The following is a 56,544-nucleotide window of genomic DNA, read 5'->3' as shown; positions in this document are numbered from 1 at the left end:
GCGGCCTGGGCGCGCAGCCGCACCCGCTCGGCCAGGCGGTGCGCGCCGCTCGGCCGCGCCCGGGCGGCCGCGCGCACCTTGCGCACCAGCTCCGGCCCCAGCGTCTCCATCGCCAGCGAGACGGCGCCGCCCGGCTTCGGCACCACATCCACCGCGCCCTGCCGCAGCGCCTCCAGCGTCGCCTCGGCGCCGGAGGCGGTGAGGGCGGAGAGCATCACCACCGGGCAGGGCCGCTCCAGCATGATCCGCTCCAGGCAGGCCAGCCCGTCCAGCTGCGGCATCTGCACGTCCAGCGTCACCACGTCGGGGCTGAAATCGTGCAGCAGGGCCAGCGCCTCCACCCCGTCGCGCGCCTGCGCCATCAGGAAATCGCCCTCCGCCTCGAACAGGCTGGCGAGCAGGCGGCGCATCAGCGGCGAATCATCGACCACCAGCAGGCGGATCACGGCGCGCTCTCCACCGCCGCCCGCGCGCGGGCCAGCTGCGCCGCCCGGGCCGCGCCCGCCGCGGCCAGGGTGGCGCGCAGGGCCGAACCCGCCTCCCCCAGCAGCCCCACCGGCGAGAGCAGCAGCGCCATGCCCGCGCCGCCCGGCAGGCCGGCGGCGCCTTCCACCAGCGGCGCGGCGCCGGCGGCGGCGTGCGGCACCGGCACCGGCACCGGCGTCCGGGCCGCGCCGGGCAGGCGGCGCAGGCCCGTCACCGCATCCACCATCAGCGCGACGCGCAGCCCCTCGAGCCATGCCACCACCACCACCCGCCCCACCCGCGCCGCCGCCGGCAGGCCGAGCAGCCGCCGCAGGTCCAGCACCGGCAGCGGCTCGCCACGGAGCGTCATCACCCCGGCGAGGCCCTCCGGCGCCTGGGGCAGGCGCGGCAGCGCGGCAGGCGCGGGAGCCAGCTCCGCCACCGCCGCCAGGGGCAGGGCGTAATCCTGCTCCTCCAGGCGCAGCAGCAGCACGCGCCCGCCCTCCTCCAGGGCCGCGGGGGCCGCCTCCTGGCCCGTCTCCGGGGCAGGCGCGGGGGCGGCGCCTTCGAGCAGCGAGGCGGGCGCGAGAATGGGCAGCAGGCGCCGCCCTTCCTCCAGCCGGGCGATGGCGGCGATCCGCCCCCGCCCTTCCCCCTGCTCTCCTTCCCCGCCCTGCCCTTCCCCGTTCCGCCGGAGGCCGCGCAGCAGGAGCGGCGGCACCGGCTCCACCGCCGGCTCCGGCACCGCGAGGATGCCGCGCACCGCCTCCACCACCAGCCCGGCGCGGGCCATGCCCTGGCGCAGCACCAGGATTCGGGCACCCGGGCCCGGCGCCGCCACGCCGCGGCCCAGCAGGGCGTCCAGCGCCAGCAGCGGCAGCGCCTGGCCGCGATAAGGCACCACGCCGAGCGCCGCCGCGCCCAGGCCCAGCAGCGGGGCGAAACCCGGCGGCAGGCGCAGCACCGTCTCCACCGCCTCCAGCGGCACGGCGAAATCCTGGCCCCCCGCGCGGCAGCCCAGCAGGGCGAGGGTGGCGTCCTCCGCCACCGCCCGCACGGGCATCGCCGGAGTGGCGAGGACCGGCTCCTGCTGCGCCCGCGGCATGACGGCGCGGGCCAGCAGCGCCGCCAGGTCCAGCGGCGCCTCGCCATCCGCCAGCCCCAGCACCGCCTCCACCGAAAGCGCCAGCGGCGTGCCGCCGCGCAGCAGCACCAGCCGTGCGGCCCGCCCCGGCGGGGCCTCCTCCCGCCCCAGCAGCCGCGCCAGGGAGACCACCGGCACCGGCGCCCCACGCAGGCTGGCCATTCCCAGCAGCCACTCCGGCGCGCGCGGCACGCGCGTCAGCGGGACACAGGGCTGGATGCCCTCCAGCGCCACCGCCGGCAGGGTCAGGCGCTCCCCCCCGGCGCGGCAGGCCAGCACGCGCGCATCCTGCGCGGACATGCGCTAGCCTTCCGTGCCCTGGAGTTCCTCGGCCAGCCCGGCGATCTCCTCGATGGCGGCGGCCAGCGCCTCGGTGCCCTGGGCCTGCTCGCGCGCCGCGGCCGCCGCCTGGGCGGTGGAGCCGCCGATCTGCACCGCCGCGGCGGCGATCTGCCGGCAGCCGTCCAGCACCTCCCGCGCCGCCTGCATCGCCGCCTCGGCGCCGGAGGCCGTCTCCTCCGCGCCGCCGCGCAGCGCCTCGATCGCGTCGCGCGCCTCGCCCAGCCGGGCGAGCAGGAGGTGGTTGCGCCGCGCCTCGCCCTGGCCGGCGAGCACGATCTGCTCCAGGTCGCGCCGCGCCACGGCGGTCTGCATCTGCACCTCGCGCACCATGTCCTGCATCCGCCCGGCATGCGCGGCGGCCTCGCGCGAGAGGCCGCGGATGTCGCCCGCCACCACGGCGAAGCCGCGCCCGGCCTCGCCGGCCCGCGCCGCCTCCACCGCGCCGCACACCGCCAGCATGCCGGTCTGCGCCGCCACCAGCGCCATGCCGTTGACGATCTTCTCCGCCTGCCGGGCCTGGCCGCCCACCGTGTCGGACAGCAGCATCACCGCCTGCGCCTCGGCCGCGCCGGCGGCGATGCCCTGGCTGAGGCCCTCCAGCCGCTCCAGCGCCCCGGCCAGGCGCGGCGCGGCCTCCAGCAGGCGCGCGGCGGCGGCGGCGGCGGCGGCTCTGCTGGCGGGGGCGGCCTGCGCGATCCGGTTCATGGTGTCGCTGGTCTGGCCGGTGGCCTCGGCCTGCATCTCGGCGCCGCGCCGGATCTGCTCCAGCGCCACGCTGATCTGCCCGGCCGAGCCGGCCAGCTCCTGCACGGTGGCGGACAGCTCCTCGGCGGCGGCGGCCAGCGCGGCGCCGCCGCCGGCCGCCCCCTCCTGCAGGGTGGTGGCCATGGCGGCGAGGGCCTGGGCGGTCCGCTGGCTCTCGTCCAGCGCCGTGCCCTGCTGCTGCACGGCCTCCTGCGCCTGCGCCGCGGCGGCGGCCGGCTCCTCGGCGGCAGCGGCCACCTGCTCGGCGCCGCGCCCGGCCGCGCCGGCGCCGAGATCCGCGTCGGCGGCGCTGGCCAGGATGGTCTCGGCCCCTTCCGCCAACGCCGCCAGGGTGCCGCGCAGGCCGACCAGCGTGGCCACCACCTGCTCGCCATGCCCGGCCTCCTCGGCGGCGCGGCCGGCGGCGGCGCGGATGCGCGCGCCCATCGCCCGCACGCCCTCGCCGATCGCCACGGCCAGCTCCACCACCTCGGCGGCGCTGCCCTCGGTCTCCTCCGCCTGGGCGCGCACCTCCTCGGCCAGCACGGCGAAGCCGCGGCCCTGCTCCTCGGCCCGCGCCGCCTCGATGGCGGCGTTCAGGGCCAGCAGGCTGGTCTGCTCGGCAATCTCGCCCACCGCCCGGGTCAGCTCGCCGATGCCGCCCGCCTGCCGCTCCAGCCCGGCGGCGGCCTCGACGGTGCGCATCTGCTGGGCGGTGCTGTCCTGCACCCGGGCGATGGCGGCCTCCACCTGCGCCGCCACCTCGGCCAGAAGGGCCTGCAGGCCCTCCGTGCCGCGCTTGGTCTGGTCGGCACGGGCGCGGGCCTGCCGGAAGGTGGCGGAAAGGCCGAGGATGGCACCCTGCGATTCCTGCGCGGCACCGGAGGCCTGCTCGGCCGCCGCCGCGATCTGCGCCAGGGCGCCATGCAGCTCCTCGGCGGCGCTGGCGGACTGGGTGAAGCCGGCGGCCAGCTCCTCGGTGGCGGTGCCGACGCGCTCGGCCGCCTTCTGGCGGCGCAGCCGGGCGCGCTCCTGCAGGCGGGCGGGGCCGGGCGCCGGCATGGCCGGAGGTTGTGCCACCGGGCCGCGCGTCTGGACGGGGCCTCGCATCTCGGATGTCTTGACCAGGGCCATGCGGTTTCTCCGGACAGGGGCGCAGGGTTCTCTCTACGCCAAGTCGCGGGCCGGGGAAGCCCCCCCCTGATCGGATGCCTTGTCGGATCATGCGGCGGCCGCCGGGACCGGATCATGGCGGCGGCCCCCGCCGGGGGAGGATCTCCCCGGCGGCGGCCGGAGGTCAGGCGTGCTCGGTCAGCGGCGCATGCGGGCCATAGACCGCCGGCATCAGGCCGATATCGTGCCGCTCCAGGCCCGCCGGCTCCACCAGCCGGCACTCATGCCCGCCATCGGCGTGCAGCACATGCTCGACATAGCCCAGCGGCTTGCCGCCCCAGCGTTCCTGCCAGGTGTCGCCGACGACGAAGGCCACGGCCGGCGCCCAGATCTGGCGCAGCCCGTCGCACAGGCCGCGGTCCCACCACTGGTGCAGGTGGCCGGAGGCGACGAAGGCCACGTCGTGCCCCGCCAGCAGGTCCAGCAGGCGGCGCCGAGCCGCCGGCAGCACCGGCCAGTAGGTCATCTCCGTGTCCGACAGGCGGTCGCGGCAGAGCGGCTTGTGCTGGAACAGCGCGATGCGGCGCCCATCCGCCGTCGCCAGCGCCTCGGCCAGGAAGTCGAACTGCGCCTCGCTCTCCGGCAGGCCGGCGGTGGTGATCAGCGTGTCCAGCCCGATCACCCGCCAGCCGGGAATGTCGCGCAGGTGCCAGTCCATGCCGAAAGTCTCGCGCCAGCGGGCGAGGCGTGCGGCATCGGCGGGCGTCGCGCCGCCAAGGATGGTGTCGTTGCCGACATCGTGGTTGCCGGGCACGGCGAGCCAGTCCAGCCCCAGCCCGTCCATCTGCGCGCGGGCGAAGCGGAGGTCGTCGATGGCCAGCTCGCCATGCGCCGAGACATCGCCGGTGTGCAGCACGAGGTCGGGCCGCGCGGCACGCAGGTGCTCCGCCAGATGCGCGAAGTTCGCGGTGAACTCCGGATGCGCGGCGGAGAGGTGCGTGTCGCTGATCTGGGCGACGCGGAAGGCCATGGCTCAGGACTTCCGCGGCAGCAGGCGGCGCACCTCGGCCACCATGTCGGCCTGCACCTCCTTGGGCGTCGCGCGCTGCTCGACGATGCGGGCGAGGTTGTCCACCATCGTCTGCGTCACGCGCACGCTGTTGCTGCCGGGGAAGGCGTACCAGGGGATGGAGATGGGCAGCTGGCGCACCGCCGGCATGAAGAGCGGGTTCTCGCGGTAGAAGGCGCCGAGATACTGCGGGTCGTCGATGGCGATCTGGTTGCAGGGCAGGTAGCCGGTGTTCTGCACCATCAGCGCCTGGCCCACCGGGCCGGTGGAGAAGCGCAGGAACTTCCAGGCGGCCTCGCGCTTCGCAGGGTCCTTCGCCGTCAGCATGCCGGCGGCGCCGCCGGTGGGCAGGCGGCCCTTCTCGGCGTCGATCACCGGCATGCCGGTGGTGCGGAGCGTGAAGTTCTCGCCGATGCTGGCCAGGGTGCCGCGGACCAGCGCGGTGGTCTGGAAGATCATGCCCAGCTTGCCGGCGGCGAAGGCCTGGCGGGCGGCGGCGGCGGTCATGTTCGGCATGCCGCCCTGCTTCACCATGCGGTCCAGCAGCGTCAGCGCGGCGAGGCCCTCGGGGCCGCCGAAGCCGACATCGGTCTCGTCCGCGTTCAGCATGCGGCCGCCATGGCCGAAGAGCAGCGACGAGAACATCCAGTCGTCGCCGCTCCAGGTAAACCACATGCCGTTGACGCCATCGCCCAGCCGGTTGATGCGGGCGGCGAGGTCGAGCACCCCGTTCCAGTCGCGCGGGAAGTTCTCCGGGTCGCCCCCGGCGCGCTTCACCAGCTCGGCATTGTAGTAGGAGACGGGGTTGGAGGCCGCGTAGGCGAGGCCGGACTGGATGCCGCCGAAGCGCGCCAGCGCCAGCAGCGAGGGCGTGTAGCCGGCCTTGGCCGGGTCGCCGTCGCGCGCCAGCAGCGGCGCCAGATCCTGCGCGATGCCGCGCTCGGCGAAGACGCGCAGCCGGTTGAAGCCCTGGTAGGAGAGGTCCGGCAGCTGGTTGGTGGCGGCCTGGCGCAGGATGAGCTGCGCGCCCTCCTCGTAGTTCGGCGTGGTGACGAAGTTCACCGCGATGCCCGGCTCGGCCTTGGCGAAGGCTTCCAGGATGGCGTCGTAGCTGCCCTTGTAGATGAAGGGCTGGGCGTAGTGCACCGTGATGGCGGTGGACTGCGCGCGGGCGATGCGCGGCGCGGCCAGGGGGGCGGCGAGCATCGCTGCGGGCAGGGCCAGCGCGGCGCGGCGGCGGAGGGTGACGGTCATGGGCTTGGCTCCGGTGTCCGGTGCGGAAGAGGGGGTCAGCCTTTGAGGCCGGTGGTGGCGATGCCTTCGACGAAGCGGCGCTGCGCCAGCAGGAAGGCGATGACGAGGGGCGCGGTCATGACGACGGCGGCGGCCATCAGCGCGCCGAAATCGTCGTCGCCCTCGGTGGTGCGGAAGAACAGCACGCCGAGCGCCGGTGTCGCGTGCTCCGGCGTGTTGACGACGATCAGCGGCCAGAACAGGTCGTTCCAGTGCGCGACGACGGAGAAGATGGCGAAGGCGGTGGCCGCCGGCCAGGCATTGGGCAGCACCACGCGCCAGACGATGGCCATCTCGCTCATGCCGTCGAGCCGCGCGGCGTGGATCAGGTCGTCAGGCAGCGACTTGAAGAACTGCCGGAACAGGAAGATGGCGAAGACCGAGATGGTGGAGGGCGCGATCAGCGCCGTGTAGGTGTCCAGCAGGCCGAGCTGGCTGAAGCCGGCATAGAGCGGCAGCGCCGGCACGTGCGGCGGCACCAGCAGGCCCAGCATGACGGCGCCGAGCGCCAGCTCCCGCCCGCGGAAGTTCAGCTTGGCCAGCGCGTAGCCCGCGGGGATGGCGAAGAGCAGCTGGAAGAACAGGATGCCGCCGCAGACGATGACGCCGTTCAGCAGGTAGCGCGCCACCGGCACCAGCTCGAACACGCGGCCGTAGTTCTGCGCGACGGCGAAGCGCTCGGGAATCAGCGAGAGAGACGCACGGAAAATCTCGTCCGCCGGCTTCAGGCTGGCCGCCACCATCCAGATGTAGGGCATCAGCAGCAGCAGGCCGAGCAGGGAAAGGACGAGCAGGCGCGGCGCATCGCGCAGCAGGGAGGTCTCGCGCTCAACCATAGTGCACCCGCTTGTCCAACACGCGCGTCTGCAGCCACATCAGCGCCAGCACGATGGCGAGGAACACCAGCGTGATGGCCGCCGAGTAGCCGAGGCGGAAATAGGTGAAGCCCTCAAGGTACATGGCGTGCAGCAGCACCTCGGAGGCCCTGTTCGGGCCGCCCTGGGTCAGCACCTTCACCGTGTCGAACACCCGCACCGAGCGGATCATGGTGATGGTGAGGACGAAGAGCGTGGTCGGCCCCAGCATCGGCCAGGTGACGAGGCGGAAGCGCTCCCAGGCGGAGGGCGCGCCATCCACCTCGGCGGCGGCATACATCTCGCGCGGGATGGCGGTCAGCCCCGCCAGGAACAGCACCAGGTTGAAGCCCAGATTCTCCCAGATGCCGATGGCGGCGAGCGACCACATCACCGTGTCGGAGGAGGAGAGCCAGGCCGGGCCGTCGATGCCCACTTGGCGCAGCACCGCGTTCAGCGGCCCGATGCTCGGGTGCAGCAGGTACTGCCAGGCGGAGGCCATGGCGACGGTGAGCGAGACCACCGGCAGGAAGAACACGGCGCGGAACAGCGTGCGCCCGCGCGTGCCGGCCTCGATCAGCAGCGCCAGCGCCAGCGCGCCAAGGATGGAGCCCGGCGTGACCACCGCCACGTAGAAGACCGTGTTGCGCAGCGCCTGGGCGAAGCCGCGGTCGCGCAGCAGCTCGGCGAAATTGTCGAGGCCGATCCAGGCGAAGGCCGGCGCGCCCAGCTCGTAGTCGGTAAAGGCGAGCAGGATGGCGGCCAGCGTCGGCAGCAGCAGCAGGACGAGGTAGGCCAGCACCGCCGGCAGGCCGAGTGCCCAGGCGGTCAGCGCCTCGCCCGTGGCACCCTCGCGGCGCGCGGGGGCGGCGGAGAGGACGGCCTCAGACAAGGCTCGGCTCCGGCACCACGGCGGTGTCGCGCAGGCGGCGGCCGCGGGCATCGAACAGCAGGGCGCGGGCGGGGTCGAAGCCCAGCGTCACGCGGCTGCCGGGCGGCAGGTCCGGCACCAGCTCGGGCGGCAGGCGCACCACCAGGGCGGTGCCGGTGCCGACATGCCGCGCATGCAGCAGCAGGCTCTCGCCGAGGAACTCCAGCCCCTCCGCCGTGGCCGGGATGCCGCCATCGGCCAGGTAGAGATCCTCCGGCCGCAACGCCAGGGTGGCGGCGCCGGTGATGCGCTCGGCGCCGCAGAGCCGCACGCCTGTCGGGAAGCCGGCGACGCGGGTAAGGCCGTGGCCGTCGATCTCGGCCGGCAGGGTGTTGATGCGCGGCGAGCCGATGAAGGTGGCGACGCGCAGATCGTCCGGGTCGGCATAGATGGCGCGCGGGCTGGCCACCTGCAGGATCTCGCCCGCCTGCATCACCGCCACCCGGTCCGCCATGGTCAGCGCCTCGGACTGGTCATGCGTCACGTAGAGGGTGGCGGCGCCGGCGCGGCGGTGGATCTCGACGATCTCGCGGCGCGTGTGCACGCGCAGCGCGGCGTCGAGGTTGGAGAGCGGCTCGTCCATCAGGAAGGCGGCGGGCTGGCGGACGATGGCGCGGGCCAACGCCACGCGCTGCCGCTGCCCGCCCGAGAGCTGCGAAGGGCGCCGCTCCAGCAGGTTGGTCAGGCCCAGCGCCAGCGCGGCGCTGCGCACATCCTCGGCGATGCCGCGCCGGGCGGCGCGGCTGCCCGGCCAGATGCGGCCGATCAGCGGCAGGCGCTGCGCCACGCCCATGCGCCGCATGGAAAGCGGCACGGCGATGTTCTCCGCCACCGTCAGATGCGGGTAGAGCGCGTAGGACTGGAACACCATGGCGACATTGCGCGCCGCCGGGCGCAGCGCCGTCACATCCCGCCCGTTGATCAGGATGCGGCCACCATCGGGCCGGTCGATACCGGCGATCAGCCGCATCAGCGTGGATTTGCCGCAGCCGGAGGGGCCGACCAGCGCGACGAACTCCCCCGCCGCCACAGCGAGCGACACACCCTTCAGAACCGGCTGCCCCGCGAAGTGGCGCGTGACCTTCTCGACGACGATACCCGTCACAATGACCCCCATTCCGTCGAGGCGGGCTCTTAGGGGCAGTGTGTGACACTCGTGTTCCAGTCCCGCGAAACTTCCATGCCAATGCATCCACAGTACCGCAACGGGATTGTCATGCGTCCGTCAGCGGCGCGTCACAGGCAGCCGCTAAGCCGCCCCGCATCGCACACCCATCGGGGATCGAGAGACATGCTCCGCAAGACCGCGCTCGCCGCCGGCCTGATCCTGGCCCTGGGCGGCGCCCAGGCGCAGGCGCAGGGCCAGCAGCGCCAGGGCTTCACCTTCTGGTACGGCCTGACCGGCCAGCTCAGCGAGGCGGTGCAGTCCGTCTGCAAGCGCTTCAACGACTCGCAGGCGCAGTACAGCGTCACCTGCACCAGCCAGGGCGACTACGCCAAGGCGCTGCAGAACACCATCGCCGCCTTCCGCGCCAACGAGCAGCCGACCGTCGTGCAGGTCTATGACATCGGCACGGCGGACCTGATGCTGGCCGGCGTGTACCGCCCGGCGCGCGAGCTGATGGCCTCGCAGGGCCACCAGGTGAACTGGAACAACTACCTCCCCCCGATCGCGGCCTACTACGCGACCTCGAAGGGCGAGATGCTCTCCTTCCCCTTCAACTCCTCCACGGCGGTGATGTACTGGAACCGCGCGGCGGGGCAGAAGGCCGGCATCGCCGAGGCCCCCGCCACCTGGGAGCAGGTGGCCGAGGCCGCGCGCAAGATGAAGGCGGCCGGCCATGCCTGCCCGATCGCGATGGATTTCGACAGCTGGGCGCTGTTCGAGCAGTTCGCCGCCATCCACAATGTCCCCGTCGCCACCCGCGCCAACGGCTATGGCGGGCTGGACGCCGAGTATGTGTTCAACCAGGGCGTCATCAAGAAGCACTTCAACAACCTGCTCGACTGGTACAAGGAAGGGCTGGTCCAGATCCGCACGCCGCAATCGGGCAAGGACGGCATCGCCTCCTTCGCCGCCGGCGAGTGCGCCATGGCCTTCGGCTCCATCGCCAGCCACTCCACCATCCGCCGCACCGCGGCCGAGGGGCTGGACTGGACGCCGGTGATGGTGCCTGTCTATGAGGGCACGCAGCGCATCAACAGCCGCGTCGGCGGCGCCTCGCTGTGGACGCTGAAGGGCCGGCCGGAGGGCGAGTACAAGGCGGCCGCCGCCTTCTTCGCCTTCCTCGCCACGCCGGAATCCGAGGAATACTGGTCCACCATCACCGGCTACATCCCGGTGACGGCGGCGGGCCAGGCGCGGCTGGAGCAGAACGGCTTCTACAAGAAGCCCGAGAATGCGGGCCGCGAGGTGGCGATGCAGAGCCTGATGCTCACCGAGCCCACCGAGAACTCGCGCGGCCTGCGCCTCGGCAACCTGACGCAGTTCCGCGCCGCCTACGCGAACGAGATGCAGGCCGCCTTCGCCGGCCAGAAGACGATGGACCAGGCGCTCGCCGCGCTGCAGGAGCAGGGCAACCAGCTGCTGCGCCGCTTCGAGCAGACCTACCGCGGCAAGCAGCTTCCGTAAGCGGAGCAGGCCCGGCCGCGCGCGGCCGGGCCATCCAGAACCATGAGCAACACACGCCGCGCCCTGTTCCGCAGCACCTGGCTCCCCTGGGCCCTGGTGCTGCCGCAGCTCCTCATCATCTTCGTCTTCTTCTACTGGCCCACGGGCGAGGCGCTGTACTGGGCCTTCACGCTGGAACAGCCCTGGGGCGGCGGCAATGCCTGGGTCGGCTGGCAGAACTTCGTGTCGGTCTTCTCCAGCGCCGGCTACTGGCATTCCGTCCGCATCAGCATCCTCTACGCGGTGGCCACCACCGTGCTCGCCATCGGCGTGGCGCTGCTGCTGGCGCTGTTCGTGGACCGCGAGGTGAAGGGCAGCCGCGGCTACCGCCTCGCCGCCATCTGGCCCTATGCCATCGCGGCCCCCGCCATCGGCATCGTCTTCCGCTTCGTCTTCGACCCGCGCTCCGGCGTCTTCGCCTTCCTCAACCAGGCCATGCCGGGCGCGTGGGACCCGACGCTGAACGGCAACCACGCCATGACCATGCTGGTGCTGGCCGGCGCGTGGCAGCTCGTCTCCTACAATTTCGTCTTCCTGCTCGCCGGGTTGCAGAGCGTTCCGCGCGCGCTGGTGGAGGCCTCGGCCATGGACGGCGCCGGCCCGCTGCGCCGCATGTGGGACCTGCAGGTGCCGCTGCTGGCGCCGACGCTGTTCTTCCTCGCCATCATCAACATGACCGACAGCTTCACCCACAGCTTCGCGCTGGTGGACGTGATGACGAGCGGCGGCCCCGCCCGCTCCACCGACCTGATGGTCTACAAGATCTACTCCGACGGCTTCAAAGGCCTCGACTACTCCGGCGCCGCCGCGCAGAGCATCGTGCTGATGCTGCTCGTGGTCGGCATGACCTTCCTGCAGTTCCGCTTCGTCGAGCGGAAGCTGCACTACAAGTGAGCGCGCCGCGATGGTCGAACGCCGCCCCCTGCTGAACCTCGCCACGCACCTGCTGCTGGCGCTGGGCCTGGCCTGCCTGCTGCTGCCGCTCTGGCTCGCCTTCGTCGCCGCCACGCAGGACGTGGCGGGCGCCAACGCGGTGCCGATGCGCTGGCTGCCCGGCCCCTACTTCCTCGACAACATCGCCGCCGCCTGGACACGCGCCGATCTCGGCGCCCGCTTCACCACCAGCCTCATCGTCGCGGTGGGCGTCATGGCGGGCAAGGTGCTGCTGGCCATGCTCGCCGCCTTCGCCATCGTCTTCTTCGACTGGCGCGCCAAGGCGGTGGTGTTCTGGCTGGTCTTCGTCACGCTGATGCTGCCGCTCGAGGTCCGCATCGTGCCGACCTACGCGGTGGCCGCCAACGCGCTGCGCCCCTTCCAGGCGATCCTCGACGTCACCGGCCTCACCGGCCTCGTCGAGACGCTGAGCGGCGTCCGCATCGCGCTGGAATGGCGGATGCTCAACTCCTACACCGGCCTTATCCTGCCGCTGGTCGCCACCGCCACCGGCACCTTCCTCTACCGCCAGTTCTTCATGACCATCCCCGAGGAGCTGGTGGAGGCAGCGCGGATGGATGGCGCCGGGCCGCTGCGCTTCCTGCGGGACGTGCTGCTGCCGCTCTCGCGCACCAACATGGCGGCGCTGGCCACCATCATGTTCGTCTATGCCTGGAACCAGTATCTCTGGCCGCTGCTCGTCACCACCGAGCCGCAGCGCAGCACCGTGATGGTGGAGCTCTCCCGCCTGGTGCCGCGCGGCGATGGGCTGCCGGAATGGAACATCGTCATGGCGGCGGCGCTGACCGTCATGCTGCCGCCGCTCGCCGTGGTCGTGCTGATGCAGCGCTGGTTCGTCCGCGGCCTTGTCGCCACCGAGAAGTGAGGAGCGCCGCCATGGCCGCCATCGTGCTCGACCGCGTGAGCAAGACCTATCCCGGCGCCGCCCGCCCCTCGGTGGACGGCGTCTCGCTCGACCTGCCGGAAGGCGCCTTCGTCGTCGTGCTCGGCCCCTCGGGCTGCGGCAAGTCCACCCTGCTGCGGATGCTGGCGGGGCTGGAGACGATCACCGGCGGCGAGGCGCGCATCGCCGGCCGCCGCGTCAACGAGCTGGAGCCGAAGGACCGTGGCTGCGCCATGGTGTTCCAGAACTACGCGCTCTACCCGCACATGAGCGTCGCCGAGAACATCGGCTACCCGCTGAAGGTGGCCGGCGTGCCGCGCGCCGAGCGCGCCGCGCGGGTGCGCGCCGTGGCCGAATCCCTGGCGCTCACCGAGCATCTGGCGCGCCGCCCGGCGCAGCTCTCGGGCGGGCAGCGGCAGCGCGTGGCCATCGGCCGCGCCATGGTGCGCGCGCCGCGTGTCTTCCTGTTCGACGAGCCGCTCTCCAACCTCGACGCCACGCTGCGCGTGCAGATGCGCGCCGAGCTGCGCCGCCTGCACGAGAAGCTCGGCGCCACCTCCCTCCTCGTCACCCACGACCAGGTGGAGGCGATGACGCTGGCCGACATCCTGGTGGTGATGCAGGCCGGGCGGGTGGAGCAGGTGGGCGCGCCGCGCGCCGTCTATGACCGGCCGGAGACGCGCTTCGTCGCCGGCTTCCTCGGCTCCCCGCCGATGAACCTGATGCCCGGCCGCGTCGTGGAGGGCGGCGCCGCCGTGGCGCTGGAGAACGGCCCGCCGGTGCCGCTGCCGGGCCGCCTGCCGGAGGGGCTCCCCGTGGTGCTCGGCATCCGCCCGGAGCATGTCGCGGCGGGCGGGCCGCACACCGCGGTGGTGGAGATGGTGGAGGACCTCGGCAGCGGCCGCGTGGTGCATGCGCGGATGCAGGGCGTGCCGGTGGTGCTGCACGCCCCGGCGGAGGGGCGGATGCAGCGCGGCCAGGCGCTGCATCTCGGCCTGCCCGCCGCGCGGCTGCATGTGTTCGAGGCGGAGAGCGGCCGCCGGCGCGAGCCCGAGCCGCTGCCGACCGCGCAGGCGGCGCTGGCCGGCTGAGGCGCCACCGCCCCCCGCCCCTGCCCGCGCGGGAGCCTTCAGTTCACCGTGGCGCCGGAGAGGCGCACCAGCTCCTCCACCCGCTGCATCTCCCTGCGGTAGAAGGCGGCGAATTCTTCCGGCGTGCTGCCCACGGGCTCGTAGCCGAGCTGCTCCATCTGCGCCCGCACCTGCGGGTTGCGCATCGCGCCCGCCACCTCCTGCGCGATGCGCCGCACCGCCGGCTCCGGCGTGCCGGCCGGCGCGAACAGCCCCAGCCAGCTGCTGAAGGCATAGCCCGGCACCGCCTCGGCGATGGCGGGCACGTCGGCGAGCTGCGCGGCGCGCTCGGGCCGGGTGATGCCGAGGGCGCGCACCTGCCCGTCCCGCGCCTGCTGCAGGGCCTCCACCACGGGGGTGAACATCACGTCGATGCGGCCGCCGATCAGGTCGGCCATCGCCGGCGCGCCGCCGCGGTAGGAGACATGGGTGAAGCGGACATCCGCCCGGTGCTCGAACAGCGCCGCGGCGAAGTGCTGCGAGCTGCCGGCGCCGGCGATGCCGCAGTTCAGCGCCCCCGGCTTCTCCCGCGCGAGGCGGACCAGATCCGCCACCGTGCCGGCCTTCACCGAGGGATGGACCACCAGCAGGCAGGAACTGAAGGAGATCTGCGTGACGGGCGCGAAGTCGCGCACCACGTCGAAGGGCAGGTCGCGGTAGAGGAAGGCGTTGGTGGCGTGCGAGCCCATGGAGGCGACGACGAGGGTGTGGCCGTCCGGCGCGCTGCGCGCCACGTGCTCGGTGCCGATGTTGCCGGCGGCGCCGGTGCGGTTCTCCACCACCACCGGCTGGCCCAGCCCGGCGGTGATGCTCTGCGCGACGACGCGGGCGCTGGTGTCGGTGCTGCCGCCGGGCGCGAAGCCGACGATGAGGCGCACCGGGCGGCTCGGGTTCCAGCCCGCGGCCTGGGCGCGGGCGCCGGCGCCGGCACCCAGGGCGAGGGGAAGCCCGGCGAGGGCGGAGAGGCAGTGGCGACGCTGCATGGTGGGGTTTCCTTCCCGCGGGGCATGGCCGCCCCGGCTGTTTGTCCAGGGGGCGTTGCCCGCCCCTTCTGTCGGCTGCGTCGGCGCGGGCGGCGCACCACCCGGGCCGGGGCGGGGGCAAGGCTCTCACCCCCGGAGGCGGAGGGGCCGCCTCAGGCGGCGGCGCCGCAGCGGCGGATGGCCTCGGCCGCGCCCGCCACCAGCCTGCGCATGCCGCTGCCGCAGGTGACGAAGTCCCGGCCGGCGCGGGCCATCACCCCGGTGGTGATGGCGGAGGGGATGGTGGGCCGGCCATCGAGCATGGCGCGGCCTTCGGCCCGGCGCAGGCGGATCGTGGGGGCATGGCGTTTCCTCGGCGGTCGCCCCTTGGCGGGGCTTTTTGGTTAATCGTTTAATCATCTAACGGCGGTTGCCGGCGGGCCGTCAAGGGCACCGGCTGGCGTGGGCGCCCCGCCTCCGCTATCCCGCCGCCATCCACCCCGGGGAGGAGACACGCCGCTGCGCCCGAAGCCTGCCGCCACCCCGGACGACGCCCCGCCCGGCGGAACCGGCCGGGGGCGGATCACCATCGCCGAGGTCGCGCGGCGCTGCGGCCTGTCCGTGGCCACGGTCTCCAATGCCCTCTCCGGCGGCGGGCGGATGGCGGAGGAGACGCGCGCGCGCGTGCGCGCGGCGGCCGACGCGCTGGGCTACAGCGCCTCCCCCGCCGCGCGCGGCCTGCGGCTGCGGCGGAGCTGGACGCTGGGCCTCGTCATCCCCGACATCGCCAACCCCATGTATGGCGAGATCGCGCGCGGCGCGGCGGAGGTGCTGGAGGCCGCCGGCTGCCACCTGCTGGTGGCCAGCCACGATTCATGCCCCGAGCGGCAGGCCCGCCATGTGCGGAACCTGCTGCGCCAGCGGGTGGATGGCGTGATCCTGCAGCCCTGGTCCTCGCAGGACGAGGAGGTGCCGGCCATGGTGGCGGCCGGCCTGCCGCTGGTGCTGCTGGCGCGCCGCCACCTGGCCCAGCCCACCGACCATGTGACCATCGACCCCCGCGCGCCCCTGCTGGAAGGGCTGCGCCACCTGGCGGCGCTGGGCCACCGGCGCATCGCCATCACGCTGATGGGCGGCCGGACCTCCACCAGCGCGGAGGAGCGGCTGGAGACCTATCGCGGCTTCATGGAGCGGCAGGCCGGCGGCCTGGAGGAAGGGCTGATCGTCCGCCTCGCCCGCGCCGACCTCGAATCCGGCCGCGCGGCGGTGCCGGCGCTGCTGGCCGCCCGGCCCACCGCCATCGCCGCCAGTAACGACCTGCTGGCGCTGGGCATCCGCGAGGGGCTGCACGCCGCCGGGCTGCGCGTGCCGGAGGATCTCTCCCTGCTGGCGGTGGACGACACCTACCTCTCCGCCCTGCCCGGGGTGGAGCTGACCAGCCTGGAGCTGCCCAAGCGGCAGATCGGCGAGGCGGCGGCGCGGCTGATCCTGGAGCGGATCGCCGAGCCGGGACGCGCCTGCGAGAGCATCGTGCTGCCGGCGCGGCTGGCCGTGCGGCGCTCCACCGCCCCGCCCCGCCCGGCGGGCTGAGCCGGCGCAGGCCGTCTCCGGGGCGGAAGGCCGGGATGGCTCCCGCCGCCGCCGGCGGCCGTGTCAGTTGCGCACGTCCATCGCGGCCCGCAGCCCGTCGCTGACGAGGTTGAAGCACATGCTGGTGACGAAGATGCAGAGCCCCGGCAGCATGGCGAGGAGAGGCTGCGAATAGATGGCGCTGCGCAGCGTGTTCAGCATCAGCCCCCACTCCGCCTCCGGCGGCTTGGTGCCGAGGCCGAGGAAGGAAAGGCCGGAGGCGATGATCATCGAGACGCTGATCAGGCTGGTGGCATAGACGAAGATGGGCCCGAGCACGTTGGGCAGGATGTGCACGCGCACGATGCTCATGGCCCCCGCGCCGCTGCCGCGCGCCGCCTCCACATAGTCGAGGTTGCGCACCGAGGTGGTGGTGCTCTCCGCCACGCGGATGATCTGCGGGATGAACACCAGGGTGAGCGAGAGGATGGCGTTGAACACCCCCGCCCCCAGCGCGCCGCTGATGGCCACCGCCAGCAGCACCGAGGGGAAGGCGTAGAACACGTCCGTCACGCGCATGATCAGCATGTTCACCCAGCCGCCGGCGAAGCCCGCGACGATGCCGAGCAGCCCGCCCACGCCGAAGGCGATGACCACGGGCGTGATGCCGATGAACCAGGAGAGCCGCCCGCCATAGAGCAGGCGCGTCAGCATGTCCCGCCCCAGCTCGTCGGAGCCCAGGATGTAGTTGGGCGTGCCGACCGGGCGCAGGCGGCGGAGCATGCTGGTCTGGAAGGGGTCGGCCGGGGCCAGCAGCGGCGCGGCCAGGATGGCGAACAGCATCAGCAGCAGGATGCCGCCGCAGGCCAGCGTCACCGGGTCGCGCCGCAGCCGCTTCCAGACGCCCTGCCAGTAGCCGGGGCTGGCGACCGGCTGCGGCGCCAGGGGGAGGCCGGCGGTGGTGGTGCTCATGGCTGTGCTGCTCATGCCCGCTTGATCCTCGGGTCCAGCGCGGTCTGCATCAGGTCGACCAGCAGGTTGAGGGAGACGAAGAACAGCGCCAGCACCAGGATGGTGCCCTGCAGCACCGGGATGTCGCGCTGGAAGATGGCACTGTTCAGCAGGAAGCCCGTGCCCGGCCAGGAGAACACCGTCTCCACCAGGATCGAGCCGCCCATCAGGTAGCCGAGCTGCAGCCCCATGATGGCGAGCGTGCCCGGCGCCGCGTTCTTCGCCACGTGCAGCAGGATGCCGCCCCGGCGCAGCCCCTTGCCGCGCAGCGTGTTGACGAAGTCCTGGTTCAGGATCTCGGCCACGATGCCGCGCACCGTGCGGGTGACGATGCCCATGGGAATGACGGAGAGGGTGACGGCGGGCAGCACCAGGTGGCGCATGTGCTCCCAGTTCCAGGCCCACTCGCCCGAGCCGCCGGGGCCGGCGCCCATCGCCGGCAGCACGTTCAGCGTGACGCTGAAGATGATGACCAGCACCATGCCGAGCCAGTAATGCGGCACCGAGACGCCGGCGGCGGCCAGGCCGACCGCCACGCGGTCGATCCAGCTGCCGCGGAAGGCGCCGGCGATGGCGCCGAGCAGCGTGCCGGCCGCGAAGCCGATGGCCGCCGCGATCAGCGAGAGGCGCAGCGTGTTCTGCACCGCCACGAACAGATCGTCCGTCACGGCGCGGCCGGTGGCGAGGGAGCGGCCGAGGTCGCCCTGCACCACCTTCAGCAGCCAGAGCCCGAACTGCACCGGCAACGGCTTGTCCAGCCCGTATTCGGCGCGGATCTGGTCCACCACCGCCTGCGGCGCGTCGGCGGGGACGATGGCGTTCACCGGGTCTCCGGGCGCGATGTGCACCAGCAGGAAGCAGAGCAGGCTGACCGCCAGCGCGATCGGCACGGCGTAGAGCACGCGCCGGAGGATATAGGAGAGCATGGCCTAGCGGCCTCCGGCCGGGGGATGAAGGGTCATGCGGCTTCGTCCACGCGGATGCAGCGGACGTTGCGCCCGGGCGCGGGGCTGCGCAGCTCGGGCATGGCGGGCAGGCAGTCCTCGCCCGCCTGCGGGCAGCGCGGCGCGAAGGCGCAGCCCTGCACGGGGCGGCTGAGGTCGGGCGGCGCGCCGGGGATGGTGGTCAGCCGCGTGCCGCGCATGCCGGCATGCACGGTGGCGCCCATCAGGCCGCGCGCGTAGGGGTGCAGCGGCCCGCGCATCAGCGCGGCCACCGGGCCTTCCTCGATGAAGCGGCCGGCATACATCACCGCCACCCGGTCGGCGATCTCGCCCGCCACGCCGAGGTCGTGCGTGACGAAGATGACGCCCATGCCAAGCTCCTGCTGCAAGCGGCGCAGGAGAAGCAGGATCTGGATCTGCACCGTGGCGTCGAGCGCCGTGGTCGGCTCGTCGGCCAGCAGCAGCTTCGGGCGGCAGGAGAGGGCGATGGCGATCATCGCGCGCTGCCGCAGCCCGCCGGAAAGCTCGTGCGGATAGGCAGCGAGACGGCGCTTCGCGGAGGGGATCTGCACCAGCTCCAGCAGGTCCAGCGCGCGGCGGTCGGCCTCGGCGCGGCTCACCCCCTCGTGGCGGATGATGGTCTCGGCGATCTGCCGGCCGATGGTGAAGACCGGGTCCAGCGCCGTCATCGGCTCCTGGAAGACCATCGAGACGACACGGCCACGGATGTCGGCCATCGCCTTCTCCGGCGCCGCGACGATGTCGTGGCCGCCGACGCGCACCGCGCCCTCCATCACCGTCTTCTTCGGCGGGTTGAGCCGCATCATCGCGCGCAGCGTGACCGACTTGCCGGAGCCGCTCTCGCCCAGGATGCAGAGGGATTCGTTCTGCGCCAGGGTGAAGTCCACGCCATTGACGGCCTTGACCGTGGCTTCGCGCGAGACGAAGCGGACATTCAGCCCGCGCACCTCGACCAGCGGCTTCGCGCCAGGATCATGCGGCATGGGGCATCGCCTTGCTGTGGCCGCTGCCGGGACTGTGCACCAGGCAGGCGGCGCGGTGGTCCTCCCCGGCCAGGGCGAGCGGCGGCACGGTGGCGGCGCAGACATCCTCGGCATGGAGGCAGCGGGTGCGGAAGCGGCAGCCGGAGGGCGGGTTCACCGGGTTGGGCGGGTCGCCCGAGAGGGGTGGCTCGGTGCGCCGGCGGTCGGGGTCCATCGAGGGGCGGCTGTCGAGCAGGGCTGCGGTGTAGGGATGGGCGGCCTTCGCGTAGATCGCCTCCACCGGCCCGAACTCGGCGACGCGGCCGAGATACATCACCAGCACGCGGTCCGACATGTACTGCACCACGTTCAGGTCGTGGCTGATGAACAGGTAGGTGAGGCCGTACTGCTCCTTGAGGTCCATCAGCAGGTTCAGCACCTGCGCCTCGACCGACTTGTCGAGCGCCGAGACCGGCTCGTCGAGGATGATCAGGCGCGGCCGCAGCACCAGGGCGCGGGCGATGTTGATGCGCTGGCGCTGCCCGCCCGAGAGCTCGTGCGGGTAGCGGCGGGCGAACTGCCCCGGCTCCAGCCCCACCGCCGCCAGCAGCTCATGCGCGCGCTCGATCGCGGTGCGGCGCGAGAGGCCGTGCACCTGCGGCGAATAGGCGATGGATTCCTCGATGGTCAGGCGCGGGTTCAGCGAGGCGTAGCTGTCCTGGAACACCATCTGCACCTGGCGGCGGTATTCCTTCATCGACAGGCCGCCGGGGCCGACCGTCTGGCCATCGAAGATCACCTCGCCGGCGGTGGGCTCCATCAGCGCCATGATGAGGCGCGAAGTGGTGGACTTGCCGCAGCCGCTCTCGCCCACGATGCCGAGCGTCTCGCCCTTGCGCAGGTCGAAGCTGACATCGTCCACCGCCTGCACCACGCCGCGCGTGCGGTTGAGCAGGCCACCCTTGAGGGGGAAGTGCTTGGTCAGACCCCGCACCGAGAGCAGCGGCTGCGCCGGGCCGCCGATATCCGGCAGGGGGCGGGCCAGTAAGGCTGCGGGCGATGCCATGGGCTCTCCGTCCGTGAGTTTCGCAGCTCCCGCGATGCAAATGGCAGGCCAGCATCATATTGCGCGATTCAAGTGCAAAAACCTGGGTGCCGGCAGGGATTGCACGCACCGCACCCAGAATCCGCCGAAAGAACAGGCATCCGGCGGCCTGCGGCCCCTTGCCCCCCTTTCCCTGTCTCAGCGCAGGCAGAGCAGCGCGGCGGGCGCACCCCGGCGCAGCACCACCACAGCGTTCTGCCGGAAGGCCCGGCCCAGCGCCGCGCCCGCCCGCGCGCCCAGGCCCAGTGCCAGCAGGCTTTCCTCGCCCTTCTCCGGCGCATCTGCCCAGGCGCCGAAGCCGGGCAGCACCCGGCCCAGCCTCGCCCGCAGCCGCGCCTGGGCGCGCCGGTTGGCCGCCAGCCCCGGCGTCCGCGACCATGGATTCCAGGCCGTGATGAACACCGCCCGGCGCACGGCATGGCGGGCCAGCAGGCGGTCCAGTTCCGGCTGGCGGCGGCCATGGAGGCGGGCCGTCACGCAATACGGCGGATTGCCCACCCGATAGAGCGTGGCACGATAAACTTTCTGAAACGGTGCACAGGCGGAATACATCACGCGCCTCCCACAGCGGCGGTTGCAACGGAAAAAGCCGGAGGGGCGGCCCGCCCTCTCCGCGCTGATCCTTCTCTCAGGGGCTGGGGTCGAGCAGGGCCAGGAAGGCGGCCCGCTCGGCGCAGGGGGAATCCGGGTCCCAGGCAACGCCCAGGCCCCATTCCAGGGGCGCCGCGGCTTTGGGCAGCGCCACGGGGCGGAACACCACGCCCGGCACCCGCATCCGCGCCGCCCATTCCGGCAGCAGCGCGATGCCGATGCCCGCCGCCACCAGGTTGACGATGGTCTGCTTCTCCTCCGCCTCCTGCGCCACATGCGGCGAGAGGCCCAGCGCGGCGAACAGGCGCATCACCCCGTCATGGCTGTGGGGCCGGGTGCGGCGGGGCGGCAGGATCAGCGGCAGCGGGGCCAGATCCTCCAGCCGCAGGCGGCGGCGGCCGGCCAGCGGATGCCGCCGCGGCAGCGCCACCACCGGGTATTCCTGCAGCAGCCAGCGGAAGGCGAGGCCCGGCTCGGGCCGCAGCGGCGGCCGGACGAAGCCGAGGTCCAGCCGCCGCGCGCGCAGCTGCGGCAGGATCTCCGAGGTCTTGGCCTCGGTCAGCCGCGTGGCGATGCCGGGATGCGCCGCCTGGAAGCGTGCCAGCAGGCCCGGCAGCAGCCCCGCCGCCGCGCTGTCGATGGCACCGATGCGCAGCAGGCCGGCGGGATGCGCCGCCATCCCGCGCACCAGCCGCGCCGCCGCCGCGGCATGTTCCAGGATGGCCCGCGCCTCGGTGGCCAGCGCATCCCCCGCCGGGGTGGTGGCCACCTGCCGGGTGGTGCGGCGCAGCAGCGCCGTGCCCAGCTCCTCCTCCAGCAGCCGCACCTGCCGGCCCAGCGCGGTGGGAAGCATGTTCAGCCGGGCGGCGGCGCGGCCGAAATGCAGCTCCTCCGCCACCGCCAGGAAGGCCCTGAGCTGCTTCAGTTCCACCGTGCCCTCTCCTTCCGCCCGCCCGCGAGGCTGTGCCGGCCGGGGCGGATTATCGCCTTTTTTTGCGCAATCTTTCGGATGCAGGGCGCGGCCCCAGCGGAGCCTAGCCTGGGCGCCAGGACCTGACGAGGAGAGACACCGTTGCGCGAATACAGCATCGCCGCCATCCCGGCCGATGGCATCGGGCCCGAGGTGATCGCCGCCGGCCTGCAGGCCCTCTCCGTGCTGGAGCGGCGGATGGGTGATTTCCGCCTGCATGTCGAGGAATTCCCCTGGGGCTCCGATTACTACCGCAGGCATGGCGTGATGATGCCGGCGGACGGGCTGGCGACGCTGAAGAAGTTCGACGCCATCTATTTCGGCGCCGTCGGCGCGCCGGACGTGCCGGACCATGTGACGCTGTGGGGCCTGCGCCTGCCGATCTGCCAGGGCTTCGACCAGTACGCCAATGTGCGGCCCACCAAGATCCTGCCCGGCGTGACGCCGCCGCTCCGCGACTGCGGCCCAGGCGACCTCGACTGGGTGATCGTGCGCGAGAACTCGGAGGGCGAGTATGCCGGCCATGGCGGCCGCGCCCACCGCGGCCTGCCGGAGGAGGTGGCCACCGAGGTGGCCATCTTCACCCGCGTCGGCGTCACGCGGATCATGCGCTACGCCTTCCGCCTCGCCCAGGCGCGGCCGCGCAAGTTCCTGACGGTTGTCACCAAGTCCAACGCGCAGCGCTTCGGCATGGTGATGTGGGACGAGATCGCCGAGGAGGTCTCGAAGGAATTCCCCGACGTCACCTGGGACAAGATGCTGGTGGACGCCATGACCATGCGCATGGTGCTGAAGCCGCAGAGCCTCGACACCATCGTCGCCACCAATTTGCACGCCGACATCCTCTCGGATCTCGCCGCCGCGCTGGCCGGCAGCCTGGGCGTGGCGCCCACCGGCAATGTGGACCCGGAGCGGCGCTTCCCCTCGATGTTCGAGCCGATCCACGGCTCGGCCTTCGACATCGCCGGCAAGGGCATCGCCAACCCGATCGCCACCTTCTGGACCGGGGCGCAGATGCTGGAGCACCTGGGCGAGCCCGAGGCCGCCGCGCGGCTGATGCGCGCGGTGGAGCGCGTCACCGCCAGCGGCCTGCTGACCCCCGACCTCGGCGGCACCGCCACCACGAAGCAGGTCACCGAGGCGGTGTGTGACGCCATCCACAGCGCGAATGTCTGACTGACAAGAACAGAAGAAGGGGGCGCGGGGGAATTCCTTCCCCCGCCCTTCCCCCCGGAGGAAACACCCATGCTCACCCGCCGTACGCTCCTGGCAGCCACCCCTGCCCTGCTGGCCACTCCCGCCCTGGCGGAGACCTTCCCCACCCGCTCCATCACCATCACCGTGCCCTTCGCCGCCGGCGGCCCGACCGACGTGGTCAGCCGGCTGGTGGCCGAGGGCATGTCGAAGGATCTCGGCCAGCCGGTGGTGGTGGAGAACGTGACCGGCGCGGGCGGCACCATCGCCGCCGCGCGGGTGGCGCAGGCCCGGCCCGACGGCCACACCCTGCTGATGCACCACATCGGCCATGCCAGCACCGCCACGCTCTACCGCAAGCTGCCCTATGACGTGCAGGAGAGCTTCGCGCCGCTCGGCCTCGTCTCGGACGCGGCGATGACGGTGGTGGCGCGCCCCGACTTCCCCGCCGCCGACCTGCCCGGCGTGCTGGCCGCCATCAAGGCGCAGGGCGACGGGCTGACGCTGGCGCATTCCGGCCTGGGCGGCGCCAACCAGCTCTGCGGCATGCTGCTGCAGCGCGCGGCGGGCCGCGCCCTGACCACGGTGGTGTTCCGCGGCAGCGCGCCCGCCATCACCGACCTGATGGCCGGGCGCATCGACCTGTTCTGCGACCAGGCGACCAACACGGCGCCCTTCATCCGCGACAGCCGCATCAAGGCCTATGCGGTGACGCTGCCGCAGCGCGTGCCGGGGCTGGACCTGCCCACCACCGCCGAGGCCGGCGCGCCGGACCTCGCCATGAGCACTTGGCACGGGCTTTATGCGCCGGCCGGCACGCCGGCCGAGATCCAGGAGCGCCTCGCCACCGCCATCCGCGCCGCGCTGCGCGAGGAGCGGCTGCTGACCCGCTTCGCCGAGCTGGTGACGGCGCCGGCCAGCCAGGAGCGGGCCACCCCGGCCTGGCACCGCCGCCATCTGGCCGAGGAAGTGGCGCGCTGGCGGCCGATCATCCAGGAAGCCGGGCAATACGCCGATTGAACAGGCTGGCGGGGGAGACTCCGCCATTCCGCTCGGAATCCGCTCCGTTCTCCTCCCCCTTCACCTTGAGCCCCTGCAAGTCCTCGGAGCCCATGAAGGCGGCCTTGGCGCCTTACGGAAATCAGGGCAGAAGCCGCCGGGCTCCACGCACCGACCTGCTTGGACCGGTTGGCTGCTGGTCCTGGCAGGCTGCACGCAGCCCGAGCCGTTGACGCGGGCGGAAATCGCCACACGGCCACCCAGGATCTGCACCGTGCCGGAGCCGGCGTCCAGGCGGCGAGGCCAGCCACGGTGTGAAGCCGGGCCGAGGAGGCGATCTCCCGCTGGCGGGAAAGCCTGGCCGCGATGGACATGCTGCGCCAGGCGGCAGGCATGCCGCCTCTGCCCGCGGCACAGGCCCGCGGGCTTGAGCAGCGGGAGGGGCCACCTTCAAAGGGCCCAGAAATGCCAGGTGAACAAGGTCTCGATGCCGGGCAGGGCGATCTCGAACTCGGCCTCCGTATCGCCATCCGTGTTGCCGTAGAGCACGCCGCCCTGCAGGTAGAGCTGGCCGGCGGCGGTGAAGCTGGCCTCCATGCGCAGCATGAAGGCCTGGTCTCCCGCGAGATCGGCATTGGCGTCGATGCCGGAGAGGTCGAGCTGGTCGGTATAGGCGGCGGCCGAGAAATCCGTCACCGTGTCCCGCGCCGCGCCGGGGCCGGCATCGCCGCCGGCGAAGATGAAGCGGTCATTGCCCGCGCCGCCGGTCAGGGTGTCGGCGCCGGCACCGCCGGTCAGCCAGTCATTCCCGGCGCCGCCCAGCAGCGTGTCGTTGCCCGCGCCGCCCAGCAGCGTGTCGTTGCCGCCACCGCCGCGCAGGGTGTCGTCGCCCTCCAGGCCGGAGAGGGTGTCGTGATTGCCGCGGCCGGAGAGGATGTCGGCGGCCGCGCCGCCCGTCAGGGCCAGGGCGGGGGGCAGCTCCAGCAGGCCGGAGCCGGGCAGCACCTCCTCCAGCAGCCCATCCAGCCCCGTGACCTGGATCAGGCCGTCGGTGAAGCCATCGCCATTGCGGTCCACCAGGAGCTGCGCGCCGGACTGGCGGAATTCCGGCTCGCCTATGGCCGCGAAGGCGTCCGCGCCGATGAAGCGGCCTTGCAGGGCCGAGAGATCGATCCTGTCGCCCACGGCGAAGTCGGTGATGGTGTCGGTGAAGCCGCCGGCCAGCTCGGCGGCGCTCCAGGCGAAGATGTCATTGCCGGCGCCGCCGGTCAGCGTGTCGCCGCCGAGGCCGCCATCCAGCGTGTCGGCGCCGTCGCCGCCCAGCAGCGTGTCCTGGCCGCGCCCGCCGGCGAGGGTGTCGTCGCCGCCCAGGCCGGAAAGCCGGTCATCCCCCTCCCGCCCGGCGAGGCTGTCAGCGCCGCCGCCGCCGGTGAGCTGGAGGTCCAGCACCCGCCGCAGGAGGCCGGAGCCGCTGGCGGTCTCCTCCAGCCAGGTGGCGGCGCCGATGGCGAGGGTGGCATCGCCCAGCCCGTCGCCGTCGAGGTCCACCGTCACCCAGCTTTGCGCCGAGACGGTGACGCGGAGCTGCGCGCCGCCCCCGGCCTGGAAGGCTTCGCTGCCGATGAACCGCGCGCCCAGGGCCGAAAGGTCCAGGACATCCTCCGCCTGCAGGTCGGTGACCAGGTCGCCGGCCAGCTCGGCGGCGCCGCGGAACAGGAAGGTGTCGGCACCGGCACCGCCGGTCAGCGTATCGGCGCCGAGGCCGCCGGCCAGAATGTCCGCGCCGTCGCCGCCGCGCAGCGTGTCCGCGCCGGTGCCGCCCTCGAGCAGGTCGTCGCCTTCGTCACCCTGGAGCAGGTCGTCGCCGCTGCCGCCAAGGAGCTGGTCCTGGCCGGCGCCGCCACGCAGCGTGTCGTCGCCCGCGCCGCCATCCAGCCGGTCGTGGCCTTCCAGGCCGAGCAGCAGGTCGCGGCCGCCGCGGCCCGCCAGGGTGTCGTCGGCCGCCGTGCCCTGCAGCGTCAGGTCCGGCACGCGCACCAGGACGTTGGAGCCGCTGCGGGTTTCCTCCAGCGCCATGAGGCCGTCCAGCAGCAGCGCCAGATCGGCGGCGCCGTCGCCATCCATGTCGATGGCCAGGACGGACTGGCCGTTCTCCCACAGCACCGCCATCTGCCCGGCCACGCGGGTCAGGCCGTTCTCTGAAAGGGAGAGGCCACCCAGGGCGCTCAGGTCGAGCTGGTCGCCCAGCTCGAAATCGGTGATGCGGTCCTCGCGCAGGCCGATCTCGTCGGTAGCGCGGTAGCGGATGGCATCGGCGTTCTCGCCACCCGAGATCACGTCCCGCCCGGTGCCGGGCTGCAGCACGTCGCTGCCCGCGCCGCCGATGAGGATGTCGTCGCCGCCTTCGCCGCGCAGGATGTCGTTGCCGGCGCCGCCGTCGAGCAGGTCGTTGCCGCCGCGCCCGGCCAGGGTGTCGTTGCCGCCTTCGCCATACAGCGTGTCATGGCCCGCGCCGCCGACGCCGATATTCGCCGTGTCGCCGCCGCGCCAGTTGACCACCGGCGCCAGCCGCAGCAAGCCGGAGCCGGGCGCCGTTTCCTGCAAGGCTCCCGCGCCGCGCAGCAGCACGCTCTGCTCGGCCACGCCATCGCCATCCGCGTCGATCTGCAGCAGCGTGTCGTTGCCGCTGCGCTGGTGGCGCGCCTCGGGGCGCAGGCCGCTGAAGGGCGCCTCCGCGATCCAGGCCGGGTAGCCAAGGTCGATGATGCGGATGAGGTCGCTGCTGGAGAGGTCGGTGATGGTGTCGGCCGCACCCGCCTGCGGGGTGATGACGAAGATGTCGATGCCGGCGCCGCCCTCCAGCGTATCGTTGCCGGCCCCGCCATCCAGCGCGTCATTGCCGGCGCCACCGGAGAGCCGGTCATGGCCGGCGCCGCCGCGCAGCGTGTCGTTGCCGGCACCGCCCTCCAGCGTGTCGTTGCCGGCCCCGCCGTCCAGGGTGTCGTTGCCGGCGGTGCCTTGCAGGGTGCGGTCCAGCGCCAGTTGCAGCAGCCGTGATCCGGGCGCCGTCTCCTCCAGCGCCACCCCGCCGGTCGCAACCACGGCGCCGGTCTCCGCCACGCCGTCGCCATCCGCGTCGATCCAGAGCATGCCGTCGCCGAAGCGGATCTCGCCGCGCGTGCCGGAGAACTCGGCACCGCCGATGAAGGTGAAGCCGGCCAGGGCGGCGAGATCGATGCGGTCATCCGCCGCCATGTCGCGGATGGCGTCTCCGGTCAGCTCGGCGGCGCTGGCGTAGCGGAACACGTCCTGCCCCGCGCCGCCGCGCAGCGTGTCGGCCCCCATTCCGCCGGCGAGGATGTCGTTGCCGGTGCCGCCATCCAGCGTGTCGTCGCCGTCACCGCCGTCCAGCGTGTCGTCGCCGCTGCCGCCGCCCAGCGTGTCGTTGCCGGTGCCGCCGTCCAGCGTGTCGTTGCCGCCGCCGCCGAGCAGGCGGTCATTGCCGCCGAGACCGGTCAGCCGGTCGTCGCCCAGCCCGCCATCGAGCAGGTCGCCGCTGGCGGTGCCGCCCAGCCTGTCGGCGCCATCCGTGCCGGCCAGGGAGACGGGCGTGACGCGCACCAGCCGCCGCGAGCCGGCGCTGGTCTCGGCCAGCATGTCGGTGCCGGAGACCCAGGCGCTGATCTCGGCCACGCCATCGCCGTCGAGGTCGAGCAGCAGCCGCTTGTCCTGGTTGCGCATCTCCCCCGGCGTGCCGCTGAACGCGGCGTCGCCGATGTAGCGCAGGAAGGTGAGCGGCGTGAGGTCGATGACGTCGCTGGTCGAGAAATCCTGCAGGATGTCGCCCTGCAGCTCCTCCGCGGCGAGGTAGCGGTAGGTGTCCTTCGCCGCGCCGCCCACCAGGATGTCGGCGCCTGCGCCGCCGATGAGCAGGTCCTCGCCGTCGCCGCCCTTCAGCACGTCCTCGCCATCGCCGCCGGCCAGCGTGTCGTTGCCGCCGAGGCCGATCAGCCGGTCGTCGCCGGCGCCGCCCGTGAGCGTGTCGGCGCCGGCGCCGCCGCTGAGGTTGAGCGGCTCGGCCAGTTGCAGGATGCGCGAGCCGGGCGCCGTTTCCACGAGGCGGTAGGTGCCGTTCAGCGTCAGCACGATCTCCGCCTCGCCGAGGCCGCGCTGGTCGATCTGCAGCAGCGTGACGCCCGGCGCCCAGGCGACGCGCATCTCCAGCGCCGTGCCGCTGAAGGGCAGCGTGCCCAGGAAGGCCAGGCCGGCGATGGCGGAGAAATCCAGCTGGTCGCCGCTGGCGAAATCGACGATGCGGTCGAGATGCGCCTCCTCGGGCGCCAGGAAGCGGAAGGTGTCGCCGCCGGCGCCGCCGGACAGCGCATCGGCGCCGCGCCCGCCGGTCAGGATGTCGTTGCCGTCGCCGCCCGAGAGGGTGTCGGCGCCGGCGCCGCCCGAGAGGGTGTCGTTGCCGCCCTGGCCCTGCAGGATGTCGGCCTGCGCCGTGCCGGTGAGCGTGTCGTTGCCTGATCCGCCGATGAAGTTCGCCATCCTGACCCCTGACGCCTGCGAAGGTGGCGCGCGACGGGCCTTCTGCCGGCCGGCGGGGTGGATTTAGCATGGGCGGGGCGGGGGCTTGCGGCGGGTTGCGCCTCAATCCGCACGGCGAGGCCGGGGAAGGGATTCCCCGGCCTCGCCGCTGTCTTCCGTTCAGGCGCCGGTGAAGTTGGGCGCGCGCTTGGCGAAGAAGGCGGCCTTGCCTTCCTCGTGGTCGGCGGTGAGGAACAGCAGGCTCTGGTAGTGGCGCTCCTGGTCCAGCGCGTTGTGCAGCCCCTCGGAGAGGATCTGCTTGGTCAGCGCCACCGCGGCGGGCGCCTGCGCGGCCAGCACGCGGGCGCGCTCCAGCGCCACGGCGAGCGCCTGGCCCTTCGGCGCCAGCCGGTCCACCAGGCCGATGCGCAGCGCCTCCTCGGCGCCGACCGGCTCGCCATAGAGCAGGATCTGCCGCGCCCGCGCATGGCCCACGCGCAGCGGCAGGGTGTGCGGCAGGCCGAGATCGGCCATCAGCCCCGCCTTGCCGAAGGCGGCCATGAACTGCGCGTCCTCCGCCGCCACGATGGTGTCGCAGGCGCAGGCCAGCGAGAGGCCGGCGCCGGCGGCCCAGCCCTCCACCGCCGCCACCACCGGCTTGGAGCCGCCGACCATGAGGCGGATCATCTGGTGCGCCGCGCGCAGCCGCTCCCGCCCCTGCAAGGGGGTGCGAACATCCATCCCCGAAAGGTCGCCGCCCGAGCAGAAATGCGCCCCGCCGCCGGTGATGACGATGGCGCGCACCGCGGGGTCCGCCTCCGCGCGGTCGAGGATGCCGAGCAGCGCGGCGCGCAGGGCGGGCGCGAGCGCGTTGCGGCGGGCGGGGTAGTCGAGCGTCAGGATCAGCACCGGGCCGTCCCGCTCCTCCCCCACGCGCATGACGGGCTGTTCGCCGCTATGGTCGGGCATGGACGTCCTCCTGCTTGCGGCGCTTTGCGCCCTGTCTGTCCGCAGGCTACATTCCGCATACGGGAAATCAATCGGGATATCGAATGGACACTGCCCTTCCCCTGCCCGAGCGCGATCCCGGCGCGCAGCGCGACGTGGGTGCCGTCATCCACGCCATCCGCATCCTGCAGCACCTGGCGGGGGCGACGGGCCCGCTCGGCGTGGCGGCGGTGGCGCGCGGCACGGGCATCAGCCCCAGCACCTGCTTCAACATCCTGCGCACCCTGACGCGGGCGCGCTTCGTCGCCTTCCGCGACAGCGACAAGACCTACACGCTGGGCCTGGCCGTGGCCGAGCTGGCCGCCGGGCTGATCGGCGTCAGCCATGCCGAGCTGATCCGCCCCGAGCTGGAGCGGCTGGCGCTGAACTACGACATGCTGATCGTGCTGTGGCGCGTCACCGAGGACGGCCACATCGTGCTGATCGACCGCGCGCACAGCCACACCGCTGTGCGCGTCGAGATGCGCGTGGGGCTGCGGCTGCCGATGCTGGTGGGCGCGGTGGGGCGCTGCGTCGCCGCCGCGCTGGACCTGCCGGCCGACGAGCTGCGCCGCCGCTTCGCGACGCTCCGCTGGCAATCCCCGCCCAGCTTCGAGGCCTACCTGGCCGATGTCGCCCTCGCCCGGCAGCAGGGCTGGAGCCTCGACCAGAACAACCTCTACCGTGGCCTGATCACCGTGGCCGCCCTGGTGCGGGACCGCAACGGCCAGCCGCGCTTCGGCATCAGCGGCATCACCATCTCCGGGCAGTATGCGCCCGAGACCTTCTCGCGCCTCGGGGAGGAGCTGCGGGAGGTGGCGGCCTTCACCGGGAAGGCCCTGTTCCCCCTGGGCCACGGCATCCCGGATCAGGAATAGCATTTTCCATTCGGAACAGGCGCTTTGCGCATGACAGGCGCGCGCGCATCGGCTCAACTCCTTCGCCAAAAGCGGCGCCCGGCAAGGGCGCCGCAGGGAGGAGGAGAACACCATGAAGGTCCTGCACCGCCGCGCGCTGCTGCGCGGCACCAGCGGAGGGCTGGGCATCGCCCTGGCCGGTGGGCTGCTGCCCGGCCTGCCCCGCGCCCGGGCGCAGGAGGGCTGGCGGCCGAGCCAGACCGTGCGCGTCATCGTCCCCGCCGCCGCCGGCGGCACCACCGACATCATGGGCCGGCTGCTGGCCAACCACCTGACCCAGCACTGGGGCCAGGCGGCGGTGGTGGAGAACAAGTCCGGTGCCGGCGGCACCATCGGCACCGCCGAGGTGGTCCGCGCCAAGCCGGACGGGCACACCATCCTGCTGGGCAATATCGGGCCGCAGGCCATCGCCCACTCGCTGTTCCGCAACCTGCCCTACCGGGCCGACCAGCTCATCCCCGTCTCCAACATGATCCAGGGGCCGAACGTGCTGGTGGTGCACCCGTCCCTGCCGGTGGAGACGGCGAAGGACTTCATCGCCTATATCCGCGCCAACCCGGGCAAGCTGAGCTATGGCACGCCGGGGCTGGGGCAGTCGCCGCATCTCTCGGCGGTGTGGTTCAGCCAGCTCACCGGCACGCGCGCCACGGCGGTGCATTACCGCGGTGCCGGCCCGTCGATGATGGGGCTGGTGGCCGGCGAGGTGCAGTTCAGCTTCGACAACCTGACCAGCGCCATGGTGCAGGTGCGCGAGGGCCGGGTGCGGGCTTTGGGCGTGAGCAGCGCCGAGCGCAACCCGCAGCTGCCCGACCTGCCGGCGATGCGGGAGGTGGCGCCGGAGCTGGCCAATTACGAGGTGAACACCTGGTTCGGCGCCTTCTACCCGGCCGGCACGCCGGAGGCGGTGGTCGGCGCGCTGAACGCGCAGATCAAGGCGCTGCTGGAACTGCCGGAGACGAAGAAGCGCTTCGCGGAGATGGGCGGCGTCTCCGCCTATGGCACGCCGGCGCAGTATGCCGCCTTCGTCCGGGCCGAGACGGAGAAATGGGGCGAGGTGCTGAAGCGCGAAGGGCTTCAGCTCGACGCCGGCTGAGGCGGGGGCCGCGAGAGGAAAAGGTGGCCCGGCGCGGCAGCCGGGCCACCGCGCCTCCAACGGGCCTCAGTAGCTGCGCGGCATGCCGAGCACATGCTCGCCCAGGTAGGAGAGGATCAGGTTGGTGCTGATCGGCGCCACCTGGTACAGCCGCGTCTCGCGGAACTTGCGCTCCACGTCGTATTCCTCGGCGAAGCCGAAGCCGCCATGCGTCTGCACGCAGGCCTCGCCCGCCGCCCAGCTCGCCTCGGCCGCCAGCATCTTGCCCATGTTGGCCTCCTCGCCCGGGTTCACCCCGGCCTCGAACTTGGCCAGCCCCTTGTGCACGATGGCCTCCGCCGCCCGCATCTGCGCATAGGCCCGCGCGATGGGGAACTGCACCCCCTGGTTCTGCCCGATCGGCCGGTTGAACAGCACGCGCTCCTTCGAGTAGGCCACGGCCTTCTCGATGAACCACTTGGCATCGCCGATGCACTCGCTGGCGATCAGCAGCCGCTCGGCGTTCATCCCGTCCAGGATGTAGCGGAAGCCGCGCCCTTCCTCGCCCACCAGGTTCTCGGCGGGCACTTCCATGTTGTCGAAGAAGACCTCGCAGGAATTGTGGTTCATCATCGTGCGGATGGGGCGGATGGTCAGCCCCTTGCCCAGCACGGTGCGCATGTCGACGATGAAGGTGGAGAGCCCTTCGGTCTTCTTCGCCACCTGGTCGCGCGGCGTGGTGCGCGCCAGCAGCAGCATCAGGTCCGAATGCTCGGCGCGGCTGGTCCAGATCTTCTGGCCGTTGACGATGTACCGGTCGCCCTCCTTCTTCGCGAAGGTGCGCAGGCTGGTGGTGTCCGTGCCGCTGGTGGGCTCGGTCACGCCGAAGGCCTGCAGGCGCAGCTCGCCGCTGGCGATCTTGGGCAGGTATTCCTGCTTCTGCGCCTCGCTTCCATGCCGCAGGATGGTGCCCATGATGTACATCTGCGCGTGGCAGGCGGCGCCGTTGCAGCCCTGGCGCTGCACCTCCTCCAGGATCGCCGCCGCCGCGCCGAGGCCGAGCCCCGCGCCGCCATACTCCTCGGGGATCAGCGCGGCGAGGTAGCCGGCCTCGGTCAGCGCCTGCACGAACTCGGTGGGGTAGCCCCGCACCTCGTCCAGCTTGCGCCAGTACTCGCCGGGGAAGCGGGCGCAGAGCTTGGCCACCTCCTCGCGGATCTCGGCATGCGGGTCGTTCGGCGTGGTCTGCAGCATGGTCGTCCTTCAGGCCGCCTCGGCCGGGCTGCGCAACAGGGAGGAGATGTCGTTCAGGCGGTCCATGCGCCCGATCGTCTCGGCCAGCGCCGCGGCGCGCTCGGGGCCCAGCACGGCATCGGCGAGGCCGCTGAACTTGGCGCGCAGCTCGGCCTCGGTCAGGAAGTTGTCCGGCTCGCCCTTCGGCACGATCACGGTGCGGACGAAATCCTGACCGCGCGCGCGCACCGTCAGCTTGCCGGACATGTTGGCCGGGAACTCGGCCTCGATCTCCGGGTCGTTCTCGCAGCGCACGCGCTGCATCATGGCGCGGATCCCGTCATCCTTCAGCAGCGCGTAGCTGTCCCAGCCCATCTGCCCGGTGGACAGCGCCGTGGCGATGACGAAGGGGCCGCTGAACTGGCCATCGACGATGTTCTGCGGGTTGGCCTTGCGCTCGGCCGGCTCGCCCACGAGCAGCATGCCGGCGCGGGAGATGCCGAGCGTCACGGCCTCGATCTCCTCGGCCTTGAAGCCATGCTCGGCGCGCAGCGCCAGCGCGGCGTCGATGCCCGCATGGCCCCAGCGGCAGGAGGGATAGGGCTTCACCCCCGTCGCCATCAGCTCCCAGACCTGCCCGAGATCCTGGCAGACGCGCTCGGGCTTCGGCTCCGGCGCATAGGCGCGCAGGAAGCCCTGCTTGCCTTCAATGGCCTCCGCGGCGCCCTTGAAGCCCTCCCGCGCCAGCGTCGCGGCGGCGAGGCCGGACATGCCCGCCCACCCCACCTGGAAGCGCTTGGTCCAGGCACCGTTGGCCAGGAATTGCAGGCTGCCCGCGCACTGGCTGAGGGCGATGCCGAGCGCCGATTCCATCCGCGCCGCATCCAGCCCGAAGACCCGCGCGGCGGCGGCGGCGGCCCCGAAGGCGCCGCAGGTGGCGGAAGGGTGGAAGCCGCGGTCGTAATGCGCGCCGGCCGGCAGGGCCAGCGCCAGCCGCAGCGCCACCTCGTAGCCGGCGACGATGCCGGCCAATACCTCGGCTCCCGAGGCACCCACCATCTCGCCCGCCGTGATGGCGGCCGGGATCACCGGCGCGCCGGGATGCACCACGGCCACCGCATGGGTGTCGTCGAAATCGAGCGAGTGGGCGAGGGTGGCATTGATCAGCACGGCGCCGGCCGGGCTGTAGGTGGAATCATCAGCGAAGACGCGGCTCTCGCCCTTGTCCAGCCCCAGCGCCTTCACCGCCGCCAGCAGCGCGGGCGTGCTCTCCGCCTCGCCCCGCGCGCGGACGATGTTGCCGACGAGGTCGAGCACCAGGGCCTGGGCCCGGGCCATCACCTCCGGCGGCAGCGCCTCCGGCCGCAGCCCGGCGGCGAAGGCGGAAATCTCCTGCGTGATACCCATGCCCGGCATATCCTTCCCCTGGTGCCGGGGGCGCGCGGCCCCCGGCTCTTTCCTTGGCTCAGTCTAGCTCAGACCGGGTCCCAGGCGAACACGTCGGCGCTGCGGTCGAGCGGCATGAACTGCGCCTTGAGCGCGGGCAGCGCGTGCTCGGCGATCAGCTCCGGCGTCCAGCCTTCCGAGCGGTGCGCGCTGCGCACCGGGCGCGGCTGGTTGAACAGGAAGAGCTCGTTGTTGCGCGCGGCGAAGATCTGCCCCGTCACGTCCTTGGCGGCGTCGCTGGCGAGGAACACGGCGAGCGGCGCGTTCTTCTCCGGCGTCATGCGCTTCAGCTTCTCGACCCGCGCCTTCTGCTCCGGCGTCTCGGCCGGGATGGAGCTGGTCATGCGGCTCCAGGCGAAGGGGGCGATGCAGTTGGAGCGCACACCGAAGCGCTGCATGTCGAGCGCGATGGACTTCGACAGCGCGGCGATGCCGAGCTTGGCCGCCGAGTAGTTGGCCTGGCCGAAATTGCCGATCAGTCCGGAGGTCGAGGTCATGTGCACATAGGCGCCCGAGCCCTGGGCGCGGAAATGCTCCGCCGCGGCGCGGGAGACGAAGAAGCTGCCGTTCAGGTGAACATTGATGACGGCCAGCCACTCCTCCGGCGAGGTCTTGTGGAAGATCTGGTCGCGCAGGATGCCGGCATTGTTGACGACGATATCCACCTTGCCGAAGGCGTCCACCGCGGTCTTGACGATGCGCTTGGCGCTCTCCCAGTCGGAGACGCTGTCGGTGTTCACCACCGCCTGGCCGCCGCGCTGCTCGATGATCGCCTGGGTCTGCTGGCCGGGCGTGGCCGAAGTCTCGCCCTCGCCGGTGAGCGAGGCGCCGATGTCGTTCACCACCACCTTGGCGCCGGCCAGCGCCATGGCCAGCGCGATCTCGCGCCCGATGCCGCCACCGGCGCCCGTGACGATCGCGACCTTGCCTTCAAGCATCATGCGTTTGCTTCCTTGTCCGTCATGGGCCGGGGAGCCGTGCCCCCCGGCATTCTCGTTCAGGCCATTCCTGCTCAGGCGGGCGTGAACATCGGCACGGGGTAGCCATCGCCCTCGGTGGGCTGGAACTTCAGCGTGACGGGCTGGCCGATGCGGATGGCGGCGAAGTCGGCGCCGATGATGTTGGTCATCATGCGCGGGCCTTCCTCCAGCTCCACATAGGCGATGGCGTAGGGCACCTTCGCGCGCATGATGCTGAAGCTGTAGATGGTGCCGCGGCCGCTGGCCTCCACCATCTCCACCTCGCCCTCGTCGTCGAAGGGGCAGATGGGGCGCGGCGGGTAGTGCGTCTTGCCGGTCTTGCTGTTGCGGCCGATCAGCAGCTTGCCCTCGCGCGCGGCGTCCCAGAAGCGCTGGGTGGAGGGATCGGGCGTGGGCGAGGGAGGGATACGGTCGGTCATGCTCACAGCCTCTCCAGCACCAGGGTCGCGCTGCCATGGCGGGTGCCGAGCGAGCCGCCCGTGCCATGCGCCAGCGCCAGGTCGCAATTCTTCACCTGCACGGCGGGGTGCGCCTCGCCGCGCAGCTGCCGCACCGCCTCGATCACCTTGGTGATGCCGCCGCGGTTGGCCGGATGGTTGTTGCAGAGCCCGCCGCCATCCGTGTTGAAGGGCAGGCGGCCGACGCCGGAGATCAGGTTGCCGTCGGACACGAACTTGCCGCCCTGGCCCTTCTCGCAGAAGCCGAGGTCTTCCAGCTGCATCAGCACCGTGATGGTGAAGCTGTCATAGATGCTGGCGTACTTCATGTCGGCAGGCTTCACCCCCGCCATCTCGAAGGCGCGCGCCCCGGCGTAGCGGGCGCCGGTGTAGCTCAGGTCGATGCGCCCGCCATCGACATGCTTGATCGCCTCGCCGGCGCCGCGGATGGAGACGAGGGGGCGCTTCAGCGTGCGGGCGATCTCGGGGCTGGTCACCACCAGCGCGCCGCCGCCATCGCTGATGACGCAGCAATCGAGCCGGTGCAGCGGGTCCGCCACCAGCGGCGAGTTCACCACGTCCTCGACGGTGACCACCTTGCGCAGCATGGCATGCTCGTTGTGCTGCGCGTGGTGGCTGGCGGCGACCTTGATCCAGGCCAGCTGCTCCGAGGTGGTGCCGTACTCGTGCATGTGGCGCTGCGCGCACATCGCGTACATGTTCGCGATCGCCGGGCCGAAGGGGTACTCGAACTGCACGTCCGGCTGGCGCGGGTCGCCCGGGCGCGGCGCGGTGCCGGTGGCGACGCCTTCCGAGCGCGGCCGGCCGGCAAGGGTGATCAGTGCCACCTTGCACTTGCCCATGGCGATGGCCTCGGCCGCGTGCGCCACATGCACCAGGTAGGAGCAGCCGCCGACATCGGTGGAATCGTAGTGCGTCAGTCGGTTCAGGCCCAGATAGTCGGCCATGCTCAGCGGGCCCATGCCGGGCGCGTCGCCGGCGCAGAAATAGCCGTCCACGTCGGCGCGCGTCAGCCCCGCGTCGCGCAGCGCGCCCAGCGCCACCTCGGCGTGCAGCTGCGCCACGCTCTTGTCCTCGGCCTTGCGTGTCGGGTGCTCATAGGCGCCCACGATGCAGGCCTTGCCTCGGATGCTCACCGGCTCTTCCTTCTGCCGTTGCGGAAATTACTGGACACTGATGTTGCCCGCCTTCGCCACTTCGGCCCAGCGGGTGATCTCCTGCGCGATGAAGGCGGCGAAGGCCTCGGGCGTGGTGCCGCCCTGCGGCGTCAGCCCCGGCGGCTGGGCGGCGAAGGCGCCGATGCGCTCGGCCCAGTCCGGCGTGCGCACCACCGCGTCCATGGCCGCGCCGAGCTTCTCGATGACCGGCGCGGGCGTCGCCGCCGGCGCCTGCACGCCGAACCAGGCCGTGGCGTCGAAATCGGCGAGGCCGCACTCGATCAGTGTCGGCACCTCGGGCAGCAGCGCCACGCGCTCGCGGCTGGTCACCGCCAGCGCCCGGATCTGCCCCTCCCGCACGAAGTTCAGCGCGGAGGGGATGTTGTCCATCGCCGTCTGGATGCGGCCCGCCACCAGCTCGGTCAGCATCGGGCCGGAGCCGCGATAGGGGACATGGGTGATGTCGATACCCGTGCGCGCCTTCACCAGCTCCATGCAGGCATGCGGGCTGCCGCCGATGCCGGAGGTGCCGTAGTTGAGCCGCCCCGGCGCCTTGCGCGCCGCCTCGAGCAGCGCATCGAAGCTGGCGATGCCGGACTCCCTCGAGGCCAGCACGAGGTTCGGCACCCGCACCGCCAGCCCGACCGCCGCGAGGTCCTGCGGCTTGTAGGGCATGGTGGCGCCATAGGCGGCGTAGTTGATCGCCGCCGTGCCGATCGAGCACATCACCAGCGTGTAACCGTCGGGCGCCGATTTCGCGACCGCGTCGGCGCCGATATTGCCGCCGGCGCCGCCACGGTTCTCCACCACCACGGGCTGGCCGAGGCGCGCCGAGAGGCGCTCCGCCAGCAGCCGCCCCATCAGGTCGGTGGTGCCGCCGGGGGGGAAGGGAATGATCAGGCGGATGGGCCGCGCGGGCCAGGCTTCCGCCGCCGCGCGCGCCGTGGCGGGCAGCAGCGCCGCCGCCGCCGCCAGCCCCAGGGCCTGCCGTCTGTTCCAGTTGCTCATGCCGCTTCCTCCTCCTGCCGGGGCCGCCTTGTCGCCGGCGGCCTCCCATGGGCTCAGCCTGGCAGCTCCAGCACCGCCTTGGCCAGGATGCCGCGCTGGATCTCGGAGCTGCCGCCATAGATCGTGGTCGGCCGCGCCTCGATGAACTGGCCCGAGGGGTGCAGGTCGCGGTTGCCCTCCATCGGCTTCAGCAGACCGGCATTCTCGCCGCCGATCTCCAGCATCAGCTCAGTGATGCGCTGGAACAGGTCGGACTGGTGCAGCTTCAGCATGGAGACATCGGCGCCGAGCGGCTCGCCCCGCCGCAGCACGGCGACGAAGGTCTCGTAGAGCGCCTTGTGGTCCTCCAGGTCGCAGCGCAGCTTCGTGTAGCGCTCCTGGAACTCCGGCTCGTCATACACCCCCATCCGCTCGGCCAGCATGCGCAGCCGGGAGAGCGCGTAGGCGGATTGCCGCGGCGAGCCGAGGAAGATGCGCTCGAAGCCGAGCAGGGCCTTGGCCATGCTCCAGCCCTTGTTCGGCTCGCCCACGAGGTTCTCGCGCGGCACCCGGACGTTGTCGAAGAACACCTCGCAGAACTCGTCATGCAGGCCGAGATTGATGATCGGCCGCACCGTCACGCCGGGGCTCTTCATGTCGATCAGCAGGAAGGAGATGCCCTCCTGCTTCTTGCCGCTCTTGTCGGTGCGGACGAGGCAGAAGATCCAGTTGGCGTCGGTCGCCAGCGTGGTCCAGATCTTCTGGCCGTTGACGACGTAGTGGTCGCCCTCCAGCACCGCCTCAGTGCGCAGCGAGGCGAGGTCGGAGCCGGCGCCGGGCTCGGAATAGCCCTGGCACCAGATGTCCTCGCCGGCCAGGATGCGCGGCAGGAAGCGGGCGCGCTGCGCCTCGGTGCCGAAGCGGATCAGCAACGGGCCGAGCATGATCACGCCATGGTCGGGCAGCCGCGCCACGCCGTAGCGCTCGTATTCCTCGATCAGGATGATCTGCTTCGAGGCGTCGAGCCCCATGCCGCCGAGCTCCTGCGGCCAGCCCGGCGCCACCCAGCCCTTCCGCTGCACGATGCGGAACCACTCCTCCCCCTCCTGCCAGTGCAGGCGGTGCGGCGGGTTGCGCAGATGGGCGGGGTATTCGCTCTCGACGAAGCGGCGCACCTCGGCGCGGAAATCCTCGTCGGTCATCGCGTTGTAGTCGGTCATGCCTCGACCTCCGGCTGGGCGGCGGCGAACCGGCGGCGGTGCAGCGCGGCCGTGCCGAACTGGTTGGCCAGCACCATCGCGCGCCGCAGGTAGAGGCCGATATCGGCCTCATCGGTGTAGCCGATGCCGCCATGCAGCTGGATCGCCTGACGCGTCACCAGCAGCGCGGCATCGGCGGCGCGCGCCTTGGCGCGGGCGATGGCGGCGCGGCGCTGGGCGGCCGGCGCATCGGCGCGGTCGCACAGCATGGCCGCGGATTCCACGCTGGCGCGGCCGAGGGCGATCTGCACCTTCAGGTCCGCCGCGCGGTGCTGCAGCGCCTGGAAGCTGCCGATCGGCTTGCCGAATTGCTGGCGGGTGCGGAGATAGTCCAGCGTCATGGCGAAGGCCTGGTCCATCACGCCGAGCAGCAGCGCGGCGGTGCCGAGCGCGGCCTCCTCCAGCGCCGCCTCCATCTGCGCGGCGGAGAGGGTGCCGACCGTCTCGCCGCCCCGGGGCCGCAGCGTGCCGAAGCTGCCGCCATCCTGCGTCGGCTCCAGCGCGAGATCGGCGCCCTCCGCCGGCTGCAGAATCAGAGAAAAACCCTCGCCCTGGCGCAGCGGCACCAGGAAGGATTGCGCGCCATCCGCCATGGGCAGGAACAGGCGCGGCGCCTCCGGCGTGCCGGGCACGTCGAAGCTGCCGGCGCGTTCCTGCCAGGCGGTCAGCACCAGCGCCTCGCCGGCCACCAGGCGCTCCAGCGGCCCGGTGGCGCCAGCCTCGGCCAGCAGCCGGGCGGAGAGCGCGCCATGCACCAGCGGCTCCGGCGCCAGCGCCGCGCCCAGTTCCTCGGCCAGCGCGCAGAAGGCGCCCATGCCGAGGCCGGCGCCGCCCTGCTCCTCCGGCACGCGCAGGCCGATCCAGCCCTGCTCGCCCATCTGCCGCCACACGGCCGGGTCGAAGCCGGGGGACTGGAAGCGCAGCGCGCGGATGCGCTTGCGGTCGCCACCGCGCGGCGCGATGCCCGCCGCGCTGTCGCGGATCATGCGGATGGCGTCGTCGCGCTCATCCTCGAGCATCGCGCTCATGCCAGCACCGCCAGGCCGTTGTTCACCACCACCACATCGCGCTCCACCACGCGGGCGCGGAAGGCGCCGCCCCGCCACATCTCCACCCGGATGGTCTCGCCGGGATAGACCGGCGCGGAGAAGCGCAGCGAGAGGCCCTTCAGCGCCTCGGCGCGGTAGCCGCACAGCTCGCGCAGGATCGCGTGCGTCACCACGCCCAGCGTGCACAGCCCGTGCAGGATGGGGCGCGGGAAGCCGGCGCGGGAGGCCACCTCGGGGTCGGTGTGCAGCGGGTTGTCGTCGCCGTTCAGGCGGTAATAGAAGGCCTGCTCGGGCCGCGTCGGCAGGTCGAGCACGATGTCGGGCGCGCCCTCCGGCATCGGGTTGGGCGGGATGACGGGGCCGGAGGGGCCGCCGAAGCCGCCATCGGCGCGCAGGAAGGTGGTGCTGCCGGTCACCGCCAGCAGCTCGCCCGTGGCGGCGTCGGTGATCTCCTTCTCGGAGTAGAGCAGCGCGCCCTTGCCCTCGCCCTTGTCGACGATGCCGGTGACGCGGGTGCGGCCGATCACCTCGCCCTCGGCCGGCAGCGGCCGGTGCAGGGTGATGCGCTGCTCGCCATGCACCAGCCGCACCGCGTCCACCCCCGTCTCCGGGTTGCCCAGCCAGAAGCCGGGGTGGCCCAGCACCACCGCCATGGCCGGCATCACCACCGGGCCCTTCTGGGTGGTGATGTAGGGGAGCTGGCGGGTGTCCATCGGGTCCTGCCCCATGCCGACGGACAGGGCGTAGAACACCGCATCCTGCGCGCGGACGCGCTGGCGCACCTCGGGGATGGGGAAGTTCAGCAGCTTCTCGTAGTCGATCACGCGTCATTCTCCGCGATGTCGATCACCGCGTCGGCGGCGAAGGCGCCCTGCCCCGCGGGCATGGCGAAGACGGGGTTGAGGTCGATGCCCGAGAGGCGCGGCCCGGCCTGATGGGCGAAGACGGAAAGGCGCGAGAGCATCCGCGCCAGCGCCGGGATGTCGGCCGGCGGGCGGCCGCGCGCGCCCAGCAGCAGCGGCGCGCCCTTGATCGAGCGGATCATCCGCTCCGCCTCCGCCTCGCCGAAGGGGCAGCGGCGGAAGGAGACGTCCTTCAGGATCTCGACGAAGATGCCGCCCAGCCCGAACATCGCCACCGGCCCGAAGACCGGGTCGCGGTGCACGCCGAGGATGCACTCGACGCCGCCCGAGAGCTGCTTCGCCACCAGCACGCCCTCGATGCGCGCATCCGGCGCCGCCTTCGCCGCCCGCTGCATCAGCAGGGCGAAGCCTTCGCGCACCGCCGCCGCATCGGCCACGTTCAGCAGCACGCCGCCGATCTCCGATTTGTGCAGGATGTCGGGCGACAGGATCTTGAGCACCACGGGGAAGCCGATGGCCTCGGCCGCCGCCACGGCGCTCTCCACCTCGGCGCAGGCGCGCTCCGGCGCCGCCTCGATGCCGGCCCGGCCCAGGATGCGCTTGGCCTCGGCCTCGCTCGGCGTGCTGGCGGGCAGCGCCACGGCGGCCCCGGCGACAGGGGTTTCGCGCGGCGGCACGGCGAAGGCATCCCCGAAGCGGCCCATGGCGTGGATCGCCACCACCGCGCGCGAGGGGTCCTCGAAGACGGTGAAGCCATCCGCCTCGAACTGTTCCACCAGATGGGGGTCGGCCAGCACGGAGAGGACGAACAACCGGTCGGGGTGCGCGTCGCGCACCGCCTTCAGCTCGGCGCGCAGGCGCGGCGCCACGGAGGCGGCGCCGCCCGCATGGGTGAAGAAGGCGAGGATGGACTGGTAGCCGCCATCCTGCACCAGCGCGTCGGCGAAGCGGCCCACCAGGGAGAGGTCGTTCAGCGCCTGGGCGGTGCAGTCCACCGGGTTCTGCGGCGCGCAGAAGGGCAGCGCCTCGCGCAGCGCCGCCTGCGCCGCCTCCGGCATCTCCGGCATGGGCAGGCCGATGGCATCCGCCGCGTCCGAGATCAGCACGCCGGCGCCGCCGCTGATGGTCAGCACGCCCAGCGAATTGCCGGCCGGGTAGACGCGCCGCGTGGCCAGGCGGGCGATGTCCAGCATCTCCTCCGTCGTGCGGGCGCGCACCACGCCGTATTCGGCGAGCACCGCATCCGTCACCGCGTCGTCGCCGGCGATGGAGGCGGTGTGGGAGCGCGCGGCGGCGCTGCCCACGGCGCTGCGGCCCACCTTCATCATCACCACCGGCTTGCGGTTGCGCCGCGCCAGCTCCAGCGCGGCGAGGAAGCTCTCCGCGTCGCGGATGCCCTCGGCATAGGCGGCGATCACCTCGGTGCCGGGGTCCTGCGCCATCCAGCCGATCATGTGGCCGATGTTGAGGTCCGCCTCATTGCCGGTGGTCACCACGCAGGAAAGGCCGAGCCGGTGGTCGCGCGCCAGGCCGAACAGGTGCATGCCATAGGCGCCGGACTGGCTGGCGATGCCGATGGGGCCCGGCACCGGCGGGCCGCGCTCCAGGCTGGTGGTGAAGGTGCCGAAGAAGCCGCTGCGGACGTTGAACAGGCCCAGGCAGTTAGGGCCGAGCAGGCGCATGCCGTGGCGGCGGGCGCTGGCCAGCATGGCCTCCTGCGCCGCCACCCCCTCCCCGCCCATCTCGGCGAAGCCGGCGCTGAACATGATGGCGGCCTTGGTGCCGCGCTCCGCCAGCTGCGCCACCGCCTGCGCCGCCGCGCTGGCCGGCACGGCGATGATGGCGACATCCGGCGTCTCCGGCAGGGCGGCGACGCTCTCATAGGCCGTCAGCCCCTGCACCACCTTGCGCTTCGGGTTCACCGGCAGGATGCGCCCCTGGAAGCCCAGCCGCGTCATGTAGTCGATCGGCCGGCCGCCGATGCGCGCCGCCTCGTCGGAGGCGCCGATGACCGCCACCGTGCGCGGGTCCAGCAGCGCCGAGAGCGTCTCCATGGGCAGAACCTGGCCCGGTGGCGTGGCGGTGGTGTCCGGCAATGGCGTCGTTCCCTTCTGACGGAGGCTTTTCCCACGGGAGCCGGAGGGCGCTCCGCCCGGCTGCCGGCGGCCCTGCTGGCCGCGGCGGCGCGGGGCATTCCGCCACCTTCGCCCGTTTCCTTCCCCGTTCTTTCCATGGCCTTTCCGGCCTGCGCGGGAGGCTAGACCCCTCCGCCGATGCATTCAATATGGAGAATGGTATTCCGCGCCCGGAAAAGAGGTGCCCCTCTCGACGCCCGTGCCGCCCCGCCGCAGGATCGGCACCCGAGGCAATGCGGAGGCGGCGGCATGATCGTGGAGAATCCGAGGGCGGTGGGGCTCTGCCCGGAACGGCTGGGCCGGGTCGGGCACTGGGCGGAGGCGCTGGTGGCGTCGGGCCGGCTGGCGGGGGTGACGACGCTGGTGGCGCGGCGCGGCCAGGTGGCCTGGCTGCACAGCACCGGCATGGCCGACCGCGAGCGGGCCGTGCCGATGACGCCCGAGACCATCGTCCGCATCTATTCGATGACCAAGCCGCTCACCAGCCTGGCCATCCTGATGCTCTACGAGGAGGGCCGCTTCCAGCTCGACGACCCGATCACCCGCTTCCTGCCCGGCTTCGCCAACATGCGCGTGGCGGTGGGCGGCGGGCGCGGCAAGATCGACACCGTGCCGGCGGAGCGGGACATCACCTTCCGCGACCTGCTGACCCACACCTCGGGCCTGACCTACGGCTTCATGCAGGCCACGCTGGTCGATGCGCTCTACCGCGAGCAGGGCGTGGACTTCCAGACCGCCGAAACCAGCCTGGAGGATGTGGTGGCCCGCGCCGCCGCCCTGCCGCTGATCGCCCAGCCAGGGCGGGAATGGAACTACAGCATCGCCACCGACGTGCTGGGGCACCTGGTCGCCGTCATCTCCGGCCAGCCCTTCGAGGATTTCCTGCGGTCGCGCGTGCTTCAGCCGCTGAAGCTGGTGGACACCGACTTCCACGTGCCGGAAGCCAAGCACCCCCGCCTCGCCGCCAACTACGCGCGCGGCGCGGGCGACAGCCTCGCCCTGATCGACGACTCCGCCACCAGCCGCTACCTGCGGCCGCGCACCGTCTGCTCCGGCGGCGGCGGGCTGGTCTCCACGGCGGCGGATTACTGGCGCTTCTGCCGCTTCATGCTGAACAAGGGGGAGCTGGAGGGGGTGCGCCTGCTCGGCCGCAAGACGGTGGAACTGATGACCGCCAACCACCTGCGCGGCGACATGGCGGCGATGGGCCAGCCGCGCTGGTCGGAGAGCACCGCCGAAGGCATCGGCTTCGGCCTCGGCTTCTCCGTCACGCTGGACCCGGCGCGGGCGCAGATCCTCGGCACGCCGGGGGAATATGCCTGGGGCGGCGCCGCCTCCACCGCCTTCTGGATCGACCCGGCCGAGGAGATGGCGGTGATCCTGCTCACCCAGCTCATGCCGTCCTCGGCCTATCCCATCCGGCGGGAGCTGCGGGTGCTGACCTACCAGGCCATCATCGACTGAGCGGGAGAAGGCCGGGGGAAGAAATTCCCCCGGACCCCCATCTTCTTTCTGTCAGCCGGGGGTGCGCGGGCGGCCGAGGAAGCGCTCGAAGGCCGCCAGCGTCGCCTCGCTGACATGGTGCTCGATGCCCTCGGCATCCATCTCCGCCACCTCCGCCGGCACGCCGAGCGCCAGCAGCACATCCACCACCACGCGGTGCCGGGCCTTCACCTCAGCGGCCAGCGCCTGCCCCTCGGCGGTGAGGAACACGCCGCGATAGGGCTTGGAATGCGCCAGCCCCTCCCGCTTCAGCCGGGCGATGGCCTTGATGGCGGTGGCATGGGAGACGCCGAGGCGCCGGGCGATGTCGGTCGGGCGGGCCTCGCCCGTGCCCTCCAGCAGGTCGGCGATCAGCTCCACATAGTCGTGCAGCAGGGCGCTGGCGCGGGCCGAGCGAGCCGAGGCGTGGCGCGCCGCCTCCCGCATCGCGTCGCCGGCCGGGGGGGCCGCCTTGTCATCCTCCATCGCCACCCTGCGCCATGCCCGTGAAGTTGCCGTGATGGGGGGCCTCTAGCAGCCAGGGAAGCCCTTGCGCAAAATGTAGCCTTGGCTTCAACATGGCGCCATCGCTTGAAGATGGCGCCGCTGGTTCCAGATGAAGACACTGTCACGAGAAGCCGGGAGACCGTCAGAATGACCGAGGCCCGCATGCCGCCTTCCCCTCCCCTCCTCCCCCCGCGCCCCGCCCGGCCGGGGCGGCGCGCCCTGCTGGCCGCCCTGGCCGGGCTGGCGGCGGCGCGGGCCCTGCCCGGCGCGGCGCTCGCCCAGCTGGCGGCGCCCCCGGTGCTCGCCACCACCGCCATGATCGGCGACCTGGCGCGCCGCATCGGCGGCGGACGAATCGCGCTCGACGTGCTGATGGGCGAGGGGGTGGACCCGCATCTCTACAAGCCGACGCGCGGCGACATCGCCCGGCTGCTGAAGGCCGAGCTGGTGCTCACCAACGGGCTGCTGCTGGAAGGGCAGATGACCGGCGCCTTCGAGCGCGTGGCGCGCGCCGGCAAGCCGGTGGTGGCGGTGGCCGAGTCGCTGCCGCCGGAGTTCCTGCTCTCCCCCGAGGGCGCGGCCGGGCACCACGACCCGCATGTGTGGATGGACCCGCAGGCTTGGTCGCGCGCGGCGGCGCTCATCGCGCAGCACCTCACCACGCTGGAGCCGGCGGGCGCGGCGGCGTTCGCGCGCAACCTCGCCGACCTCCAGGCCGAGCTGGCGGCACTCGATGCCTGGGCGGAGCAGGCCATCGCCTCCATCCCGGCGCGGCAGCGGGTGCTGGTCACGGCGCATGACGCCTTCAACTACTTCTCGCGCCGCTACGGGCTGGAGGTGATGGGCATCCAGGGCCTCTCCACCGAATCCGAGGCCGGTCTGCGCCGCATGGAGGAGCTGGTGGCGCTGCTGGTGGAGCGCGGCATCCCCGCCGTCTTCGTCGAGAGCTCCGTCTCGGACCGCAACGTGCGGGCGCTGGTGGAGGGGGCGGCGGCGCGCGGCCACCGCGTCGTCATCGGCGGCTCGCTGTTCTCGGACGCGATGGGCGCGCCCGGCACCTATGAAGGCACCTATCCCGGCATGATCGACCACAACGTGACGACCATGGTGCGGGCGCTGGGCGGCGAGGCGCCGCCGCGCGGCTTCGCCGGCCGGCTGGCGGAGGCCCGGTGAGCATCGCCCCGCCCGCCCTCGAGGTGCGCAACCTCTCCGTGGCCTACCGGGAGGCGCCGGTGCTGCGCGGCGTCAACTGGCGCGCGCCTGCCAGCGGCCTCACCGCCATCGTCGGGCCGAACGGCGCCGGCAAGTCCACGCTGCTGAAGGCGGCGCTGGGGCTGGTGCCGCGCCTCGCCGGCGAGGTGCGCTTCTTCGGCCAGGAGCTGCGGCAGGCGCGCCGGCGCATCGGCTACCTGCCGCAGCGCGCCAGCGTGGACTGGGACTTCCCCGCCACCGCCCTGCAGGTGGCGGCCATGGGCCGCTACCCGCGCGTCGGCTGGTTCCTGCCGCTGCCGCGCGCCGAGCGGGAGCGCGCCCGCGCCGCCCTGGCCGAGGTGGGCATGGCCGATTTCGCCGGGCGGCAGATCGGCCAGCTCTCGGGCGGGCAGCAGCAGCGCGTCTTCCTCGCCCGCGCCCTGGCGCTGGAGGCCGATCTCTACCTGATGGACGAGCCCTTCGCCGGGGTGGACGCCGCCACCGAGCGGGCCATCATCGACGTGCTGCACCGGCTGGGGCGGGAGGGGCGTGCGGTGATCGCGGTGCATCACGACCTCGCCACGGCGCCGCAATACTTCCAGCATGTCTGCCTGCTGAATGGCGGGGTGGTCGCCGCCGGGCCGATGGAGACGACCTTCACGGCCGAGAACCTCTCGCGCACCTATGGCGGGCGGCTCAGCCTGCTGGACGAGGCGGCGCTGCGCCCGGCCGCCGCCCCGCCGGCCGGCCGGCCGCTGCGGGCCGTGCCATGATGGAGGCGCTGTTCCAGGCGCTGACGCTCAGCGGCGGCTACAATGCGCGGGTAGTGGCGCTGGGCTGCGCCGCCTTCGGGCTGGCGGCCGGGGCGCTGGGCTGCTTCGTGCTGCTGCGCGGCCGCGCGCTGATCGCCGACGCCGCCGCGCACGCCACCCTGCCGGGCCTCTGCCTCGCCTTCATCCTGGCCGCCGGCATGGGCTGGAACCCGCGCAGCCTGCCGCTGCTGATGGGCGGCGCGGCGCCCACCGCGGCGCCGGGCGTGCTGGCGGCCGCGGCGCTGCCCCGCGGCGGCCGCCTGCGGGACGACGCGGCGATGGCGCTGGTCATCTCCATCGGCTTCGGCATCGGCGTGGCGCTGCTCTCGGTGGTGCAGTCGCTGCCGGTGGGCGGGCAGGCGGGGCTGTCCAGCTTCATCCTCGGCCAGGCGGCGGGGATGAGCGCGGCCGATGCCTGGCTGATCTTCTGGTTGGCCCTGGCGGCGCTGGCGGCGGTGGCGGTGCTGTTCCGCCCCCTCGCCGTGCTCTGCTTCGACGCCGATTTCGCCGCCGCGGCCGGGCTGCCGGTGCGCTGGCTCGACCTCGCCCTGCTGGGGCTGATGCTGGCCGTCACCGTGGCGGGGCTGCGCGCGGTGGGGCTGATCCTGGTGGTGGCGCTGATGGTGGTGCCCGCCGCCACCGCCCGGCTGAGCACCGAGCGCCTCTCGGTGATGGTGCCGCTGGCCGGGCTGCTCGGCGCCTTCGCGGCCTGGATGGGGGCGGGGCTTTCCGCCGCCGCGCCATCGCTGCCCACGGGCGCCACCATCGCCCTGGTGGCCTGCGCGCTGTTCCTGCTGGCGCTGCTCTTCGCGCCGGCGCGCGGGGTGGTGGCCTTCGCGCTGCGCCAGCGCCGGCTGCGCCAGGAAGCGGCGATGGAGGCACGATCGGCATGACGCTGTTCCTGCAACTCGATTTCGCGGCGCTCTCGGCGGCGGTGCTGGCCTGCCTGGCCTGTGGCCTGCTCGGCAACCTGCTGCTGCTGACGCGACAGAGCCTGCTGGGGGATGCCATCAGCCATTCCGTGCTGCCGGGGCTGGTGATGGGCTTCATTGTCACCGGCACGCGCGCCACCCTGCCGATGGTGCTGGGCGCCATGGCCGCCGCCGTGCTGGCCGCGCTGCTGATCTCCCTGATCCGCCGTCTGGCGCGGCTGGAGGCGGGGGCCGCCATGGGCGTGGTGTTCTCCGGCATGTTCGCGCTGGGGCTGGTGCTGATCGAGGTGAGCGGCGCCCGCTCCGTCGATCTCGACGTGGACTGCGTGCTCTACGGCCAGCTGGAGGCGCTGATCTGGCCCGCCGCCACCGGCCTTTCCTCGCTGTGGGACCCGGTGGCGCTGGCCGACATGCCGCAGGAGACGCGCACCCTGGCCGGCGTGCTGGCGCTGACGCTGGCCGGCCTCGCCCTGCTGTGGAAGGAGCTGCGGCTGGCGGCCTTCGACCCGGACTTCGCCGCCAGCATCGGTTTCGCGCCGCGCGGCCTGTCGCTGGTGGTGCTGGTGCTGGTCTCGGTGGCCTGCGTGGCGGCCTTCTGGGCGGTGGGGTCGATCCTGGTGATCGCCGCCCTGGTGGCGCCCGCCGCCATCGCCCGCCTGCTGACCGACGACTACCGCCGCCAGTTCCTGCTCTCGGCCGCGGCGGCGGTGCTGATGGGGGCGGGTGGCTATGGCGCCGCCATCCTGGTGCCCTGGCTGCTGGGCCTGGGCCATGGCCTGAACGCCGCCGGCATGATGGCCGTGGTGGCCGGCCTGCTGCTCGCGCTGGCCTGGGCCTTCGGGCCGTATGGGCGGGTGCGGCGCGTCAGTGTGGCTTGAGGAAGAACCTTCTTTTTCTGAAGAAAAAGAAGCAAAAAGACTTTGTCAGTTTGGCGCCGCGCCCAACGTCAGCGCGGCGCCAACTGGTAGAAGTTTTTTGGTCCTTTTTTCCAAAAAAGGACGTCTTCCTTACGCTGCCTTCCTCCGGCTGCTGACGCGCGCCTTCTCCGGCGCGTTCTCCACGCGCCCGCGCCGCTGCTGCTTCAGCACGTCCTCGATCCAGGCATCCAGCCGCGCCGTCTCGGCCTCGGCCTCGGCGCGGTCGGGGTAGGCGCCCTCGAAGCGCAGCGAGAGCCAGCGCCAGGCGACGAGGCGCTTGTGCACCTTCTCCGCCCGCTGGAGTTCCTCGCCCGAGGCGCGCTCAGGCGCCGGCAGCCGGCCGGCGAGCGGCGGCATCACCGGCCGCCCCGCGCCGTGGTCCACCGCCCAGCGCGCGAGGCGGGTGATGCCGTTGTCCCGCTCGTCCACCGGGCACATGGCGTAGGTCCAGCGGTCCAGCAGCGAGAGGTTCGCCACGCCGTCGATGGCCGAGGCGATGGCCATCTGCTGGGTCAGCTCGGCCAGGCGGTAGTTCGGGTCGTCCTTGCGCAGCACGGCGCGCTGGATGCGGGCGAGCACGCCGAACAGGCTGTCCGTGCCGATCTCCTTGGCCACGGCGGCGATGATGTCGGCATCCGGCTGCACCTGCGGGCGCAGCTCGGCGGGCGGCGCGTGCGGCGCATCCAGCAGGGCGCGCATCGCCTCCGGGTTGCCGGCGCCGGCCAGCACGGCGACGACGCCGCCCTCATGGTGGCCGTAGCGCCCGGCGCGCCCGCCGATCTGCTTGATCTCCTGGCTGTTCAGGTCGCGGCGCTCCTCGCCGTCGAACTTCTTCAGCGTGGAGAAGATGACGCGGCGGATCGGCAGGTTCAGCCCCATGCCGATGGCGTCGGTCGCCACCAGGATATCGGCCTCGCCGGAGCGGAAGCGGGCGGCCTCGGCGCGGCGCACCTCGGGGGAGAGCGCGCCATAGACCACCGCCACCTTGCGGCCGCGCTTCACCAGCTCCTCGCGCAGCCCCATCACGTCGCGGCGGGAGAAGGCCACCAGCGCGTCGCCCTCCTTCAGCCCGCCGAGCGGCACGGGGGTGGTGGAGGCGTGCAGCGGGCCCTTGCGCTGCAGCGAGATCTCCTCGACCTCGTCGCCGCACAGCTCGGCGATGCGCTTGACCATCGGCACGCATTCCGGCGCGCCGAGCACGAAGACCTCGCGCGCCGGCACGCCCATCAGCGCCGCCGTCCAGGCCGCGCCGCGGTCGCGGTCGTGCAGCAGCTGCGCCTCGTCGATGATGGCGACATCCACCGGCGTGTGGAACGGGCACATCTCCACCGTGGCGGCCAGATGCTTGCTGCCGGGGGCCAGGATGCGCTCCTCGCCGGTGGAGAGCGCCGCCTCGACGCCGCGCGCCGCCAGCGCCTCGCGGAACTCGTGCGCCAGCAGGCGCAGCGGCGCCAGGGCCAGCCCGCTCTCGGCCCGGGCCAGGCGGTCGAGCGCCGTGTGGCTCTTGCCGCTGTTGGTCGGGCCGGTGACGATGACGATGCGGCGGATCATCGCCCGCGCCGTGGCGAAGTGGGCGGCGTAGCGGTCGAGCGCCGCGGCGCGGGCCACGGCGGCGTTGGCCACCTTGCCGCCGCGCCCGGCCAGGGCCGCGGCACGCGCCAGCCCCTGCTCGGTGCCGCCGCGCTGCGGCGCGCGGCCGGAGCGGTCGCCCTGGCGGCTGTCATTCTGGGCGCGCTCGGCCTCGCGCCAGCCGGCCACCTCGGCGCGCAGCGGCTTCAGCTCGGCGGGGTCGAACTCCCAGCGCTCGCGGCCGCCGGATTTCGGCAGGCGCAGCTTGCGCGCCACCGGCAGCAGCCCGGCGGCCACCCAGCGCAGCGCCTCGCGCTCCGTGCAGCCGAGCAGGCCGGGCAGCGCCTCGATGCCGACGAGGCTGCGCTCCCACTCGCGCAGGCGCTTCACCTCCTCGCGGCGCTTCTCGCGCGCATTGGCCTCGGCGGCGCGCAGCTCCTGGCGGCGGCGCTCCTCGACATGCGCGGCGGCGCGGGAGAAGCGGGCGCTCTCGCTCTCGTCCAGCCCGTGTGCCTCGGCCACGGCGCGGGCCAGGGCGGCGTGCCGCTCGGGCGAGAGGGCGGTGCCGGTGACATCCACCAGCTCGGCCTCCACCGCCTCCAGCGCGGCGCCGGGGCGCGGCGCGGCGTTGCGCAGCCGGGTGCGGATGGCCGCGTCCAGCGCCGCGCGCAGCCGATCCTCGGAGGGCTCCGGCTCGTCGATCGTGGCGGCGGCGGCCTCGGCCTCGGCGCGGCGGGCCCAGACCTCGCCGGCGCGGTTGGCCATGGCCACCATCGCCGAGGCCCAGCCCTTGCGGCGCACCTGGCACAGCGCCTCGCGCACCGCTTCGGCATCGGCCGGCAGGCGGCGGGCGACAAGGCGGATGAGCTGCGGCATCTCGCGCTGCTCCACCCTCAGGCCCGCCGCCAGGATGGCCGCTTCCGCCGGGTTGGCGGGGGGCAGGGTGTCGTCATGCATGCGCGGTGAAATCCTCTCGAAGCGGCCCCGAACAGGGCAAGGTGCCTGACATATCGGAAACGGAACCCTCAATGCCAATGCCTGTCCTGCGTGCAAGCTCCTGGCCAGGGGCATGGCACATATCAGGCCAGGGCGGGGCAGGTTACGAATTTTCAACAGCAATTCCGCGTGCAAGGGCCGCGCAACCCTGCCGGGCAGGGGGTGTTCACCGCTTCGGGACCGGCAGAAAGGGGCGAGGACGGTGTGGAACGCGATTCCCTATTGCGGCGCGGGGCCTGTGCCGGACGCGCTGTGGAGCCGCTGGAACCTTGACCCTTACCTGCTGAGCGCCCTGGCGCTGCTGCTGGGCTGGGCCGTGCTGCGCCCGCCGGGGCGGCCTCGGCACGCGGCGTTGGCGGGCTGGGCGGTGCTGGTGCTGGCCTTCGTCTCGCCGCTCTGCGCGCTCAGTTCGGCGCTGTTCTCGGCGCGGGTGGTGCACCACGTGCTGCTGGTGACCGTGGCGGCGCCGCTGCTGGCCCTGGCCCTGCCTTCTCCGCGCCGCAACCTCTCCCTCGGCCTGGCGGTGCCGGCGCACATCCTGGCGCTGTGGCTGTGGCACGCGCCGCCGCTCTACGCCGCCGCCCTCTCCTCGCACGCGCTCTACTGGGCCATGCAGGCCAGCCTGCTCGGCACCGGGCTGTGGTTCTGGGCCGCCGCCCTGGCGCGGCGCGAGACACCCCTGCCCTACCTGGCCGCGCTGCTGACGATGATGGCACAGATGGGCCTGCTCGGCGCGCTCATCACCTTCGCTCCCGGCGCGCTCTACCTGCCCCACCTGGAGACGACGCAGCCCTGGGGGTTCTCGCCGTTGCAGGACCAGCAGCTTGGTGGCCTGATCATGTGGGTGCCGGCCAGCCTGGCCTATCTCGGCGCCGCCCTGCTGCGCGCGGCGGAAGGGCTGCGCGAGCCGCGCCGGGGCGCAGCCTGATGCCGGCGCCCGAGGCCGCCTGGCTGAAGGCCGCCCATATCGCCTTCCTCTGCGTCTGGTGTGCCGGGCTGGTCTTTCTGCCCGGCCTCTTCGCCGGGCGCGCCCGCCAGCCCGACCAGCCGACGCTGATGCTGCTGTGGCGCTTCACCTGGGTGGGCTACCGCGTGGTGCTCTCGCCAGCCGCCGTGCTGGCCATCGCCACCGGCACCGGGCTGATCTTCGCCTACCAGGTCTTCGTGCCGTGGCTGTTCCTGAAGCTCCTCGTCGTCGGCGCCATGGTGGCGCTGCACATGTACTACGGCCTGGTGCTGGCGGAGCTGGCCGAGCCGGAGCATTGCTATCCGCGCTGGCGCTCGGCGGCGCTGGCCGTCGCCGCCAACCTCCTCATCCTCGGCGTGCTGCTGCTGGTGCTGGGCAAGCCCGAGATCGGCCCCGATGTCTTCCCGGACTGGCTGCTGCAGCCCGGGAAGGGACAGGAGCTGTTTCAGTCGTCGCTCGAGAGCATGAGGCCGATCTGATGCTCGAACACCAGCTTGCCGCCATGCCAGCCCGCCAGCCCGACGAAGAAGGCCGCCAGCAGCGAGAGGAACAGCCCCCAGGGCAGCGGCGTGATGTCGGCCCCCGCCAGGCGCAGGCCCCAATTGGCGCCGGCGATGGAGAGCAGCATCACGGCGGCGACGAAATGCGTCCAGCCCGCGCTGTGGCGGCGGATGCCGCGCACCAGCAGCAGCTCCGCCGTGCCGGAGAGCCCGGCCAGCAGGCCGAGCCAGAAGGCGAAGCCGCTGGCCCACAGCCCGGCCCGCACCCAGAAGGGGTCGGCGGTCCACCAGTAGAACACGTCGCAACCGAGGGTGGCCATGATCAGCGCGATGGGGAAGGCCACCAGCATGGCATGGATCGGGTGGCCGGCGACGGCCACCTTCGAGCTGACGCCCTCGCTGGTGAGTTCGGGGATCGGGTCGGCCATGCGGTGCGCGCTCCTCTGGCGGGGTATGGCGTGAGCCGTGGTCGGGTCGCTGCTGTAAGCGATGGCGGGCGGCGGGAGTTCCAGCGCGCAGCGCCGGAATGGTTTCGTCGGGCGGCGCCCTCTCTGCTTGGGCGCGCCGCGCCGGCTCTCTCTCGGCGCGCCGCGCCGGGTGCGGCCCTCCTCCTGGCCGGCTGCTCCGGCCCGCTCTCCACGCTGGACCCGGCGGGGCCGGGAGCGGCCTCGGTGGCGACGCTGTGGTGGGTGATGTTCTTCGTGGCCACCGCCATCCTGCTCGGCGTCTGCGCCGTGGCGCTCTACACGCTGCGGCGGGAGCGGCGGGGGCGCGGGCTGCATGTCGGCCGCTTCGTCGCCGGCTGGGGCGTGGCCTTCCCGGTCACGGCGCTGGCGGTGCTGCTGGTCATAGCGCTGCGCACCGGCGAGGGCATGCTGCCGAAGCCGGGGCCGGAGGGCGCGCTGCGCGTCGCGGCGCGCGGCCAGCAATGGTGGTGGTCCTTCACCCAGTGGGACGCGGCGGGCAACCCGGTGCACAGCGCGGGCGAGCTGCACATCCCGGCCGGGCGCGCGGTGGATGTGCACATCACGGCGGCCGACGTCATCCACAGCTTCTGGGTGCCGCGCCTGACCGGCAAGCTGGACGCCATCCCCGGCCATGAGAACGTGCTGCGCCTGCGCGCCGACGCGCCCGGAATCTACGAGGGGCAATGCGCCGAGTTCTGCGGATTGCAGCATGCCCAGATGGATTTCCGCGTCATCGCCCACCCCCCCGAGGCCTACGCGGCCGCGCTGGCGGCGCTGGCCACGGCGCGGCCGGACCCGGCGCATCCCGGCGCCGCCGACTTCGCCGCCAACTGCGCCAGCTGCCACGGCACCGACGCCCGGGCGGAGAGCGCCGCGCCCAACCTCGCCGGCCTCGCGCAACGCGGGCGCATCGGCGGCGGCACGCTGCGGAACGAGGGCCAGGAGAGCGTGCTGCTCTGGCTGCGCCGGCACGAGACGCTGAAGCCCGGCAGCCGGGAGCCCTCCCACGCCGCGCTCGACGACGCGACGCTTGCCCGCATCGCCGGCTACCTGGAGACCGCCCGATGAGCATGACGCCGCCGACGCCGATCCGCCGGCACCGCCTGCTGGAGGCGATCTGGGGCACGCAGCCCGGCCTCGGGCGGCTGGCGGCGGTGAACCACAGCATCGTCGGCAAGCGGTTCATGATGACCGCCTTCGTCTTCTTCGCCATCGGCGGCATCCTGGCGATGCTGATCCGCGCGCAGCTGGCGCGGCCGGGGCATGTCTTCATGCCGCCCGAGCAGTACAACCAGGTCTTCACCATGCATGGCACGGTGATGATGTTCCTCTTCGCCATCCCGATGTTCGAGGGGCTGGCGCTCTACCTGCTGCCGAAGATGCTGGGCGCGCGCGACCTGGCTTTCCCGCGCCTCTCCGCCTTCGGCTATTGGTGCTACCTGCTGGGCGGCGGCTTCATCATCGGCGCCATGCTGGCGGGCGTCGCGCCGGATGGCGGCTGGTTCATGTACACGCCGCTCTCCTCCGCCACCTATTCGCCGGGCATCAACGCCGATGTCTGGCTGCTCGGCATCACCTTCGTCGAGATCTCGGCGATCAGCGCGGCGGTGGAGTTCACCACCACCATCCTGAAGATGCGCGCCGCCGGCATGGCGCTGCGGCGGATGCCGATCATCGCCTGGTACTTCCTCGTCACCGCCGTGATGATGCTGGTGGGCTTCCCGCCGCTCATCCTGGGCAGCATCCTGCTCGAGATCGAGCGCGCCTTCGGCCTGCCCTTCTTCGACCCAGCGCGCGGCGGCGACCCGCTGCTGTGGCAGCACCTGTTCTGGCTGTTCGGCCACCCGGAGGTCTACATCATCTTCCTGCCGGCGGCGGGGGTCATCTCCACCGTGCTGCCCGTGTTCGCGCGGCACCGGCTGGTGGGCTACAACGCCATCGTGCTGGCGCTCATCGCCATGGGCTTCCTCAGCTTCGGGCTGTGGGTGCACCACATGTTCGCCGTGGGCATCCCGCACATGGCGGTGGGCTTCTTCTCGGCCGCCAGCATGGCGGTGGCGATCCCGACGGCGGTGCAGATCTTCGCCTGGCTCGCCACGCTGCTGAAGGGCCGGCCACGCCTTGACCTGCCGATGCTCTATCTGCTCGGCTTCTTCTTCATCTTCGTCAATGGCGGCCTCACCGGCGTCATGGTGGCCGTGGTGCCGTTCGACTGGCAGGTGCATGACAGCTACTTCGTCGTGGCGCACCTGCACTACGTGCTGGTGGGTGGCTTCGTCTTCCCGCTGATGGCCGGCGCCTACTACTGGATGCCGCTGGTGACGGGGCGGATGCCGATCTACCACCTCGGCCGCGCCGCCTTCTGGCTGATCTTCGTGGGCTTCAACCTCACCTTCCTGCTGATGCACCTGACCGGCCTGCTCGGCATGCCGCGCCGCGTCTATACCTACCCCGCCGGCATCGGCTGGGACTGGCTGAACCTGCTCTCCTCGGTGGGCGGCTTCCTGACGGCGATCGGCTTCGCGCTGTTCGCGGTGGACATGCTGATGCAGCGCCGCTTCGGCCAGCACGCGCCGCGCAATCCCTGGGGGGCGGAGAGCCTGGAATGGTCCCTCCCCCTGCCGCCGCCGAGCTACAACGCCGCCAGCCTCGGCCCCGTGGAGAGCCGCGACCCGCTGGCGGACCGCCCCGATCTGGGCCGCGAGCAGGCCGCCGGGCAGCACTACCTCGCCACGCCGCGGCATGGCTGGATGGAGACGCTGGGCGTCGAGGCCGTCAGCGGCCGCCCGGACCAGCTCATCCTGCTGCCGCAGCCCAGCCTCGTGCCGCTCTGGACCAGCCTCGCCACCGCGCTGTGCTTCCTCGCCGTGCTGCTGAAGCAGTACTGGCTGGTGGGGGTGGGCGTGCCGCTGTTGCTGGGCTGCGCCCTGGCCTGGCTGTGGTCGATGGGCCTGCGCGAGGACCCGGCGCCGGTGCCGATCGGCCATGGCGAGAGCGCCCTGCCGCATCCCGGCGTGGCCTCGCAGCCCGGCTGGTGGGGCATGGCGCTGCTGCTGCTGGCCGATGCGGCGCTCTACGCCTCGCTGCTGTTCGGCGCGCTGTTCCTGTGGGTGGTGGCGCCGGGCTGGCCGCCGCCGGCGCTGCTCGGCTTCTCGCCCTCGCTGATCCTGCTGGCGCTGGCGGGGCTGCTGGGGGCGCCGCTGGCGGGCG

49 protein-coding genes are annotated in these 56,544 nt (G+C 72.7%); 18 read left to right on the top strand and 31 right to left on the bottom strand.

The features are described from left to right. The 8 genes from ACFOY6_RS11260 to ACFOY6_RS11225 all read right to left on the bottom strand — a co-directional run. Positions 1–446 (bottom strand): response regulator (locus tag ACFOY6_RS11260; RefSeq protein ID WP_379650753.1); only part of this gene is annotated, 446 nt, incomplete at its 3' end. Continuing rightward, positions 443–1,909, bottom strand: coding sequence for a chemotaxis protein CheW (locus tag ACFOY6_RS11255; protein WP_379650751.1), 1,467 nt, complete (start codon positions 1,907–1,909; stop codon positions 443–445). The genes ACFOY6_RS11255 and ACFOY6_RS11260, both read right to left, overlap by 4 nt. 3 nt (positions 1,910–1,912) lie before the next feature. Further along, the gene (locus ACFOY6_RS11250) at positions 1,913–3,829 is read right to left on the bottom strand and encodes a methyl-accepting chemotaxis protein (protein WP_379650749.1); all 1,917 of its coding nucleotides are present in this window, start codon (positions 3,827–3,829) and stop codon (positions 1,913–1,915) included. Between the two features lie 163 nt (positions 3,830–3,992). Then, entirely contained in the window at positions 3,993–4,838 is an 846-nt protein-coding gene (locus ACFOY6_RS11245; RefSeq protein ID WP_379650747.1) for a metallophosphoesterase family protein, read from the bottom strand. Between the two features lie 3 nt (positions 4,839–4,841). Beyond that, complete coding sequence (locus ACFOY6_RS11240; protein ID WP_379650745.1) at positions 4,842–6,131, bottom strand: ABC transporter substrate-binding protein; 1,290 nt, start codon at positions 6,129–6,131, stop codon at positions 4,842–4,844. A 35-nt stretch (positions 6,132–6,166) separates the two neighbouring features. After that, complete coding sequence (locus ACFOY6_RS11235; protein WP_379650743.1) at positions 6,167–7,006, bottom strand: carbohydrate ABC transporter permease; 840 nt, start codon at positions 7,004–7,006, stop codon at positions 6,167–6,169. Further along, positions 6,999–7,916, bottom strand: coding sequence for a carbohydrate ABC transporter permease (locus ACFOY6_RS11230; RefSeq protein ID WP_379650741.1), 918 nt, complete (start codon positions 7,914–7,916; stop codon positions 6,999–7,001). Before ACFOY6_RS11230 ends, ACFOY6_RS11235 begins: the two co-directional genes overlap by 8 nt. Continuing rightward, positions 7,909–9,060 carry an ABC transporter ATP-binding protein gene (locus ACFOY6_RS11225; protein WP_109515515.1) on the bottom strand — a complete coding sequence of 384 codons (1,152 nt, stop codon included), beginning with the start codon at positions 9,058–9,060 and terminating at the stop codon, positions 7,909–7,911. The genes ACFOY6_RS11230 and ACFOY6_RS11225 overlap by 8 nt, the downstream gene beginning before the upstream one ends. Positions 9,061–9,246: 186 nt before the next feature. Between ACFOY6_RS11225 and ACFOY6_RS11220 the strand changes: the two genes are divergently transcribed. Genes ACFOY6_RS11220 through ACFOY6_RS11205 form a run of 4 tightly spaced genes read left to right on the top strand, consistent with a single transcriptional unit; the run spans position 9,247 to position 13,554 of the window. Then, positions 9,247–10,587 carry an extracellular solute-binding protein gene (locus ACFOY6_RS11220; protein WP_379650738.1) on the top strand — a complete coding sequence of 447 codons (1,341 nt, stop codon included), beginning with the start codon at positions 9,247–9,249 and terminating at the stop codon, positions 10,585–10,587. Between the two features lie 42 nt (positions 10,588–10,629). Further along, complete coding sequence (locus tag ACFOY6_RS11215) at positions 10,630–11,520, top strand: carbohydrate ABC transporter permease (RefSeq protein ID WP_379650736.1); 891 nt, start codon at positions 10,630–10,632, stop codon at positions 11,518–11,520. Positions 11,521–11,530: 10 nt separating this feature from the next. Continuing rightward, positions 11,531–12,445: an ABC transporter permease subunit gene (locus ACFOY6_RS11210; RefSeq protein ID WP_109515518.1), complete on the top strand. Its 915-nt coding sequence runs from the start codon at positions 11,531–11,533 to the stop codon at positions 12,443–12,445. Between the two features lie 11 nt (positions 12,446–12,456). Continuing rightward, positions 12,457–13,554, top strand: coding sequence for an ABC transporter ATP-binding protein (locus ACFOY6_RS11205; protein WP_379650734.1), 1,098 nt, complete (start codon positions 12,457–12,459; stop codon positions 13,552–13,554). A 38-nt stretch (positions 13,555–13,592) separates the two neighbouring features. Here ACFOY6_RS11205 and ACFOY6_RS11200 read toward each other — a convergent pair whose 3' ends face one another. Continuing rightward, positions 13,593–14,576, bottom strand: coding sequence for a Bug family tripartite tricarboxylate transporter substrate binding protein (locus ACFOY6_RS11200; protein ID WP_109515520.1), 984 nt, complete (start codon positions 14,574–14,576; stop codon positions 13,593–13,595). A 152-nt stretch (positions 14,577–14,728) separates the two neighbouring features. Further along, positions 14,729–14,878, bottom strand: coding sequence for a hypothetical protein (locus ACFOY6_RS11195; RefSeq protein ID WP_379632243.1), 150 nt, complete (start codon positions 14,876–14,878; stop codon positions 14,729–14,731). 139 nt (positions 14,879–15,017) lie between these two features. On the opposite strand from ACFOY6_RS11195, the gene ACFOY6_RS11190 reads away from it, so the two are divergent. Then, the gene (locus ACFOY6_RS11190) at positions 15,018–16,145 is read left to right on the top strand and encodes a LacI family DNA-binding transcriptional regulator (protein ID WP_379650732.1); all 1,128 of its coding nucleotides are present in this window, start codon (positions 15,018–15,020) and stop codon (positions 16,143–16,145) included. Positions 16,146–16,208: 63 nt separating this feature from the next. Here the strand turns inward: ACFOY6_RS11190 and ACFOY6_RS11185 are convergent, their stop codons facing one another. The 6 genes from ACFOY6_RS11185 to ACFOY6_RS11160 form a co-directional block, all read right to left on the bottom strand. Continuing rightward, on the bottom strand, positions 16,209–17,111 hold the full coding sequence (locus ACFOY6_RS11185) for an ABC transporter permease (protein WP_245906087.1): 903 nt from the start codon (positions 17,109–17,111) through the stop codon (positions 16,209–16,211). Next, positions 17,108–18,061: an ABC transporter permease gene (locus tag ACFOY6_RS11180; RefSeq protein WP_379650730.1), complete on the bottom strand. Its 954-nt coding sequence runs from the start codon at positions 18,059–18,061 to the stop codon at positions 17,108–17,110. Before ACFOY6_RS11180 ends, ACFOY6_RS11185 begins: the two co-directional genes overlap by 4 nt. 32 nt (positions 18,062–18,093) lie before the next feature. Further along, entirely contained in the window at positions 18,094–19,083 is a 990-nt protein-coding gene (locus ACFOY6_RS11175; protein ID WP_379650728.1) for an ABC transporter ATP-binding protein, read from the bottom strand. Further along, positions 19,073–20,128, bottom strand: coding sequence for an ABC transporter ATP-binding protein (locus ACFOY6_RS11170; RefSeq protein ID WP_379650726.1), 1,056 nt, complete (start codon positions 20,126–20,128; stop codon positions 19,073–19,075). Before ACFOY6_RS11170 ends, ACFOY6_RS11175 begins: the two co-directional genes overlap by 11 nt. 177 nt (positions 20,129–20,305) lie before the next feature. Next, the gene (locus ACFOY6_RS11165) at positions 20,306–20,644 is read right to left on the bottom strand and encodes a DUF3293 domain-containing protein (protein ID WP_181377985.1); all 339 of its coding nucleotides are present in this window, start codon (positions 20,642–20,644) and stop codon (positions 20,306–20,308) included. A 151-nt stretch (positions 20,645–20,795) separates the two neighbouring features. Continuing rightward, on the bottom strand, positions 20,796–21,689 hold the full coding sequence (locus ACFOY6_RS11160; RefSeq protein ID WP_379650723.1) for a LysR family transcriptional regulator: 894 nt from the start codon (positions 21,687–21,689) through the stop codon (positions 20,796–20,798). 141 nt (positions 21,690–21,830) lie between these two features. On the opposite strand from ACFOY6_RS11160, the gene ACFOY6_RS11155 reads away from it, so the two are divergent. Then, positions 21,831–22,904, top strand: a complete 1,074-nt coding sequence (locus ACFOY6_RS11155; protein WP_109515527.1) for a tartrate dehydrogenase — start codon at positions 21,831–21,833, stop codon at positions 22,902–22,904. A gap of 69 nt (positions 22,905–22,973) precedes the next feature. Beyond that, positions 22,974–23,942, top strand: coding sequence for a tripartite tricarboxylate transporter substrate-binding protein (locus ACFOY6_RS11150; RefSeq protein ID WP_109515528.1), 969 nt, complete (start codon positions 22,974–22,976; stop codon positions 23,940–23,942). A gap of 429 nt (positions 23,943–24,371) precedes the next feature. Here the strand turns inward: ACFOY6_RS11150 and ACFOY6_RS11145 are convergent, their stop codons facing one another. Together ACFOY6_RS11145 and ACFOY6_RS11140 are read right to left on the bottom strand one after the other, a co-directional pair. Next, positions 24,372–28,535, bottom strand: coding sequence for a calcium-binding protein (locus ACFOY6_RS11145; RefSeq protein WP_379650755.1), 4,164 nt, complete (start codon positions 28,533–28,535; stop codon positions 24,372–24,374). A 96-nt stretch (positions 28,536–28,631) separates the two neighbouring features. Beyond that, a complete protein-coding gene (locus ACFOY6_RS11140; protein WP_109515530.1) occupies positions 28,632–29,420 on the bottom strand; it encodes an enoyl-CoA hydratase/isomerase family protein in 789 nt (262 codons plus the stop codon). 83 nt (positions 29,421–29,503) lie between these two features. Between ACFOY6_RS11140 and ACFOY6_RS11135 the strand changes: the two genes are divergently transcribed. Beyond that, entirely contained in the window at positions 29,504–30,316 is an 813-nt protein-coding gene (locus tag ACFOY6_RS11135; protein WP_109515531.1) for an IclR family transcriptional regulator, read from the top strand. A gap of 112 nt (positions 30,317–30,428) precedes the next feature. Beyond that, positions 30,429–31,448, top strand: coding sequence for a Bug family tripartite tricarboxylate transporter substrate binding protein (locus ACFOY6_RS11130; protein ID WP_109515532.1), 1,020 nt, complete (start codon positions 30,429–30,431; stop codon positions 31,446–31,448). Between the two features lie 66 nt (positions 31,449–31,514). Here the strand turns inward: ACFOY6_RS11130 and ACFOY6_RS11125 are convergent, their stop codons facing one another. The 10 genes from ACFOY6_RS11125 to ACFOY6_RS11080 form a co-directional block, all read right to left on the bottom strand. Next, entirely contained in the window at positions 31,515–32,681 is a 1,167-nt protein-coding gene (locus tag ACFOY6_RS11125; protein WP_109515533.1) for an acyl-CoA dehydrogenase family protein, read from the bottom strand. Positions 32,682–32,690: 9 nt separating this feature from the next. Further along, on the bottom strand, positions 32,691–34,067 hold the full coding sequence (locus tag ACFOY6_RS11120; RefSeq protein ID WP_379632212.1) for an MmgE/PrpD family protein: 1,377 nt from the start codon (positions 34,065–34,067) through the stop codon (positions 32,691–32,693). Positions 34,068–34,135: 68 nt separating this feature from the next. After that, entirely contained in the window at positions 34,136–35,047 is a 912-nt protein-coding gene (locus ACFOY6_RS11115) for an SDR family oxidoreductase (RefSeq protein WP_109515535.1), read from the bottom strand. 71 nt (positions 35,048–35,118) lie between these two features. Continuing rightward, positions 35,119–35,505: a Zn-ribbon domain-containing OB-fold protein gene (locus ACFOY6_RS11110; protein WP_109515536.1), complete on the bottom strand. Its 387-nt coding sequence runs from the start codon at positions 35,503–35,505 to the stop codon at positions 35,119–35,121. 2 nt (positions 35,506–35,507) lie between these two features. Next, on the bottom strand, positions 35,508–36,680 hold the full coding sequence (locus tag ACFOY6_RS11105) for a thiolase domain-containing protein (protein WP_379650719.1): 1,173 nt from the start codon (positions 36,678–36,680) through the stop codon (positions 35,508–35,510). A 27-nt stretch (positions 36,681–36,707) separates the two neighbouring features. Then, positions 36,708–37,709, bottom strand: coding sequence for a Bug family tripartite tricarboxylate transporter substrate binding protein (locus ACFOY6_RS11100; protein ID WP_379650717.1), 1,002 nt, complete (start codon positions 37,707–37,709; stop codon positions 36,708–36,710). Between the two features lie 53 nt (positions 37,710–37,762). Then, positions 37,763–38,908: an acyl-CoA dehydrogenase family protein gene (locus ACFOY6_RS11095; protein ID WP_379650714.1), complete on the bottom strand. Its 1,146-nt coding sequence runs from the start codon at positions 38,906–38,908 to the stop codon at positions 37,763–37,765. Further along, the gene (locus ACFOY6_RS11090) at positions 38,905–39,975 is read right to left on the bottom strand and encodes an acyl-CoA dehydrogenase family protein (protein ID WP_379632197.1); all 1,071 of its coding nucleotides are present in this window, start codon (positions 39,973–39,975) and stop codon (positions 38,905–38,907) included. The genes ACFOY6_RS11095 and ACFOY6_RS11090 overlap by 4 nt, the downstream gene beginning before the upstream one ends. Then, a complete protein-coding gene (locus tag ACFOY6_RS11085; RefSeq protein ID WP_109515541.1) occupies positions 39,972–40,820 on the bottom strand; it encodes a MaoC/PaaZ C-terminal domain-containing protein in 849 nt (282 codons plus the stop codon). Before ACFOY6_RS11085 ends, ACFOY6_RS11090 begins: the two co-directional genes overlap by 4 nt. Beyond that, positions 40,817–42,955: an acetate--CoA ligase family protein gene (locus tag ACFOY6_RS11080; protein WP_379650712.1), complete on the bottom strand. Its 2,139-nt coding sequence runs from the start codon at positions 42,953–42,955 to the stop codon at positions 40,817–40,819. Before ACFOY6_RS11080 ends, ACFOY6_RS11085 begins: the two co-directional genes overlap by 4 nt. A gap of 288 nt (positions 42,956–43,243) precedes the next feature. On the opposite strand from ACFOY6_RS11080, the gene ACFOY6_RS11075 reads away from it, so the two are divergent. Next, on the top strand, positions 43,244–44,458 hold the full coding sequence (locus tag ACFOY6_RS11075) for a serine hydrolase domain-containing protein (protein ID WP_379632188.1): 1,215 nt from the start codon (positions 43,244–43,246) through the stop codon (positions 44,456–44,458). Positions 44,459–44,509: 51 nt separating this feature from the next. Here the strand turns inward: ACFOY6_RS11075 and mntR are convergent, their stop codons facing one another. After that, positions 44,510–44,962, bottom strand: coding sequence for a manganese-binding transcriptional regulator MntR (gene mntR, locus ACFOY6_RS11070; protein WP_109515543.1), 453 nt, complete (start codon positions 44,960–44,962; stop codon positions 44,510–44,512). Positions 44,963–45,130: 168 nt separating this feature from the next. On the opposite strand from mntR, the gene ACFOY6_RS11065 reads away from it, so the two are divergent. The 4 genes from ACFOY6_RS11065 to ACFOY6_RS11050 are packed head-to-tail and all read left to right on the top strand — an operon-like array spanning position 45,131 to position 48,796. Next, positions 45,131–46,156, top strand: a complete 1,026-nt coding sequence (locus ACFOY6_RS11065; protein ID WP_379650709.1) for a metal ABC transporter solute-binding protein, Zn/Mn family — start codon at positions 45,131–45,133, stop codon at positions 46,154–46,156. Then, positions 46,153–46,947, top strand: a complete 795-nt coding sequence (locus ACFOY6_RS11060; RefSeq protein ID WP_109515544.1) for a metal ABC transporter ATP-binding protein — start codon at positions 46,153–46,155, stop codon at positions 46,945–46,947. The genes ACFOY6_RS11065 and ACFOY6_RS11060 overlap by 4 nt, the downstream gene beginning before the upstream one ends. Then, the gene (locus ACFOY6_RS11055; protein WP_379650707.1) at positions 46,944–47,879 is read left to right on the top strand and encodes a metal ABC transporter permease; all 936 of its coding nucleotides are present in this window, start codon (positions 46,944–46,946) and stop codon (positions 47,877–47,879) included. Before ACFOY6_RS11060 ends, ACFOY6_RS11055 begins: the two co-directional genes overlap by 4 nt. Beyond that, on the top strand, positions 47,876–48,796 hold the full coding sequence (locus ACFOY6_RS11050) for a metal ABC transporter permease (protein ID WP_109515545.1): 921 nt from the start codon (positions 47,876–47,878) through the stop codon (positions 48,794–48,796). Before ACFOY6_RS11055 ends, ACFOY6_RS11050 begins: the two co-directional genes overlap by 4 nt. Positions 48,797–48,925: 129 nt before the next feature. Here ACFOY6_RS11050 and ACFOY6_RS11045 read toward each other — a convergent pair whose 3' ends face one another. Beyond that, entirely contained in the window at positions 48,926–51,361 is a 2,436-nt protein-coding gene (locus ACFOY6_RS11045) for a helicase-related protein (RefSeq protein WP_379650705.1), read from the bottom strand. Positions 51,362–51,602: 241 nt separating this feature from the next. Here ACFOY6_RS11045 and ACFOY6_RS11040 point away from each other — a divergent pair, with 241 nt between their 5' ends. Continuing rightward, complete coding sequence (locus ACFOY6_RS11040; protein WP_379650703.1) at positions 51,603–52,328, top strand: cytochrome c oxidase assembly protein; 726 nt, start codon at positions 51,603–51,605, stop codon at positions 52,326–52,328. After that, positions 52,328–52,846 carry a CopD family protein gene (locus ACFOY6_RS11035; protein WP_109515548.1) on the top strand — a complete coding sequence of 173 codons (519 nt, stop codon included), beginning with the start codon at positions 52,328–52,330 and terminating at the stop codon, positions 52,844–52,846. The genes ACFOY6_RS11040 and ACFOY6_RS11035 overlap by 1 nt, the downstream gene beginning before the upstream one ends. On the opposite strand, the gene ACFOY6_RS11030 is transcribed toward ACFOY6_RS11035, so the two are convergent. Next, positions 52,813–53,295, bottom strand: a complete 483-nt coding sequence (locus ACFOY6_RS11030) for a DUF2231 domain-containing protein (RefSeq protein ID WP_109515549.1) — start codon at positions 53,293–53,295, stop codon at positions 52,813–52,815. The two genes, ACFOY6_RS11035 and ACFOY6_RS11030, sit on opposite strands and share 34 nt — an antisense overlap. On the opposite strand from ACFOY6_RS11030, the gene coxB reads away from it, so the two are divergent. Both coxB and ctaD read left to right on the top strand, forming a co-directional pair. Continuing rightward, entirely contained in the window at positions 53,221–54,402 is a 1,182-nt protein-coding gene (gene coxB, locus ACFOY6_RS11025) for a cytochrome c oxidase subunit II (RefSeq protein ID WP_379650700.1), read from the top strand. The genes ACFOY6_RS11030 and coxB overlap by 75 nt on opposite strands. Beyond that, a partial coding sequence (gene ctaD, locus ACFOY6_RS11020; RefSeq protein ID WP_379650698.1) for a cytochrome c oxidase subunit I occupies positions 54,399–56,544 on the top strand: 2,146 nt, incomplete at its 3' end. The genes coxB and ctaD, both read left to right, overlap by 4 nt.

Origin of the sequence: Teichococcus aestuarii (assembly GCF_042651065.1) — a bacterium.
Taxonomy (GTDB): Bacteria; Pseudomonadota; Alphaproteobacteria; order Acetobacterales; family Acetobacteraceae; genus Pseudoroseomonas; species Pseudoroseomonas aestuarii.
The sequence above is the reverse complement of the archived record's forward strand: the minus strand, read 5'-3'. Positions and strand labels throughout refer to the sequence as shown.

Excerpts from the sequence above, each read along its gene's own strand:
- ACFOY6_RS11110 (WP_109515536.1), bottom strand. The coding sequence starts at position 35,505 with ATGACCGACCGTATCCCTCCCTCGCCCACGCCCGATCCCTCCACCCAG.
- ACFOY6_RS11090 (WP_379632197.1), bottom strand. The coding sequence starts at position 39,975 with ATGAGCGCGATGCTCGAGGATGAGCGCGACGACGCCATCCGCATGATC.
- ACFOY6_RS11245 (WP_379650747.1), bottom strand. The coding sequence starts at position 4,838 with ATGGCCTTCCGCGTCGCCCAGATCAGCGACACGCACCTCTCCGCCGCG.
- ACFOY6_RS11250 (WP_379650749.1), bottom strand. The coding sequence starts at position 3,829 with ATGGCCCTGGTCAAGACATCCGAGATGCGAGGCCCCGTCCAGACGCGC.
- ACFOY6_RS11140 (WP_109515530.1), bottom strand. The coding sequence starts at position 29,420 with ATGCCCGACCATAGCGGCGAACAGCCCGTCATGCGCGTGGGGGAGGAG.
- coxB (WP_379650700.1), top strand. The coding sequence starts at position 53,221 with ATGGATCGGGTGGCCGGCGACGGCCACCTTCGAGCTGACGCCCTCGCT.
- ACFOY6_RS11195 (WP_379632243.1), bottom strand. The coding sequence starts at position 14,878 with ATGCTCGATGGCCGGCCCACCATCCCCTCCGCCATCACCACCGGGGTG.
- ACFOY6_RS11240 (WP_379650745.1), bottom strand. The coding sequence starts at position 6,131 with ATGACCGTCACCCTCCGCCGCCGCGCCGCGCTGGCCCTGCCCGCAGCG.
- ACFOY6_RS11030 (WP_109515549.1), bottom strand. The coding sequence starts at position 53,295 with ATGGCCGACCCGATCCCCGAACTCACCAGCGAGGGCGTCAGCTCGAAG.
- ACFOY6_RS11115 (WP_109515535.1), bottom strand. The coding sequence starts at position 35,047 with ATGATGCTTGAAGGCAAGGTCGCGATCGTCACGGGCGCCGGTGGCGGC.
- ACFOY6_RS11100 (WP_379650717.1), bottom strand. The coding sequence starts at position 37,709 with ATGAGCAACTGGAACAGACGGCAGGCCCTGGGGCTGGCGGCGGCGGCG.
- ACFOY6_RS11180 (WP_379650730.1), bottom strand. The coding sequence starts at position 18,061 with ATGCTCTCCTATATCCTCCGGCGCGTGCTCTACGCCGTGCCGATCGCG.
- ACFOY6_RS11055 (WP_379650707.1), top strand. The coding sequence starts at position 46,944 with ATGATGGAGGCGCTGTTCCAGGCGCTGACGCTCAGCGGCGGCTACAAT.
- ACFOY6_RS11130 (WP_109515532.1), top strand. The coding sequence starts at position 30,429 with ATGAAGGTCCTGCACCGCCGCGCGCTGCTGCGCGGCACCAGCGGAGGG.
- ACFOY6_RS11045 (WP_379650705.1), bottom strand. The coding sequence starts at position 51,361 with ATGCATGACGACACCCTGCCCCCCGCCAACCCGGCGGAAGCGGCCATC.
- ACFOY6_RS11065 (WP_379650709.1), top strand. The coding sequence starts at position 45,131 with ATGACCGAGGCCCGCATGCCGCCTTCCCCTCCCCTCCTCCCCCCGCGC.
- ACFOY6_RS11095 (WP_379650714.1), bottom strand. The coding sequence starts at position 38,908 with ATGACCGACTACAACGCGATGACCGACGAGGATTTCCGCGCCGAGGTG.
- ACFOY6_RS11120 (WP_379632212.1), bottom strand. The coding sequence starts at position 34,067 with ATGGGTATCACGCAGGAGATTTCCGCCTTCGCCGCCGGGCTGCGGCCG.
- ACFOY6_RS11050 (WP_109515545.1), top strand. The coding sequence starts at position 47,876 with ATGACGCTGTTCCTGCAACTCGATTTCGCGGCGCTCTCGGCGGCGGTG.
- ACFOY6_RS11035 (WP_109515548.1), top strand. The coding sequence starts at position 52,328 with ATGCCGGCGCCCGAGGCCGCCTGGCTGAAGGCCGCCCATATCGCCTTC.
- ACFOY6_RS11200 (WP_109515520.1), bottom strand. The coding sequence starts at position 14,576 with ATGCAGCGTCGCCACTGCCTCTCCGCCCTCGCCGGGCTTCCCCTCGCC.
- ACFOY6_RS11175 (WP_379650728.1), bottom strand. The coding sequence starts at position 19,083 with ATGCCGCATGATCCTGGCGCGAAGCCGCTGGTCGAGGTGCGCGGGCTG.
- ACFOY6_RS11135 (WP_109515531.1), top strand. The coding sequence starts at position 29,504 with ATGGACACTGCCCTTCCCCTGCCCGAGCGCGATCCCGGCGCGCAGCGC.
- ACFOY6_RS11215 (WP_379650736.1), top strand. The coding sequence starts at position 10,630 with ATGAGCAACACACGCCGCGCCCTGTTCCGCAGCACCTGGCTCCCCTGG.
- ACFOY6_RS11210 (WP_109515518.1), top strand. The coding sequence starts at position 11,531 with ATGGTCGAACGCCGCCCCCTGCTGAACCTCGCCACGCACCTGCTGCTG.
- ACFOY6_RS11205 (WP_379650734.1), top strand. The coding sequence starts at position 12,457 with ATGGCCGCCATCGTGCTCGACCGCGTGAGCAAGACCTATCCCGGCGCC.
- ACFOY6_RS11235 (WP_379650743.1), bottom strand. The coding sequence starts at position 7,006 with ATGGTTGAGCGCGAGACCTCCCTGCTGCGCGATGCGCCGCGCCTGCTC.
- ACFOY6_RS11125 (WP_109515533.1), bottom strand. The coding sequence starts at position 32,681 with ATGCTGCAGACCACGCCGAACGACCCGCATGCCGAGATCCGCGAGGAG.
- ACFOY6_RS11185 (WP_245906087.1), bottom strand. The coding sequence starts at position 17,111 with ATGAGCAGCACAGCCATGAGCACCACCACCGCCGGCCTCCCCCTGGCG.
- ACFOY6_RS11255 (WP_379650751.1), bottom strand. The coding sequence starts at position 1,909 with ATGTCCGCGCAGGATGCGCGCGTGCTGGCCTGCCGCGCCGGGGGGGAG.
- ACFOY6_RS11220 (WP_379650738.1), top strand. The coding sequence starts at position 9,247 with ATGCTCCGCAAGACCGCGCTCGCCGCCGGCCTGATCCTGGCCCTGGGC.
- mntR (WP_109515543.1), bottom strand. The coding sequence starts at position 44,962 with ATGGAGGATGACAAGGCGGCCCCCCCGGCCGGCGACGCGATGCGGGAG.
- ACFOY6_RS11075 (WP_379632188.1), top strand. The coding sequence starts at position 43,244 with ATGATCGTGGAGAATCCGAGGGCGGTGGGGCTCTGCCCGGAACGGCTG.
- ACFOY6_RS11150 (WP_109515528.1), top strand. The coding sequence starts at position 22,974 with ATGCTCACCCGCCGTACGCTCCTGGCAGCCACCCCTGCCCTGCTGGCC.
- ACFOY6_RS11170 (WP_379650726.1), bottom strand. The coding sequence starts at position 20,128 with ATGGCATCGCCCGCAGCCTTACTGGCCCGCCCCCTGCCGGATATCGGC.